Annotated in this window: 37 protein-coding genes; 4 read left to right on the top strand and 33 right to left on the bottom strand. The window is 65.0% G+C overall.

Translation table 11 applies throughout. The annotated features are described in order from the left end of the window. Positions 1-111 precede the first annotated feature (111 nt). From ACCD07_RS28630 to ACCD07_RS28570, 13 genes are all read right to left on the bottom strand, one after another. A complete protein-coding gene (locus ACCD07_RS28630; RefSeq protein ID WP_413449314.1) occupies positions 112-2,619 on the bottom strand; it encodes a TonB-dependent receptor in 2,508 nt (835 codons plus the stop codon). A 101-nt stretch (positions 2,620-2,720) separates the two neighbouring features. After that, positions 2,721-2,909: a hypothetical protein gene (locus ACCD07_RS28625; protein ID WP_353403141.1), complete on the bottom strand. Its 189-nt coding sequence runs from the start codon at positions 2,907-2,909 to the stop codon at positions 2,721-2,723. A 24-nt stretch (positions 2,910-2,933) separates the two neighbouring features. Next, the gene (locus tag ACCD07_RS28620; protein WP_413449313.1) at positions 2,934-5,048 is read right to left on the bottom strand and encodes a 3-hydroxyacyl-CoA dehydrogenase NAD-binding domain-containing protein; all 2,115 of its coding nucleotides are present in this window, start codon (positions 5,046-5,048) and stop codon (positions 2,934-2,936) included. Positions 5,049-5,099: 51 nt separating this feature from the next. Further along, complete coding sequence (locus tag ACCD07_RS28615) at positions 5,100-5,948, bottom strand: 3-hydroxybutyryl-CoA dehydrogenase (RefSeq protein WP_353403139.1); 849 nt, start codon at positions 5,946-5,948, stop codon at positions 5,100-5,102. 29 nt (positions 5,949-5,977) lie between these two features. Continuing rightward, entirely contained in the window at positions 5,978-6,754 is a 777-nt protein-coding gene (locus ACCD07_RS28610) for an enoyl-CoA hydratase (RefSeq protein WP_413449312.1), read from the bottom strand. A 31-nt stretch (positions 6,755-6,785) separates the two neighbouring features. Further along, entirely contained in the window at positions 6,786-7,595 is an 810-nt protein-coding gene (locus tag ACCD07_RS28605) for an SDR family NAD(P)-dependent oxidoreductase (RefSeq protein ID WP_413449311.1), read from the bottom strand. 160 nt (positions 7,596-7,755) lie between these two features. Further along, positions 7,756-8,697: an electron transfer flavoprotein subunit alpha/FixB family protein gene (locus ACCD07_RS28600; protein WP_413449310.1), complete on the bottom strand. Its 942-nt coding sequence runs from the start codon at positions 8,695-8,697 to the stop codon at positions 7,756-7,758. A 10-nt stretch (positions 8,698-8,707) separates the two neighbouring features. Then, complete coding sequence (locus tag ACCD07_RS28595) at positions 8,708-9,457, bottom strand: electron transfer flavoprotein subunit beta/FixA family protein (protein ID WP_413449309.1); 750 nt, start codon at positions 9,455-9,457, stop codon at positions 8,708-8,710. Beyond that, complete coding sequence (mmsB, locus tag ACCD07_RS28590; protein WP_413449308.1) at positions 9,454-10,359, bottom strand: 3-hydroxyisobutyrate dehydrogenase; 906 nt, start codon at positions 10,357-10,359, stop codon at positions 9,454-9,456. Before mmsB ends, ACCD07_RS28595 begins: the two co-directional genes overlap by 4 nt. 24 nt (positions 10,360-10,383) lie before the next feature. After that, positions 10,384-11,517, bottom strand: coding sequence for an enoyl-CoA hydratase/isomerase family protein (locus ACCD07_RS28585; protein ID WP_413449315.1), 1,134 nt, complete (start codon positions 11,515-11,517; stop codon positions 10,384-10,386). Next, the gene (locus tag ACCD07_RS28580; protein ID WP_413449307.1) at positions 11,517-12,299 is read right to left on the bottom strand and encodes an enoyl-CoA hydratase; all 783 of its coding nucleotides are present in this window, start codon (positions 12,297-12,299) and stop codon (positions 11,517-11,519) included. The genes ACCD07_RS28585 and ACCD07_RS28580 overlap by 1 nt, the downstream gene beginning before the upstream one ends. Further along, positions 12,296-13,456, bottom strand: coding sequence for an acyl-CoA dehydrogenase family protein (locus ACCD07_RS28575; RefSeq protein WP_413449306.1), 1,161 nt, complete (start codon positions 13,454-13,456; stop codon positions 12,296-12,298). Before ACCD07_RS28575 ends, ACCD07_RS28580 begins: the two co-directional genes overlap by 4 nt. 16 nt (positions 13,457-13,472) lie before the next feature. Then, positions 13,473-15,008, bottom strand: a complete 1,536-nt coding sequence (locus ACCD07_RS28570; RefSeq protein ID WP_413449305.1) for a CoA-acylating methylmalonate-semialdehyde dehydrogenase — start codon at positions 15,006-15,008, stop codon at positions 13,473-13,475. A gap of 215 nt (positions 15,009-15,223) precedes the next feature. Between ACCD07_RS28570 and ACCD07_RS28565 the strand changes: the two genes are divergently transcribed. Further along, a complete protein-coding gene (locus tag ACCD07_RS28565; protein ID WP_413449304.1) occupies positions 15,224-16,234 on the top strand; it encodes an AraC family transcriptional regulator in 1,011 nt (336 codons plus the stop codon). Positions 16,235-16,250: 16 nt separating this feature from the next. Here the strand turns inward: ACCD07_RS28565 and ACCD07_RS28560 are convergent, their stop codons facing one another. From ACCD07_RS28560 to ACCD07_RS28500, 13 genes are all read right to left on the bottom strand, one after another. Further along, entirely contained in the window at positions 16,251-17,207 is a 957-nt protein-coding gene (locus ACCD07_RS28560) for an AEC family transporter (protein ID WP_413449303.1), read from the bottom strand. A gap of 126 nt (positions 17,208-17,333) precedes the next feature. After that, positions 17,334-18,371, bottom strand: a complete 1,038-nt coding sequence (locus ACCD07_RS28555) for a phosphotransferase enzyme family protein (RefSeq protein ID WP_413449302.1) — start codon at positions 18,369-18,371, stop codon at positions 17,334-17,336. Further along, entirely contained in the window at positions 18,368-19,624 is a 1,257-nt protein-coding gene (locus tag ACCD07_RS28550) for an aspartate aminotransferase family protein (protein WP_413449301.1), read from the bottom strand. Before ACCD07_RS28550 ends, ACCD07_RS28555 begins: the two co-directional genes overlap by 4 nt. Positions 19,625-19,662: 38 nt before the next feature. After that, positions 19,663-21,117 carry an NADP-dependent succinate-semialdehyde dehydrogenase gene (gene gabD / locus ACCD07_RS28545; RefSeq protein WP_413449300.1) on the bottom strand — a complete coding sequence of 485 codons (1,455 nt, stop codon included), beginning with the start codon at positions 21,115-21,117 and terminating at the stop codon, positions 19,663-19,665. 30 nt (positions 21,118-21,147) lie between these two features. After that, positions 21,148-22,587, bottom strand: coding sequence for an NAD-dependent succinate-semialdehyde dehydrogenase (locus tag ACCD07_RS28540; RefSeq protein WP_413449299.1), 1,440 nt, complete (start codon positions 22,585-22,587; stop codon positions 21,148-21,150). Further along, positions 22,584-22,919, bottom strand: coding sequence for an NIPSNAP family protein (locus tag ACCD07_RS28535; RefSeq protein ID WP_353403124.1), 336 nt, complete (start codon positions 22,917-22,919; stop codon positions 22,584-22,586). Before ACCD07_RS28535 ends, ACCD07_RS28540 begins: the two co-directional genes overlap by 4 nt. Beyond that, on the bottom strand, positions 22,874-24,538 hold the full coding sequence (locus tag ACCD07_RS28530; protein WP_413449298.1) for a bifunctional 3-(3-hydroxy-phenyl)propionate/3-hydroxycinnamic acid hydroxylase: 1,665 nt from the start codon (positions 24,536-24,538) through the stop codon (positions 22,874-22,876). Before ACCD07_RS28530 ends, ACCD07_RS28535 begins: the two co-directional genes overlap by 46 nt. Then, a complete protein-coding gene (locus ACCD07_RS28525) occupies positions 24,535-25,383 on the bottom strand; it encodes an alpha/beta fold hydrolase (protein WP_413449297.1) in 849 nt (282 codons plus the stop codon). Before ACCD07_RS28525 ends, ACCD07_RS28530 begins: the two co-directional genes overlap by 4 nt. Before the next feature lie 22 nt (positions 25,384-25,405). Continuing rightward, on the bottom strand, positions 25,406-26,011 hold the full coding sequence (locus ACCD07_RS28520) for an amino acid synthesis family protein (protein ID WP_413449296.1): 606 nt from the start codon (positions 26,009-26,011) through the stop codon (positions 25,406-25,408). A 30-nt stretch (positions 26,012-26,041) separates the two neighbouring features. Then, positions 26,042-26,533, bottom strand: a complete 492-nt coding sequence (locus ACCD07_RS28515) for a VOC family protein (RefSeq protein ID WP_353403120.1) — start codon at positions 26,531-26,533, stop codon at positions 26,042-26,044. Positions 26,534-26,546: 13 nt separating this feature from the next. After that, a complete protein-coding gene (locus ACCD07_RS28510) occupies positions 26,547-27,581 on the bottom strand; it encodes a WD40/YVTN/BNR-like repeat-containing protein (protein WP_413449295.1) in 1,035 nt (344 codons plus the stop codon). Positions 27,582-27,595: 14 nt separating this feature from the next. Further along, on the bottom strand, positions 27,596-28,399 hold the full coding sequence (locus tag ACCD07_RS28505; protein ID WP_353403118.1) for an SDR family NAD(P)-dependent oxidoreductase: 804 nt from the start codon (positions 28,397-28,399) through the stop codon (positions 27,596-27,598). Between the two features lie 28 nt (positions 28,400-28,427). After that, the gene (locus ACCD07_RS28500; protein ID WP_413449294.1) at positions 28,428-30,008 is read right to left on the bottom strand and encodes an acetolactate synthase large subunit; all 1,581 of its coding nucleotides are present in this window, start codon (positions 30,006-30,008) and stop codon (positions 28,428-28,430) included. 387 nt (positions 30,009-30,395) lie between these two features. Here ACCD07_RS28500 and ACCD07_RS28495 point away from each other — a divergent pair, with 387 nt between their 5' ends. Further along, on the top strand, positions 30,396-31,361 hold the full coding sequence (locus ACCD07_RS28495) for a helix-turn-helix domain-containing protein (protein WP_353403116.1): 966 nt from the start codon (positions 30,396-30,398) through the stop codon (positions 31,359-31,361). Between the two features lie 60 nt (positions 31,362-31,421). Here the strand turns inward: ACCD07_RS28495 and ACCD07_RS28490 are convergent, their stop codons facing one another. From ACCD07_RS28490 to ACCD07_RS28465, 6 genes are all read right to left on the bottom strand, one after another. Beyond that, complete coding sequence (locus ACCD07_RS28490; protein ID WP_413449293.1) at positions 31,422-32,744, bottom strand: aspartate aminotransferase family protein; 1,323 nt, start codon at positions 32,742-32,744, stop codon at positions 31,422-31,424. A 151-nt stretch (positions 32,745-32,895) separates the two neighbouring features. Then, a complete protein-coding gene (locus tag ACCD07_RS28485) occupies positions 32,896-33,642 on the bottom strand; it encodes a LuxR C-terminal-related transcriptional regulator (RefSeq protein WP_413449292.1) in 747 nt (248 codons plus the stop codon). Positions 33,643-33,705: 63 nt separating this feature from the next. Beyond that, positions 33,706-34,026, bottom strand: coding sequence for a 2Fe-2S iron-sulfur cluster-binding protein (locus ACCD07_RS28480; RefSeq protein WP_413449291.1), 321 nt, complete (start codon positions 34,024-34,026; stop codon positions 33,706-33,708). Next, positions 34,023-35,240, bottom strand: coding sequence for an NAD(P)/FAD-dependent oxidoreductase (locus ACCD07_RS28475; protein WP_413449290.1), 1,218 nt, complete (start codon positions 35,238-35,240; stop codon positions 34,023-34,025). The genes ACCD07_RS28480 and ACCD07_RS28475 overlap by 4 nt, the downstream gene beginning before the upstream one ends. A gap of 5 nt (positions 35,241-35,245) precedes the next feature. Continuing rightward, on the bottom strand, positions 35,246-37,234 hold the full coding sequence (locus ACCD07_RS28470; RefSeq protein WP_413449289.1) for a cytochrome P450: 1,989 nt from the start codon (positions 37,232-37,234) through the stop codon (positions 35,246-35,248). A gap of 3 nt (positions 37,235-37,237) precedes the next feature. Next, positions 37,238-38,542, bottom strand: coding sequence for a hypothetical protein (locus ACCD07_RS28465; protein WP_413449288.1), 1,305 nt, complete (start codon positions 38,540-38,542; stop codon positions 37,238-37,240). Between the two features lie 275 nt (positions 38,543-38,817). On the opposite strand from ACCD07_RS28465, the gene ACCD07_RS28460 reads away from it, so the two are divergent. Beyond that, entirely contained in the window at positions 38,818-40,551 is a 1,734-nt protein-coding gene (locus ACCD07_RS28460) for an amidohydrolase (protein ID WP_413449287.1), read from the top strand. Positions 40,552-40,582: 31 nt separating this feature from the next. Then, the gene (locus tag ACCD07_RS28455) at positions 40,583-41,518 is read left to right on the top strand and encodes a transporter (protein ID WP_413449286.1); all 936 of its coding nucleotides are present in this window, start codon (positions 40,583-40,585) and stop codon (positions 41,516-41,518) included. A 19-nt stretch (positions 41,519-41,537) separates the two neighbouring features. Here ACCD07_RS28455 and ACCD07_RS28450 read toward each other — a convergent pair. Next, positions 41,538-42,090 (bottom strand): helix-turn-helix transcriptional regulator (locus ACCD07_RS28450; protein WP_413449285.1); only part of this gene is annotated, 553 nt, incomplete at its 5' end.

Raw genomic sequence — 42,090 nt, 5'->3', positions numbered from 1 at the left:
GGGGGGCCCCCCCCGTGTCGGGGTTCCCCCCCCCCGCCCGGCCCGGGGGGTGGGGGGGGGGGGGGGGGGGGCGGGGGGGGGGGGGGGCCCCCCCGCTGGTCACCGCAAGGCCTAGAACTTGCCTTCGACCTGCAGCACCACCATGCGCGGTTCGCCGGCCACGGCGAACGCCTCACCTCTTCCACCCGGCTTATCCACGGCGAGCGTCGCGTAGATCCGGTTGTTCAGGTTGCGTCCGATTAAGGCGATCGACCATTTGCCGTCCGCCGTCGTCAGGCGCGCGCCGGCGTTGACGGTTGTGTAGGCGGCCTGGAACGACGTCGGATTCAGGTTCAAGCCCGCGTAATAGGACGCCGAATAGCGCAGGTCGGCGTTGAGGTTGAGCTTCATGCCGGACATGACGCGCGTTTCGTACGCGGCGCCGGCCGTGAGCAGCCAGTCCGGCGAGCGGTAGACCGCCTTGCCCGACAGGTTCTGGGTCGCCGCCTTGGTGACCGGGTCGGCCACGCAACCGAGAGCGGCGGTTTGCCCCGTGTAGCACTGCGCCTTGGCGAAGTCGACGAAGTGGGCGTCGTTGTAGTTGGCCGAACCGCGCAGCGTCAGCTCCTGGGTCGCCTTGAAGGCCGCCTCGAGCTCGACGCCCTGGGCGACCGTCGTGGCCGCATTTTGCGTCACGAACGTCTGGTGCGTGGCGTCGATGGCGATCAGCGAGGTCAGCGGAAGGCCGGTGTACTCGTAGTGGTAGCCGGTGATCGAGCCGGTCAGCGCATGGTTCAGCACGGCCGCCTTGGCGCCCAGCTCGTAGCCTTTGACCTTCTCGGCGCTGTACGACAGCGTATCGCGCGTGGTGACCGCCGACAACGTCCCGGGATTGGAAAAACCGCCCGCGAGGAAGCCGGTCTTGTACGCCCCGTAAAGCATGACGTCCTTGCTCGCATGCCAGCTCAGCGTCGCTTCCGGCGAGAAGTTCGATTCGCTCTTGCCGCCGGCAACGACCTTACCCTGCGGCAGGAATCCGACCGCCGCCGGGTTCAGGTAATAGTTGACGGAATTGATGGTTTTCGATTCCTTCGTGTAGCGTCCGCCGGCGGCCAGTTCCCAGGCGCTGTTAAAGCGCGCCGTCACTTGCGCGAAGACCGAGTACGCATGGCTGGCGTTGTCCTGCTCGTTGTCGTAGGTATGGTAGCGGCCGGTGGCCGGATCCATCGGCAGCGGGCCGTTGGCGCCGCCGACGAACAGCTTGCGCTTGTTGTTCTCGTAGTGGCCGCCGGCGGCGAAGTTGAATATGCTGTTGAAGGTCGACACCGCGCGCAATTCCTGGTACAGGCTGCGGTTCTTTTCGTTGCTGTAGGTCCAGTAGTAGGAATAGGCGATGCCATCGGCGTTGCCCTGGCTGATATAGTCGTAGTCGTAGTAGCCGGTCACCGAGGTCAGCTTGATGTCGTCGACCGTGTAGTCCATGGTCAAGGTCGGCATCACCGTGTCGTCCTTGGTGTACGGCTTGCCGCCATCGTTGGCCTTGACCTGCGGCCAGGCGTTGATGATGGTCGGGGACAGCCAGCCCTGGGACGACTTATTGTCGAGCTTGCAGTCGCCGGTCGGGTCGACGATGCCGCCGACCGTGGTCGGCCGCGTCACGCCGGCGGGGCAGCCCATCACCTCGCTGAAGCTCTGCAAGCTCTGGCCGCGGTACTGGCTGTACAGCAGTTTGAAGGTGGCTTCGAAGCCGTCCTGGTTGGCATAGGCCAGCGTCAGGCGCGCTGCGCGCTTGCCTTCCGCGCCCAGGCGCGACTGCGCCGGCGGCACGAAGGTGCTGCCGCTGGCGGCGTTGCGTATCAGGTCGGGCACGCCCTTGTTCTGATTCTCGATGTAGCCCTTGCTGTCGCTGGCGAGCACGCCGATCCGGAAACCGAGGTCGTCGGTGATGGGGCCGGCGATCGCCGCCTCGAGCGAAGGCGTGTCGCCCGTGTGCTCGTAGCCGACGCGGGCGAAGCCGCTCAGCTTGCGGGTCGGCCCGGCCGACTTGATCGACACCACGCCGCCCGGCGAGTTCTTGCCATAGAACAGCGTCTGCGGGCCCTTGAGCACGTCGATCTCGGCGATGTCGAACATCGCGTCGTTGAGGATGCGGCCGCGGCTGATGGCCATGCCGTCGAAGTCCAGCAGGACCGACTGCTCGAGTCCGGCGTCCAGGCTCGACGAGCTGACGCCGCGCATCGAGATCGACGCGCCGCCGCCGGTGAAGCCGCGGTCGAACGAAATCTGCGGCGCCACCATCTTGATGTTGGCGACGGCGGTCAAGTCGTATTGGCGGATTTCCGCCGCGCCGACGGCGATCGCCGAGACGGGCACGTCGATCATCCGCTCCGACCTGCGGCGCGCGCCGATGATGACCGTTTGCCCTTGCGCCGGGGCCGCGTCCTGGGGAGCGGCCGCGTCCTGGGGAGCGGGCGCGACCGGCGCGGCCGGCTCCGGCGTCACGGCCGGTTCCGCCGCCTGTGCTTGTTGCGCGGAAGCATTTGCCATCGGGAACGCGACCGCGATTCCCAGGTTGGCGAACAACACGCTTTTCGCGCTCAGCTGCCAAGTCCATACCTTCAATTTTTTCTTGTACATCATGTCTCCTGATTTTTTATAGTTTCTTGCGAAGTGAGCAAGATCGGCCGGTCAATTGGTCAATATCAAATATATCGACCGTCCGGTCGGTAGTCAACCTTTTTTCACTTGTGGCGAACATGGTACAAAGCGATGGCTGCTGCGGACGCGGCGGCGCCGTCCGCGCCCGGCGTCAGGCACCAGCCCAGCCGGGCGCGGATCTCGGCCGGCGCCGGTGGCAGCGAGCGCTCGAGACGGCGTTGCGCCAGGTACTGGCGGACCTGCTCCTTGGTCGGGCGGGTTATCTCAGGCATGAATGGCTCCAGCTGCGCGCGGGCCTAGGCGGCCCCGGATGCCCAGGCCGACAACTTGCGTCCCTCGCCCGCCAGCTCCAGCAGCAGCGGCGCCGGCGTCCAGTAGCCGAACGCATTGCCGCGTTCGGCGCCGTAATGCGCGAGCCGGGCCGCGATATGGGCCAGGCCGATCTGGTCGGCCATGAACATCGGGCCGCCGCGATAGTCGGGAAAACCATAGCCGGCGGTCCAGACGATGTCGATATCACCGGCCCGGTAGGCGATGCCGTCGCGCAGGATCTTGCAGCCCTCGTTTATCAAAGGGAACAGCAGCCGTTCCAGCACTTCCTCGTCGCTGATCCGGTCGCGCCGCGCGATCCCGAGCCGCGCGGCAAGCGTCTCGCACAGCGCTGTCACCGCGGCGGACGGCAGCGCCTGGCGCCCTTCGTAGTCGTAGAAGCCGGCGCCGCTCTTTTGCCCGAGGCGCCCGGCCCCGGCCAGCGCGCGCGCGACCGCCCGGTAGCCCGGGTCCGGCGGCAGCGCGCCATCGCGTTCGAGCTCGGCGACGACCTTGGCGGCGACATCGACGCCGGCCATGTCGAGCATGCGGCAGGGTCCCATGGCCATGCCCAGCAAGGCCACGCTTTCCATGACGCCGTCGATCTGCGCCGGCGTCGCGCCTTCGAGCAGCAGGAATTCCGTCTCGCGCAAATAGTCGATCAGCATGCGGTTGCCGATGAAGCCGTAGCACACGCCGGACACCACCGCGACCTTGCCGATCCGTGCGGCCAGGCCCATCACCGTGGACAGCACGTCGGGCGCGGTGGCCGCGCCGCGCACCACCTCGAGCAGGCGCATGATATTGGCCGGGCTAAAGAAATGCATGCCGATCACATCCGCCGGGCGCCCCGACGCCGCCGCCAGCCGGTCCACGTCCAAGGTGGAGGTATTGGTGGCGATGATCGCGCCGGCCTTGCAGACCGCGCCGAGACGCGCGCAGACGCGCTCCTTCAGCGCCATATCCTCGAACACCGCTTCGATCACCAGGTCGCAGTCGGCCAGCGCCTCATCGTCGAGCACGGGATTAAGCAGCGCCATGCGCGAGTCCAGCTGCTGCGCCGTCAGCTTGCCCCGCTTGACGCCGGCCTCGTAGTGTTGCCGGACCAGTCCCACGCCGCGTTCGAGACCGCTCGCGGACGCGTCGACCAGCACCGTCGCCAGTCCCGCGTCGAGGAAATTGATCGCGATCCCGCTGCCCATCGTGCCGGCGCCGATGATGCCGACGCGCTCGACCGGACGCGGCGGCAGCCGCGCCAGGCCCGGGATCTTTCCGACCTGGCGTCCGGCAAAGAACAGATGCCGCAGCGCGCGCGACTGGGGACTATGGACCGCGTCGAGGAACAGCGCCGCCTCGCACGCGGCGCCGTCGGCGAACGGCAGCGTGACCGAGGCCTCGACCGCTTGCACGATGGCGCGCTGGACCGGCTGGGCGTGCTGGCGCGCCGCGTTCGCGTGGGCCACGGCGAAAAAGTCCGGCGCCAGCGCCGACGTATCGACCCGCAGGTCGCACACGCGGCGCGGCGCGGCCGAACGGGCCAGCAGCGCGTTCGCGTACGCCAGTCCGGCGACTAGCGCCTCGCCCTCGACGATGGCGTCGATGATGCCGGCCTCCAGCGCAGCGTTCGCATCGACCATGCGCCCGCCGGCGATCATCGCCAGCGCCATGGCGGCGCCGGCCAGGCGCGGCAGGCGCTGCGTGCCCGCCGAGCCGGGCAGCAAGCCGAGGGTCACCTCGGGCGTGCCGATCCGCGTGCCGGCCAGGGCGATGCGGTAGTGGCAGGCCAGCGCGACCTCCAGCCCGCCGCCGAGCGCCGTGCCATGGAGCATGGCGAGCACCACCCGCTCGGATTGCTCAATACCGTTGAGCATGTCGTTGAAGGGTTGCGCCGTGTAGCCGGGCGCATCGAACACGGTGATGTCGGCGCCGGAAATGAAGGTGCGGCCGTCGCAGTGGATCAGCAGCGCCGCGAACGACCGGTCGGCGGCGAACTCCGCCAGGGCTTGCCGCATCTCCGCCACCACCGCGTCGGAAAGCGCGTTCACCGGCGGGTTTGCGATGCGCAGGACGGCGATGCTGCCGTGGCGTTCAAGGGTTGCCAACTGGGTCATGATGAGCTTTCGAGAAAGGGCAAGCCGCCGCTGGCCGCCGGTCTAATATTGATAGAAGCCGCGGCCGCTCTTGCGGCCGTAGCGCCCGGCGTCGACCATTTCGCGCAGCAAGGGCGCCGGCCGGTACTTTGAATCGTTGAAATCGCGGTAAAACACTTCCATCACCGACAGCAGCGTGTCGAGTCCGATCAGGTCGGCCAGCGCCAGCGGCCCGAGCGGATGGTTGGCGCCCAGCTTCATGCCCGCATCGATTTCCTCGGCGCTGGCCAGCCCCTCCTGCAGCACGAAGACCGCCTCGTTAATCATGGGCACCAGTATGCGGTTCACCACGAAGCCCGGCGCGTTGCGCGCGCCGATCGCGGTCTTGCCGATGCGCGCTGCCAGGGCGCGCGTGGCCTCGAAAGTGGCGTCGCTGGTCTGTATGCCGCGTATCACTTCCACCAGCGCCATCACCGGCACGGGGTTGAAAAAATGCATGCCGACCAGCCGCTCCGGACTGGCCAGGCAGGCCGCCAGCTTGGTGATCGACACCGACGAGGTATTCGTGGCGATGATGCTGCCGGGCTTGGCGACGGCGTCCAGGGCCTGGATGATTTTTTGCTTGGTCTCCAGCCGCTCGGTCGCGGCCTCGATCAGGAAATCCGCCTGGCCAAGGTCGCCGAACTCGGTGCCGCCACGGATGCGCGCGCGTATCCGCGCCGCCGTTTCAGCGGTGATCTTTTCCTTCGTTACCATGCGCGTCAGGCTTTCCGAAATGGTGGACAGGCCGCGCTGTATCGCCGCCTCGTCGATGTCGTTCAAGACGACCTCGAGTCCCGCCGCCGCGCACACCTGCGCGATACCGCTGCCCATCAGGCCGGAGCCGACGATGCCGATTGTGTCGATGTTCATGCGATTCCCTCAAAGATAGAAAGTGTTTGCTAGTCGTGCGTGAAATCGGGCTTGCGCTTCTGCACGAACGCCGCCATGCCCTCTTTCTGGTCGCGCGTGGCGAACATGGCGTGAAAGCTGCGCCGCTCGAACAACACCCCTTCGGCCAGCGTGCTCTCGTAAGCACGGTTGAGCGCCTCCTTGGCCGCGAGCAGGCTGGGCAGCGACATCGCGGCGATGGTCGTGGCGGTCGCCAGCGCCGCCTCCTCGAGCTGCGCCTCCGGCACCACGCGCGACACCAGCCCCGCGCGCTCGGCCTCGGCCGCATCCATCATGCGCGCCGACAAGACCATGTCCATCGCCTTGGCCTTGGACACCGCGCGCGGCAAGCGCTGGGTGCCGCCCGCGCCCGGAATGATGCCGAGCTTGATTTCCGGCTGGCCGAAACAGGCGCTGTCGGCGGCGATGATGATGTCGCACATCATCGCCAGCTCGCAGCCGGCGCCCAGCGCGAAGCCGGCCACGGCGGCGACGACCGGCTTGCGCACGGACAGGATGGTTTCCCAGTTGCGGCTGATGAAATTGGTCGACACCACCTCGGCATAGCACTTGTCCTGCATCGCGTGCACGTCCGCCCCGGCGGCAAAGGCCTTGGGGTTGCCCTTGATCAGGATGCAGCCTATGCCGGCGTCGGCGTCCATGCGCAGCAGCGCCGCCCCGAGTGCGTCCATCAGCGCGTCGTTGAGCGCGTTGAGCTGGGCCGGGCGGTTCAGCTGTATGACGCCTACCCGTCCCGCCTGGCTGCACAGTATCAGTTCGTCTTGCATGCTTTCTCCTGGTTGAGCACTGCGTGCGCGGTCACACCACGAAGCCGGGGTTTTGCAGCATCAGTCCGCCGTCGACCAGCAAGTCCTGGCCGGTGACGAAGCCGGCGGCGTCGCTGGCGAAGAACAGCACGGCGTTGGCGATGTCGGCCACCTGCGCCGCGCGCTGCAGCGGCACGCGCCGGGCGCGGCGGGCAAAGCCTTCCGGATCGCGTGCGCGCAGGGCGGCTCCCATGGCCGTGTCGACACCGGTGGGACTGACGGAGTTGACGCGGATATTGCGCGCGCCCCACTCGACAGCCATCACCCGCGTCAGCGCGAGCACGGCGGACTTGCTGACGGAATATGCCGCCGTCTCGGGCGCGCTGGCATGGGCCGCCACCGAGGCGATGTTGATGATGCTGCCGCCGTGCCCGCCCATGCGCCGCGCGGCTTCCTGGCAACCGAACAGGACGCCCTTGAGGTTCACGTCCAGCACGCGCTGGAACTGCGCTTCGGTCAGGTCGATGGTTGGCGTCTTGCTGATCATGCCGGCATTGTTGACGACGATATCGACCCGTCCCAGCTGGCTCATCACGTGGTCGAACAGGGATGCCACGGCCGCCTGGCTGGCCACGTCCGTAACCATTGCCAGGGCCTGGTGCCGGTCGTCCGAGGCCAGCCCGGCCGCCGCCGCGCGCACCAGCTCGCCATCGATATCGGCCAGCATGACGCTGGCGCCTTGAGCGAACAGCGCTTCCGCGATGCCCAGCCCGATGCCCTGCCCCGCGCCCGTCACCACCGCCACCTTGCCGTTCAGCGGCCGCTCGACGGCCGTCCTTGCCACTTCATTCTGCTGCATCATCGTCTCCTGTATGCATCCATGTCCGCCGCAATAATTCGACCGACCAGCCGGTTGATTAATTGAAGCTTAGTAGAGATTGAAATCATTGTCAACACTTTGGGAGGTGAAACGCGCCGCTGCCCGGGCTATGCCGGCGTTGGCGCCAGGGGTCTTCCGCTGCTCAGCCCAGTTCGGCGACCAGCTGAGGCACGATGTCGAACAGATCGCCGACGATGCTGTAGTCGGCCACTGAGAAGATGGGTGCTTCCGGATCCTTGTTGATGGCCACGATGACTTTCGAATCCTTCATGCCGGCCAGGTGCTGGATCGCGCCGGAAATACCGACGGCGATGTACAGCGTCGGCGCGACGATCTTGCCGGTCTGGCCCACCTGCCAGTCGTTCGGCACGTAGCCGGCGTCGACGGCGGCGCGCGAGGCGCCCATGGCGGCGTTCAGCTTGTCCGCCAGCGGTTCCAGGATCTTGAACGCTTCGCCCGAGCCCATGCCGCGGCCGCCGGAAACGATGACCTTGGCGGCCGTCAGCTCGGGACGGTCCGACGTGGCCAGCTCGCGGCCGACGAAGGCGGACTTGCCCGAATCGGCGACGGCGCCGACGGTTTCGGTCGCAGCCGAGCCGCCGGTGGCGGCAGCGGCGTCGAAGCCGGTCGAACGCACGGTGATGACCTTGATCTTGTCCGACGATTGCACATAGGCGATCGCGTTGCCGGCGTAGATGGGACGCTCGAAGGTGTCCGGCGAGTCGACCTTGGTGATTTCGGAAATCTGCGCCACATCCAGCCTGGCGGCCACGCGCGGCAGGATGTTCTTGCCGTAGGCGGTGGCCGGGGCCAGGATGTGGCTGTAGCCGGCGGCCAGCGCCAGCACCTGCTCGGCGATGTTCTCGGCCAGACCGTCGGCAAAGTGCGCGGCGTCCGCCACGATGACCTTGGATACGCCGGCGATATGCGCGGCTGCTTCGGCTGCGGCGCCGGCGTTCGAGCCGGCGACCAGTACGTGCACCTCCCCGCCGCACGCGATGGCGGCGGTGACGGTGTGGAGGGTGCTGCCTTTCAGGCTGGCGTTGTCGTGTTCGGCTATGACGAGTGCGACCGTGGCGACCATGATTTTTCCTTTAGATGACTTTGGCTTCGGCGCGCAGTTTCGCCACCAGGGTGGCGACGTCCGGCACCTTGACGCCGGCCTTGCGTTTGGCCGGCTCGATGACTTTCAGCGTAGTCAGGCGCGGGCTCACGTCGACGCCCAGCTCTTCCGGCGTTGTCACGTCCAGCGGCTTTTTCTTCGCCTTCATGATGTTCGGCAAGGTCACGTAGCGCGGCTCGTTCAGGCGCAAATCGGTGGTGACGATGGCCGGCAAGGTCAACGCCAGCGTTTCCAGGCCGCCGTCCACCTCGCGGATGACGATGACCTTGCCGTCTTCCGGCACCACTGTCGAGGCGAACGTCGCCTGTGGCCAGCCCAGCAGCGCGGCCAGCATCTGGCCGGTCTGGTTGCAATCGTCATCGATCGCCTGCTTGCCAAGAATGATGAGTTGCGGCCGCTCCTTGTCGGCCAGCGCCTTGAGCAGCTTGGCCACGGCGAGCGGTTCGAGCGCCGCCTCCGTCTCGACCAGGATGGCGCGGTCGGCGCCGATCGCCAACGCGCCGCGCAGCGTTTCCTGGCACGGCGCCGCGCCGCACGAGACGGCGACCACCTCGCTGGCCTTGCCGGCTTCCTTCAAGCGTACCGCCTCTTCCAGCGCGATTTCGTCGAACGGATTCATCGACATCTTGACGCTGGCGAGCTCGACGCCGCTACCGTCGGACTTCACGCGGATCTTGACGTTGAAGTCGATCACGCGCTTTACGGCCACCATGATTTTCATTGTGCCTCCCCGGCGCCCACGGCGCGGAAGCGTTCGATAATGCTGGAGAAGTCGAGCTGGCCGGAGCCAGACTGGCTGTGTTCGGCGTACAGCGCGCGCGCCACGTCGCCGAGCGGGATCGGGCTGGCGCTGCCGGCCGCCGCCTCGGCCGCCAGTCCCAGATCCTTGAGCATCAAGTCCACGCCGAAGCCGCCGCGATAGCCGCGCGAGGCCGGCACATTGTCCATCACCCCCGGCACCGGGTTGTACAACTCCAGCGTCCAGTTGCGCCCTGAACTCTTGCTCATAATGTCGGACAACACCTTTGGATCGAGGCCATTGGCCATGCCCAACGCCAGCGCTTCCGATGTGCCGGCCATCAGTATGCCGAGCAGCATGTTGTTGCAGATCTTCGCCAGCTGTCCCGCGCCGTGCTCGCCCGCGTGGAAGACGTTCTTGCCCATCGCCAGCAGCACCGGCATGGCGCTGTCCAGTACCTGGGACGGACCGCCGACCATGAAGGTCAGCGTGCCCGCGATCGCGCCGCCGGTGCCGCCCGATACCGGCGCGTCCAGCATGCCGATATCGGCCGCGGCAGCCGCCAGCGCGACCTTCCTGGCGGAAGCGGCGGCGATGGTGCTGCATTCCAAGATCAGCGCGCCCGGCCGCATGCCCTGGATGATGCCATCCTCGCCAAGGTAGAGCTGTTCCACATGCCGGCTGGCAGGCAACATCGACACCACGATGGCCGCATCGGCCACCGCGTCCCTGGCCGACGACGCGACGCCGGCGCCGGCTTCGGCCAACACCGTCAAGGCGGAGGACGACAAATCGAACACGCTCAGCACGTGGCCGGCCTTGAGCAGGTTCAGGGCCATCGGCCCCCCCATGTTTCCCAGGCCAATAAACGCAATGTGGCTCATGTTTTCTCCTGAATTTTATTAAATTTATTGAACTTGATCGGCCCGGGCGATGCCCAGGTCCGACAGCGGATGTTGTGGCGGCGTCCAGGGACTGGCCAGCAAATCCCCCTCGCCCGGCGCGCGCTGCCATTGCGGCGACTGGTCCTTGTCAATCAGCAGCGCCCGGATGCCTTCGGCAAAGTCGTGTCCGGCCGCGCACTGCAGCGCCACCCCATATTCCATGCGGAAGACCTCGGCGAGCGCAAGCTGCGGCGCCTTGCGCAGCAACTGCCATGCCAGCGCCAGCGACGTTGGCGCGGCCCGGCCTGCCGCCGCTGCCGCCTTGTCCAGCCAGGCATCCTGACTGTCCACGTCCGCCAGCGCGTCCAGCACATCCTGCAATTGCTCACGCGCGCACAGGCGATCGATCACATCGAGCCGTTCCCGCAATGGCCCTGGCGCATGGGGCGCTTCGGCGGCGCGCAGCACGGCGCCGAGCAGCGCATCGTTGTCCTGGCGGCGGCTGGTCCAGGGTTGCGCCAGCAGGGCCTCAACCACCGTCTCCTTGTCCGCGTGCGCCAGCACCCGGTCGGCCAGCTTGACAAATTTGGCGTCGGCAGCGTTGATGGAGGCCCCCGTCAGGGCCAGGAAGACGCCGAGCCGTCCCGGCATGCGGCTCAGGAACCAGGACCCGCCCACGTCGGGAAACAAGCCTATGCCCACCTCAGGCATCGCCATGCGCGTGCGCTCCGTGACCACGCGGTGGCTGGCGCCCGCCATCAAACCCATGCCGCCGCCCATGACGATGCCATGGCCCCAGCACAATACCGGCTTCGGATAGGTGTGGATCAGGTAGTCGAGTCTGTACTCGCGGGCAAAGAAATCGGCCGCGTAGGTGTTGGCGAGCAGCTCTTCCCGCCCCCCGCCCGCGTGGTGCTCGAGCATCGAGCGGTACAGGTTCTGCAGGTCCCCGCCGGCGCAGAAGGCCTTCTCGCCGGCGCCCTGCAGCATCACCATGACCACGCGCGGGTCGTCGGCCCACAGGCGCAAGCTGGCCGACAGCATGTCGATCATTTCCAGCGTCAGCGCGTTGAGCGTCGGCTCGGCGTTCAAGGTCAGCACGCCGATCAGGCTGCCGTTGGCCGTCGGCAGGGTCTCGCACAGTACCGGCGCGTCCATCAGCGGTTCTTCCATACGGCGGCGCGCTTGCCGAGGAAGGCGTTGACGCCCTCCTTCTGGTCCTCGGTATCGAACAGGTCGACGAACAGCTCGCGTTCCAGCGGCAGCACGTGCGCGGGGGCCTGGTGGCGCGCGCCTTGTATCAGCCGCTTGCAGGAAGCGATGCTTGACGGACTCTGCTTCTCAATCTTGCGCGCCAGTTCCAGCGCCGCGTCCCTGGCCTGGCCCTTGGCCACCACCTGTTCGACCAGGCCGATGCGCAATGCCGTTTCCGCGTCGACGCGCTCGCCGCACAGTATCATGCGCTTGGCCCATCCCTCCCCCACCAGCCAGGCCAGGTTCTGGGTGCCGCCGGCGCAAGGCAGCAAGCCCACCGCGGCCTCGGGCAGCGCCATCTGGGCCTGCGACTCGGCGATCCGCAGGTCGCAGGCCAGCGCGCATTCCAGCCCGCCGCCCATCGCGTAGCCATTGATCGCGGCGATCGATACCCCACGGAAGCGCGACAAGGCTTCGAAGGCCTCGCCAAAGCGGCGCGCCATGTCGCGCGCCACGGCCTTGTCGCCGTCGCTGAACAGCTTCAGGTCCGCGCCGGCGGAAAAGAATTTGTCGCCCTGCCCGACCAGGACCAGGCTGTAAATGTCGGAATTGGCGTTCAGGTCGGTCACCAGCGCGGTCAACGCCGCGAGGCTGTCGCCGGTCCAGGTGTTGGCCGGCGGATAGGCCAGCGTGACGACGGCGCAATGGCCGACGATGTCCAGCTCAAGATTGGTATAGTGTGTCATCGGATCTCCTCTGCGCCCGATTGCTCGAGCAAATGGCGCGCCACGATCACGCGCATGATTTCGTTGGTGCCTTCCAGTATCTGGTGCACCCGCGTGTCGCGCAGGTAGCGCTCGAGCGGGTACTCGCGGATGTAGCCGTTACCGCCGTGGATCTGCAAGGCCTGGTTGCACACCTTGAAGCCGACATCGGTGGCCAGCCGTTTGGCCATGGCGCAGTAGACGGAGGCGTTCGGCGCGGCGGCGTCGAGTTTCGATGCCGCCAGGCGGATCATCTGGCGCGCGCCCACCAGTTCGGTCTGCATGTCGGCCAGCTCGAACTGCAGGTGCTGAAAGCCGGACAGGGCGGACCCGAACTGGCGCCGCTCTCCCATGTAGCGGCGCGCCGCGTCCAGCGCCGCCTGCGCCGCGCCGACCGAGCAGGTGGCGATGTTGATGCGCCCGCCGTCGAGCCCGCGCATGGCGATGCGAAAGCCCTCGCCCTCCTTGCCCAGCAAGTGGTCGCGCGGGATCCGCACCTGGTCGAAGCTGACCACCCGCGTCGGCTGGCTGTTCCAGCCCATCTTGACCTCCTTGCGCCCGAAGCCGATGCCCGGCGTATCGGCCGGCACGGCAAAGGCGCTGATACCGCGCGGGCCGGCCTCGCCGGTGCGCGCCATGACGATCAGCAGGTCGGTGGCGCCGGCGCCGGAAATGAACGCCTTGCTGCCGGTGAGGCAATAGTGGTCGCCGTCCAGCACGGCGCTGGTGGTCAGCGCCCCCGCGTCCGAGCCGGCGCCCGCCTCGGTCAGGCAGTAGGAACCCAGCCTCTCCCCGCGCGCCAGCAGGTGCGACCAGCGGTCCCTGACGGCGGGCGTGGCCCAGTTGGCAAGCATCCAGCCGACCATATTGTGGATCGTGATGTAGGCCGTGGTCGACGGACAGGCGGCCGCCAGTTCTTCAAACACGATCGCCGCGTCGAGCCGCGACATGCCCATGCCGCCGCCGTCTTCCGGCGTGTACATGCCGCAGAAACCGAGGCGGCCCGCACTGCGGATCATCTCGACGGGGAAAAAGCACTCGCTGTCCCAATCGGCCGCGTGCGGCGCCATCTCGCCGGCGGCAAACGCGCGCGCGCTGTGCTGAAAGGCGAGCTGGTCTTCAGAAAGTTCAAAGTCCATGATGGGTCCGCTATGCTTATTTCAGCGAGATCGTGGTGTTGACCGCGCCGGCGACGCTGTCGTCGTCGAACCAGCGCGCGGTGATGGTCTTGGTCTGGGTATAGAACAGGATGACCTGCTTGCCATACGGACCGAGGTCGCCCAGCTTGGACGCGCCCGAGCCCGTGAACGAGAACAAGGGGACTGGAACGGGAATCGGCACGTTGATGCCGATCTGGCCCGCCGCCACCTCTTCCTGGAACTTGCGCGCCGCCGCACCCGACTGGGTGAAGATCGCGGTGCCGTTGCCGTTCGGATTGGCGTTGACGAAGGCGATGGCTTCGTCCAGGCTGGCCGCGCTGACCAGGCACAGGACCGGGCCGAAAATTTCCTGGTCGTAGATGCGCATGCCCGGCTTGACGCCGGAAAAAATGGTCGGTCCCACAAAATTGCCGCCCTCGTAGCCGGACACCACCGGCCGGCGGCCGTCGAGTTCCAGTTTGGCGCCGCCCTCGATGCCGCTGGCGATCAGGCTTTCAACCCGCTCCTTGGCCGCGCACGAGATCAGCGGGCCGACATCGGTACCGGCCTCGGCGCCGCCATTGATCGCCAGGGCCCGCGCCTTCTCGACCAGCTCGGGAATCCAGCTGTTCGCCTCGCCCACCAGCACCGTCACCGGAAGCGCCATGCAGCGCTGGCCGGCCGCGCCGAAGGCCGCGCCGAGCAGATTGTTCAGCGTCTGCGACTTGTTCGCGTCGGGCAACACGATGGCATGGTTCTTCGCCCCCATCATGCACTGGACCCGCTTGCCGGCCTGCGTGGCCCGGTGATACACATGGGTGCCCACCTTGGTGGAACCGACGAAGGACACGGCCTTGATGTCCGGGTGGTCGCAGATCGCATTGACGGCATCCTCGCCGCCATGGATGACATTGAGCACGCCGGGCGGCACGCCGGCTTCGAGCGCGAGCGCGGCCAGCCGCATGGTCACCATCGGGTCCTGCTCGGACGGCTTGAGCACGAAGGTATTGCCGCATGCGATAGCCATGGGGAACATCCACAGCGGTATCATCGCCGGGAAATTGAACGGCGTGATGCCCGCGCAGACGCCTATCGGCTGCATCAACGTATAGGTGTCGACGCCCGACGCCACGTTGTTGGCGATCTCGCCCATTTGCAGGCTGCCGATATTGGCGGCGTGTTCGACCACTTCCAGGCCGCGGAAAATATCGCCTTCGGCGTCGGCCAGGGTCTTGCCCTGTTCGGCGGTGAGCAAGGCGGCCAGTTCCTTCATGTTCTCGCGGATCAGCTGCTGATACTTGAGGAAGATGCGGGCCCGCGCCCCGATCGGGGTCTTGCGCCACGAGACGAAGGCCGCCTTGGCGGACGCCACCGCGGCATCGATTTCCGCGGACGTGGCGTGGGGCACCCGCGCGAGGACCTGCTGCGTCGCCGGATTGATCACATCCTGCCACTGGTCCGATTCGGAATCGACGAATCGACCGTTGATAAGAAGCTTGACCGTCGAAATATCCGGGCGGCTGGCGGTGGATGCGCGGGGAACTGAGCTCATGTTATTCCTTCAGATCGGTTGATTGGATCAGCACAGAATAATCGCGCCGGACCGGGCAGGCGATGCCCGTATCCTTCAATAATCGTGAGAAATCAAGCCACATCGCAAGCCACATGGGCATCCGGCCCCGGCGCCGCCGCTATGGCCGCGCGCGCCAGAATAATTGACGGGAATTGCCATCCTCCCCCGTCGTTGGGAATGGTAAGCTTGCGCTCATGGAAAAAGGTAGCGTATCGATTTACTTCGTGCAGTCGGCACTGGAGCGTTTGCGCGCACTCGGCATGGACACGACGCCATTGCTGGTCGGCGCGGGCATATCGCCGGCACTGCTGGACTCGCCACACGGAAGAGTGACGCCGCAAGGCTTCAGCGCATTGTGGCTGGGCGTGGCGGCCGCGCTCGACGACGAGCTATTCGGGCAGGATGCGCGGCGCATGAAAGTAGGCAGCTTTGCCATGCTGACCTATACGCTGATCAGCTGCGACACCCTGCACAGCGCCCTGCGGCGCATGGTCCGCTGCTTCAATCTGATGCTGGACGATTTTGAGTGCGCGCTGGAAGTCGACGCGCGCGTGGCGCGGCTGGTCATCCGGCAGACGGGCACCGCACACGCGCCGCGCATATTTGGCTTCGAGACGCTGTTGATGATGCAGCACGGGCTAGCCTGCTGGCTGGTAGGCCGCCGTATCCCCGTGCTGGCCGCCTCGTTCAGTTATCCGGAACCGTCGCGCAGCGCGGAATACCGGCAGATGTATTCGGAAAACCTGCTTTTCGATCAGAACGTCACGGCGCTTTCCTTCGACAAGGATTACCTGGCCCTGCCCATGATCCAGGACAGGCGCAGCGCGAAGACGTTTTTGCGCGGCGCGCCGGCCAACATCGTACTCAAGTACAAGAACAGCGGGGGCATGGCGGCGCAGATCCGGCGGCGCCTGCGCACCGCCTCGCGTACCGAATGGCCGGAATTCGACGCGCTCGCCGTCGCCCTGCACATGGCCCCGTCGACGCTGAGGCGGCGCCTGGATGACGAAGGACAGACATTCCAGCTGATCAAGGACCAGCTGAGGCGCGACATGGCCATCGACTTCCTCTGCCATTCGACCAGGAGCGTGGCCGAGATCGCATCGGAACTGGGCTTCGCCGAGGCTAGCGGCTTTCACCGCGCATTCAAGAAGTGGACCGGGGTTAACCCGGGCGAATACCGGCAGCGCGCCCTGCCGAGATAGTGGCCAACGCAATTGACTATTCCGCAGCGCGCACTATCCACATCCAGGCGCTGAGCGTGAAGAACGAGGTCACCATACAAATCAGCAAAGCGGTGGTGCTGCGGTCGGCCTCGCCGTAAGCCTGGGCCACGATGGGGTAGATGCTCATCATGGGCATGGCCGCCATCAGCAGCGCGGCGGCGCGCAGGTCCGGCGCCATCGGGGCCACGCCCAGCAGCGGCAGCAGCGACGCGATCAGCAGCACCGCCAGCGGATGGCCGATCAGTTTTGCCGCCACCAGCGGAATCACGCGCTGCCAGCCGCTGCCCAGGGGCAAACCAAACAGCGTGCCGCCGATGGCAAACAGCGACACGCCGCCGCTGGCCTGCGCGAACAGATTCACGCCGCGCACCACCGGCTGCGGCAGCCGGACTTCGGCCAGGCTGATCAACAGGCCGCCGCAAACCGCCAGCACCAGGGGATTGCGGATCAAACGCTGCGCGGACTGCCGCAGCGCCTGGTGCCACGGCCGGCCGCCGCCGGCGCGCGCGTTTTCCGCCAGCGCCAGCACCAGCGGCAGCATGACGAGATTTTCGACTATCACATTCAGGCCCAGCGCCACGCCGGCCACCGGCGCCACCATCAGCAGCAGGATCGGAAAGCCGATAAAGCTGCTGTTGGAGCAGGACACGCCCATCGCCAGGAAGGTGCTGCGCATGGGGCTCAAGCCGGCGAGCCGATGGCCGGCCGCATAGGCCAGCAGCAGCATCAGCAGCGAGCCGAAAAGGTAGGACAGCAGGTAGGCGGGATGGAGAATCTCGCCGATGCGGCGCTGCGCCAGCGCATTGAAGATCAGCGCCGGCAGCGCCAGGTTAAGAACGAACTTGCCGAACACCTGCATGTCCGCGCGGGCAAACAGACCCGCGCGGGTAGCCAGATAGCCGGCCAGGATCGCCAGATAGATCGGCCCGACGATGGCAAGAACGTCAAGCATCAGGCGCGCTCGACGATGACGCAAGAGGTGAGCAGTTTTTTCATATTGTCCTTTGGGCGCAACAGATTCTACTCGAAGCGGCCGCGTCGACGCAAACCCTCACCTCCTCTTCTCTGCTTCGAGATCTCAGCCCTCGCTCTCCCCCACGAATTGTTGTGCCAGGCGACAGGCCAATCCGATCAGGTGGGACGCAAGTTGAGGCGCGGTCTGCGATTCCGATCGCGTGTGCATCCATCCAAGATAGGTAAAACTACGCAACAGCATGAACAGCGGCAGATAGGCCAGCGTTGCATCCGTCAGCGCGCGGTGTTGCCGGTAGCCGGCGATCAGCGCGGTGCGTGCGGTATCGAAATGACGATCGTCCTGGATAAAATACAGCGCGGATGCCAGTTCGAACAAATGCCAGCCAAAGCCACAGTCATCGAAGTCGATCAAGCGGACATGTTCGCCATCGGCAAGCAAGTTCTCTGGAACCAGGTCGGCATGGATCAGGCCATAGGTCCCTGCGCTGGCGGGCGATTTTTCAAACTTGCGCAACTCATGGGCGGATTTGGCGCGGGCGCGCACCATCAGGTCGCGCTGCGCCGGGCTCAGCAACTGCAATTGCCAGAAGCATCCCCAGAAAGGAGCGTCGCCGAGCAAGCCTTCGGCATCCCAGGAGTGCCGCTCGAATCCTTTGGGGCGCCCCCACGCCGAGGCGTGGTTGTGCAGGCGGGCCGCGAGCTCTCCAACAGTGAAATAGGTGCTCTTGATCGTGTCCGCGTCGGCGTCAAGACCCTGCTCGGATGATCCCAGCCGCGTGCCGTTTACCCATTCGAATAAATCGATCTGAAAATCCAGCGGCAGGGTTGGATGGGCGAGCTTGATGAACGAGGCCTTGCCTGAGGTGGGAATCAGGCGCGGGACGTCGATGCCGGCTTGCTGCAGCGACGTCATCCAAGCCAACTCCGATTGCAGACCGGCATCGCTATGGTAACCGGCGCGGTGTATGCGCAGGGCATACCGGCGGCCGCTGTCGTCGCGAACCTGGTACACCGCATTCTCGCGGTACTTGATCAACGTCAGCGCAGCGTCACCGAGGCCCCAGAACGGCAGCGCCTCCAGCGCCAATTCATGGAGAGCGCAGAGATGTTCGTCCACCTGCATATCGTTCCAGGTTCTCATCCGCGCTCTCCCCCGACCATGCCAAGGCAGGCATCGAGCGTCCGCAGCATCAGGTCGGCGTTCTCGCGCGAGAAACACAGCGGCGGCCGCAGCTTCAACACGTTGTCGTGGGGGCCTATCCTGCTGATCAATACCCCGCGCTCCTTCATCAGATTGACCAGCCGGCGCGACTGCCAGGTCGCCGGAATCTTCGTGTCGCGCGATGTCACCAGTTCGACGCCGAAGAACAAGCCCCGGCCCCGAACGTCGCCGATGAGGGGGTGTTTTTCCTGGAGTTCGCGCAAGCCGCGCATGACATAAGCACCGACGTCGGCGGCGTTGTCGACCAGGCCTTCGCATTCGATGACATCCAGGACGGCCATGCCTGCCGCGCAAGCGACCTGATTTCCCCCGAAGGTATTGAAATACATGACCCGTTCGCGAAATCCATTGATCAGGTCGGCCCGTCCGACCACGCCGGCAAGCGGATGGCCGTTACCCATCGGTTTGCCCAGGGTGACCAGGTCGGGAACGATGCCCACCGCCTCGTGTCCCCACATGCTGCCGGTGCGGCCGAAGCCGGACTGCACTTCGTCGAAAATGAGCAGGCCGCCGGCCTCGCGCACGATTTTTGCGACCTTCTCCAGGTAAGTGTCGGGCACGCAGGGCAAGCCCTCGTTCGCAAAAATGGGGCAAATAAGCATGCCGGCGAAACCGATCCCATTCATCTCGAACGCGTCGATCGCAGCGCTGACTTCCGCTGCATAGGCATCCGCCAGCGCCTCGCCATCCAGCTCGTAGTGCGGCCGGTAGGCATCGGGGAAACGCACGGCGCGCACATACGGACTGGTCGACTCCCCTCCGTGAAACAGCGTCGCCATTTCATCCAGCGCCGCAGTGTTGCCATGGTAAGTCAGGTTCGAGCAAATGATGCCGTTGCGGCCCGTGTGGCTGCGCGCCATCCTCAACGCGACTTCGTTGGCCTCGCTGCCTGTGCAGGTGAACATCACCATCGACAACGAGGCATCGAACTTCGACAGCAGCCGCTCCGCATAGGCGACACTGCCCTCGTGCAGATAGCGCGAGTGAACATTCAGCGCGGCGGCCTGCCGCGCAATCGCATCGACCACATGCGGATGGCAATGCCCCACCGTCGGAACGTTGTTATAGACGTCCAGGTAGCGCCTGCCGTCGTTGTCATAGAGCCAGACGCCCTCGCCGCGGACCAATTGCAGCGGGTGTTCGTAGAACAATGGGGCTGCGGCGCCGAACACGCGATTCCGCCGTTGAAGCAATCCATCGGCGCCCACAGTCAAAGTCCTCCCATGCACAAGTATTTTGTGACCAGGTAATCATCCATGCCATATTTTGAGCCCTCCCTGCCCAGGCCGGACTGCTTGACGCCGCCGAATGGCGCGATCTCATTGGAAATCAGGCCGGTGTTAATGCCGACCATTCCGCTCTCGAGGCCTTCCGCGACCCGCCAGATACGGCCGATATCGCGCGAATAGAAATAGCTCGCCAGACCAAACTCGGTATCATTGGCCAGCGCCAGCACTTCATCGTCGGTCTTGAAACGGAACAAGGGCGCCAGCGGCCCGAAGGTCTCTTCGCGCGCGACCAGCATCTCCGCGCTGACATCGGCGATCACCGTCGGCTCGAAGAAACCATGGCCGAGCGGATGGCGATGACCGCCGGCCAGCACCCGGCCGCCTTTGGCGACGGCATCGGCGATATGCTGCTCCACTTTCTGCACGGCGGCATCGTCGATCAGCGGTCCCTGGGTAGTGCCTTGGGCGACACCGTTGCCGACTTTGATTTTTTTAACGGCGGCCACCAATTTCTCCGCGAACGCCTCATACACGCCGTCTTGCACGTACAGCCGGTTTGCGCACACGCAGGTCTGGCCCGCGTTACGGTACTTGGAAATCATTGCGCCCTCGACAGCGGCGTCCAGGTCGGCGTCGTCGAACACGATGAACGGCGCGTTGCCGCCCAATTCCAGCGAGAGCTTCTTGATGGTCGGAGCACACTGTTTCATCAGCTCGCGCCCCACTTCGGTGGAGCCGGTGAACGTCAATTTTCGCACGGTGGGATTGGCCGTCATCTCGCCACCGATCGCGCGCGACGATCCGGTCAACACGCTGAATATGCCCGCCGGAACGCCCGCGCGCTCGGCCAGCACGGCCAGCGCCAGCGCCGAGTACGGCGTGGCCGTCGCGGGCTTTAACACCATCGGACAGCCCGCCGCCAAGGCCGGGCCGGCCTTGCGGGTAATCATCGCCGCCGGAAAATTCCACGGCGTGATCGCCGCGCACACGCCGATCGGTTGTTTGATCACCACGATGCGGCGATCGGGCCACGGCGATTGCAGGGTGTCGCCATTGACGCGCTTGGCCTCCTCGGCAAACCATTCGAGAAACGAGGCGGCGTAAGCGATTTCGCCCTTGGATTCGGTCAGGGGCTTGCCTTGCTCGAGCGTCATGATCATGGCCAGGTCGTCCGCGTTTTCCAGCATCAGATCATTCCACTTGCGCAGAATGGCGCTGCGTTCCTTCGCCGGTTTGGCGCGCCAGGCGGACCAGGCGCCTTCGGCGGCCGCAATGGCGCGCCCGGTTTCGGCCGCCCCCATGTTCGGCACCGTCCCAAGGATTTCCCGATTGGCCGGATTGGCGACCGCAATGGTTTCACCATTGTCCGCATCGCACCACTGTCCGTTTACAAAAGCTTGCTGCCGAAACAGCGAAGGGTCGTTCAAGCGCATCATCGCGTCACTCCAAATAGAAATTCATAGGTGTCAGTTCATCTGCGTCACAAGTTTTGTCACCAGATAACCGTCAAACGACTCGCTGCCGCCTTCGCTGCCGTAGCCGCTGTCCTTGATGCCGCCGAACGGCAGTTCCGACGGCCCCGCGCCGAAATGATTGATGTTGACCATGCCCGCTTGCAAGCCGGTGGCAAGCAGGTGGGCACTGCGCGAAGACTCCGTGAAAGCGTAGGAAGACAGGCCGAACGGCAGGCTGTTGGCTTGCGCGATCGCCTGCTCCAGCTCGTCAAAACGCACGATGCCCGCGATCGGCCCGAACGGCTCGTCGGTCATCAGGCGGCTGCCGGCATCCGGTTCGAGCACCACCGTGGGTGCGAAGTAGTTGCCGCGTTCGCCGATACGCCCTCCCCCGCAGGCGATTTCCGCGCCGCGCGCGCGCGCATCGTCGACGAAGGCCTGCATCTCCGTCACGCGCCGTTCGTGCGCCAGCGGGCCCATGGTGGTGGCAGGGTCGATGCCGGGACCGACCCGGATCTCGCCGGTGCGCTCAAGAAAGCGCGCAACGAAGCGCTCGTAGACCGAGCGGTGAACGAAGAAACGTGTCGGCGAGACGCAGACTTGTCCCGCGTTGCGAAACTTGTACGGTGCCAGCAGATCGGCCGCCCGGTCCACGTCGGCGTCCTGGCAGACGATCACCGGCGCATGGCCGCCGAGCTCCATGGTCATGCGCTTCATGTTCAGGCCGGCCAGCGCGGCCAGCTGTTTACCTACCGGCACCGAGCCGGTGAATGAAATCTTGCGAACGATGGGCGACTCGATCAGATAGCGCGACACTTCATGCGGTACGCCCCAGATGATGTTCAGGCAACCGGCCGGCAGCCCCGCATCGTGGAACAATTGCGCCAGCGCCATGACCGCACTGGGCGACTCTTCCGGCCCCTTCAGAATGATGGTGCAGCCGCTCGCCAGGGCGGCGGCCACCTTTTTCATCGCCTGATTGAAGGGGAAATTCCATGGCGAAAACGCGGCGCACACGCCGATCGGCTCGCGCAGCACCATCTGCCGGACGTTCGGTGTGCGTGCAGGCACCACCCGTCCGTAGATGCGGCGGCCCTCTTCCGCGTGCCATTCCGCCACCTCGGCGCTGGCGGCCACCTCGCCGACCGCTTGCGCCAGCGGTTTTCCCTGGTCGAGCGTGATCTGGCGTCCGATCTGATCGGCCCTTTCGCGGGTCAGCGCGGCGACGCGCCGCAAGATCTCGGAACGCCGCAACGGCGACTCCAGACGCCAGCCGGCGAACGCGCGCTCCGCGGACGCGAGCGCGCAGTCGAGATCGGCCTGCGTGGCGTGTGGCAGGGTACCGAGGACTTCGCCGCTGGCCGGGTCGAACACCGGCTGCGTGCGCCGGCCGTCGTCGCCGATGAAGGCGCCGTCGATGTAAAAGCTCAACTTGTCGTAACGTTCGCTCATGCCATCCTCCCGGCGGTGCCAAGCTGCGTCGGCGTGAGCGCATGCCTGAGCAGCTGGTTTTCCTGCTTGAGCAAAAGATGGCGCACTTTCCCGCGGAACTCCTTGAAGCCGGCGTCGGCCAGCAGGCCGGCCCGGCGGCGCGAGCGCTCGTCCAGCGTATCGAACGGCCACAGATAGACCAGTTGATTGAGATCGCCGAACTCGCGGGTGAAACAGCCGATCGCCGGTCCGAGGTGGCCTTCCTGGATCGCGCGGCCGCACTCTTCGTACAGCCTCAGATATTCGGCTACGCCGCCAGGGACGAGGGAATAGACGCGTTGTTCGATGTACATGATGTCTCCTTGATTGGGGCCGCGAAGCGACGGAATTCCTGCGTAACGGACGCCATGCCGTCCTGACTCGTGTGCGCCGCGATATACCGGTCCGGACGCAACACGACAATCGCACCCGGGTTCGCCTCGAACCAGTTGGCGAGATAGTTGTCGACGTCCTCGACACATGCGCTGCCGTGGCTGGAGTCCACCCGGCTTTCGCGCGATTGCCCGCTGCGCGAACGCGTCACGTGGATGAAGCTGGCGCCCAGCGTGTGCCAGAACTCCCCGTCGGCCGGGCTCAGCGCTGCTTGAGGATCGACCTGCCAGCCGACGATGGCAAACCAGGGGCCAAGCGCGTCATCGAGCTTGCGCCGGCGGCCGGCGGCATCTTCCACGTCGGGTTGTATGAACATGCGTCCGACCATCGGGTACCCGTCCGAAGGCACCACCACGCCTTTCCGATAGATGGGCATGGGCTTGAAGCGCATCTGCAGCACATAGTTCCTTATGCCGGGAAAGAAATGCATCGAGCTGAAGAACAAATCGCGGACCCACGCCTTGAGGCGGTTGGTCGGCATCAGCAGGGCGCCGAAGGTGTCGGCCAGATCGACCATGGCTTTTGCGTGGTCGTGGCGCTCGCTGTCGTAGGTCTGCAGCACGTCCGGATGCAGCGTGCCGCGCACGATGCCGGCCAGCTTCCAGGCCAGGTTGCCGGCGTCGCGCAAGCCGGCGTTCATGCCCTGCCCGATCCAGGGCTGGCTCAAATGCGCGGCATCGCCGATCAGCGCGACGCGGCCGATCACGAGCCGCTCCGCGACGCGCGAATGGTGGAGGTAAGTGCGCGCATTGACGATCTCGACGGCGTCCGGATCGCGCACGTACGGTGCGATCAGGCGACGCAGCGTGTCCGGCTGAATCATCACGTCGGGATTCTCGTCGGGAAAGAGCATGAACTCCCAGCGCCGGAAATTGTAGGGCAGGTAAATGCACACGTTCGGACGTCTTGGGTCGCAATTGAGCGCCGTGTACGGCGCATCGACCGGCGCGTTCCTGACGTCCATGACCACCCATTTCCGCGGCAGGGTCTTGCCGACCAGGGCGACACCAAGCTTCTCCCGCATGGTGCTGCGTCCGCCGTCCGCCGCGACGCAATAATCGGCCTGCATCGTGTACTCGACGCCGTCCTCGCGGCGGATCTTCAACCTTACCCCGCCAGAGTCCTGGTCCACTTCAACCACCTCTTCGCCCAGCCGCAGCTGCACCTGCGGGTAGCGCTCCAGGCCGTGTCGCAGCGTACGTTCCGCCATTTGCTGCATGAAGATGTTGCGGCGCCACCAGCCGAACTCGCGGGTCGATGGCCGGATATCGGCAAAACAGGTGCCCTTGGCATCGAACATGCGCATCGGCACATTCTGAATGACGTCCGCGACGATCGCGTCGGCCAGTCCGGCCGCCTGGAAAATACGCAACGCTTCGTCATCCATGCCGACCGCGCGCGGGTAGGGAAGAATTTCCTTGCTGCGTTCGATGACTACGGTATCGATGCCGTAGACGCCCAGCAGATTCGCCAGGGTCACGCCATTCGGCCCCGCACCGACGATGACAACCGCGTGGCGCGATGGTTCAGGATGGTTCATGTTCTCAGTCCATCAAGGAAGGGATGCAGGGACGACATGAATGCCGGCAGATTGTCATCGTGCACATAGTGACTCGCCCCCGGAATATCGACGCAGCTGATCAGAGGATTGCGATCCGTCATCGCCCGGGCGGTTTGCGCGGACAGGAAATCGGAATTTTCCCCGCGCAGCACCAGCGTCGGCGCGCGCACCGCTTCCACGTGCGGCCACAGGTCAACGAGCTGCTCCGCCGTCGCGTTCAGCCGCGCCGATGCGATGCCTTGCGCATCGTGCTTCCAGACGATGGCGCCGTCGGCCGACTCATGAAGCGAGAACCTGACGCGCGAGAGCAAAGCCTGTTCGGATATATTCGGCCGCTGACGGCGCCAGAAGGCCGTGGCGGCGTCCCAGCTGGCAAAGCTCGAGGGCGTCGCCAGCAACTCCCGTTTGATCCGGGCGGCGCCGTCCGATCCCAGGGATGCGCCCGGCCCCATGTCCTCGATCACCATGCCCATCACGTTATCGGGATGGCGCGCCGCGTAGATGAATGCATTCGCGCCGCCCATCGAATGGCCAATCAGCACGAAGCGTCCCAGACCCAGTTGGCGTACCAGCGCCTCGATATCCCCCACATAGGCTTGCGCGAAATAATTGTGCCCGGGATCCCAGTCGCTCTCCCCTCTTCCGCGCTGGTCCAGCGCGATAACGCGCCATCGATCGGCCAGCGGCAGCGCCACCGGCTCCCACGTGTGGGCGTAGCTGCGCAAGCCGTGCAGCATGATGATGACAGGGGCGTCAGGCCGGCCCCATTCCACGTAGCGCAGGCGCAGATTGTCATGGTGCACCCATCCTTCGGTTGTAGTCATGATGGTGTCCATTGTTTTCCCTCTAGACCAGGCCGTCTTCGCCTTTGGCTTCGCTCTTCTGGATGCCGCCCAGCCGCGCATGCAGGCGGCCGCGGGTGGCGAACGCCCAGGCGACGATGACTTCATCGCGATTCGGCGCGTCGGCAAATTGCACGGTCACCGTGTCGTAGTGCGAGCGCACGTACAGCGCATCCTTGTAGGCCAGCGGAATATCCAGGGTGGTTCCCGGCACGCCACGCTTGCCGCTCGATGGCACCCATGCCTTGCCACCGCCAATTGCCTCGCGAATCGGATTGGCGGCCGGGTTGGTCAGCAGCGCGTTGCCGTGCTCGTATTCCCCATCGATGCCCACCAGGATCGCTTTGCCGTAACTCTCGACCGGTGTATCGCCAACGATTTCCTTGATGCGCCGGCCGAACTCCTTGCCCAACTCGGGCGAGGCCTCGATCCACGCGGACAGATCCTGCACGTATTGGCCGGCGTACGGGTTGGCAATGGCCGCCGCGATGACGATCTTGCGCAGAGGCTCACCATCGGCCAGTTGGCCGGATTCGTTGGCGAGCGTGTCGTCGATCTGGGTGTACCATTTGCGGATGTGAAAACTGTGGAAATTCGAAGTTCTGGTCATGGCATTGCCTTCATTAATAAGCGTTGAATATCAGTCGTACAGCGGTTCGAATGCGATCGGATCGCTGGCGGCGTTATAGTCCTTCAACAGGCGCCGCCCTTCCTCGTCATCCACGGCGGTCTCGCAGAAGAACTCCAGCCGGTTTCCGTCCGGGTCCGTAAAGTAGACGCCGATGCCGATCTTGTGATCGGTGATCTTGACAATCGGCACCTTGCGCAGCAGCAGCATCCCGTACAGGCGGCGCAGCTCGGTCAGATCGCCGTCGATCTCCAGCCCGTAGTGCTGCAGGCCGATCGTGCCCATCTCGGCGTCGTTGCTCGCCTTCAGGAGGGCGATGTCGTGGTGCTTCTGTCCGAACGACATGAAGACCCAGTTCGGGCTGCGGGCGGCTTCCTTCATCCCCAGCACTTCGGCGTACCAGCGGGACGAGGCGTCCGGGTCGCGCACGAACAAGGCAAGATGGGTGCGCTTGATGCGCGGCACCGGCAGCGGCGGCGGTTGTGCAATGTGAGATATGTTCATGTCTGTATCTCCGTCAATGGGTGGATTGGGCATGCGCGACCAGCGGCGCCGTGAACGGCGTCCAGGTGACGGCGGTAATTTCGCTGAACTCACGCCATTCCTTCTGCCAGCTCACGCCACCGTCGTTCGATCGGAACAGCCTGCCGTACTTGGTGCCGGCAAACAGCAACGTGGGATCGGCGGCATGCGTCCCGAGTGCCCAGAACGTCGAATTGGGCGTCTCCGCCAGTTCGGATTGCACCCATGTTTGCGCGCCATCGTCGGAACGGTACAAACGGCTCACATGTCCCGGCGTACCGTCGCCCATGGCGAGTACCAGGGAGTTGTCCGCCCCGGCCGGCGACATCACGGTGCGCGTGTAGTACAGACCGTCGAACTGCTGGCTTGAGAGCTTGCCGGACCAGGTCTGGCCGTCGTCGGTGCTGCGATAGATCGCGTTGACGGTCAGGACCAGGGTGGTCTTCTTGTCAGTCAATGTCCTGGGCAGGATGGTGATCGCGTGAATGTCCGAATTGCGTATCGTGCCGCCAGGGCTATCGACGCGCGTCCAGCTCTGGCCGCCATCGGCGCTGCGCCACGCCCCGCCCTCTTCGACACCAAACCAGACCTGGCGGCTGTCGTCCGGGTCGACGCAGATGGTCAGCATGCGCGGGCGATTCACACCGGAGCAAAACTCGGGAATCTCGGGCGGCAGGCGCAGCCAGGTTTCGCCGGCATCGACCGACTTGAAGATGGCCGAACGCGAAGGCGCGCCCGTGCCGGCATAGACCACGGCAGGATCATTGGGATCGACAGCGATCGACCAGACGGTCATGCCATTGATCGGACTGTCCACGCGGCGCCAGTGCGCGCCGCCGTCGTCGCTGATGCAAAAACCGCAATCGGCGCCGGCGTAGATCCGCTCGGGACGGCTGGGATCAACCGCGAGGGCGCGCACGACGCCGTCAAATTCAATGGGTTCGGTCAGGCCGAGACGGTGCCAGGTGGCGCCGGCATCGTTGCTGCGCAAGATACCCTGGCCAGCTGTGGCGACAAGTATGGTCGACATATTGAATACCTTCCTTATAAGAAAATGCCGCGGGTGAGTCCGCCGTCGGCACCGATCGACTCGCCCGTGATGCAGGCTGCGCGCGGTGAAGCCAGGAAGGCGACAATCGAGCCCATCTCTTCGACTTGCAGCACGCGGCGGATCGGCGTGGCCTTGGCGTAGTTGGCTTCCACTTGCGCCGCGGTCAGCCCTTGTTTGGCCGCCTCTTTTTCATACAGCTCGTGGATGTGGGGCGTTTCAACCACGCCTGGATGAATGATGTTGACCGTGATGCCGTCCGGGCCAAGCTGATCCGACAAGGTCTTGGTCATGTGGACGATGGCGATGTTGCGCATACCGGAAAGCTGTTTGCTGCCGCGTCCGGTGAGGCCGCCGATGTTGACGATGCGGCCCCATTGTTTGCGCTGCATGTAAGGGGCGGCCGCCTTGCAGCAGCGGAAATAGCCGACCACCTTGATGTTGATGTCCTGCAGCAGCCCTTCAGGATCGGCCTCGGAGAGTTCCGAGCGCACCAGGCCGCCCGGGTGGGCCGCGCCGTTGACCAGAATGTCGAGGCTGCCAAAGGCTGCGACGGTCTTGGCCATCGCGGCCTCGATCGACGCCATGTCCGTGGTATCGACCACCACCGGCAGGACGCGGCCGCCCTGGTCGCCGAGCGCGGCCCGGATTTCCGCCGCGGCCTCTTCCAATTGCGGCATGCGGCGCGCGGCGATCGCCACATCGACGCCTTCGCGCGCCAGTTCCAGCGCGACCGCCTTGCCGATGCCCATGCTGCCGCCCGTGATAAAGGCGACTTTTCCGTTCAGTTCGAGGTTCATAGTTGTGCTTTCAATCGTGACTAAATAATTAGGGCAGGCACATCTCGATGAGATAGGGGCTGCCGTCGTTGATGTCCGCTGCAATGGCCAGCGCGTCGCGCAGTTGAGCGACGGTTGCAACGCGTTGGGCGGCGACGCCGTAACCCTTGGCCAGCGCCAGCCAGTCGAACGCCGGATCGTCCAGCACGGTCAGGCGTTGCGCCTGGGGGCCGATTTCCGCCAGGTCCATGCGGTCGAGTTCGGTCTGCAAAATGCCATAGCGCTTGTTCGACGTGATCAGCATGACCACCGGCAAACGCTCGCGCGCCATGGTCCACAAGGACTGGATCGTGTATTGCGCGCTGCCGTCCGACTGCAGGGCATACACGCGGCGATCCGGGCAGGCGATCGCCGCGCCCAGCGCGACCGGCAAGCCCTGGCCGATGGCGCCGCCGGTATTGGTGAGCAAGGTGTGTCGTTTGGCGGCGGCCGAGGCGGTGACAAAGGGATAGCCGCAGGTCCCGCCCTCGATTGAAACGATGGCGTTGTCGGGCAGCGCATTCGACAGCGTGCGGCCGACGGCCGCCGGCGTCAGCGGGCCATCTTCAAGCGCGTAGCGGCTGGAGGCGACACCGGCAATGGTGCGCGGCGCGTCGAGCAAGTCGGCCAGCGCCTCGAGCGCCAGGTGCCCCGCCTCGCCGGGCGCCGCCAGCGTGATGAGAGCGTCCCGGGGAGCGAGCTCGCTGGGCAGTCCTTCGTAGCCGAAGTACGCCACTGGCGCGATCGCGCCGGCCAGGATGACGGTGGCGCCATCGAGCGCGGCAATGGCCACTTCCGGGAAATACGGCAGGCGGTCGATATCGGGCAGACCGCCGCCCCGCTCGCTGCGGGCCGGGAAGGTCTCGCTGAAGAGACGGGCTCCGGTCGCCGCCGCGATGCGGCCGGCGGCGATCTGGCCCCGGGCGCTCAACGCGTCCGCGCCGCCGAGCAGGAGCACTGCCTTGCCGCCGCCACGGAGCGTGCGATGGGCCTGCGCCACCAGATCGGCAGAGAACGTGGGCTCGGGACGGGAAACCGGGGCGCGCGTCGTCTGCGCGGGCGCCGCGATTTGCTGGAAATCGACCGGCACAACCAGCGTCGACACCAGGCCAGGACTGGCGTGCGCCGCGCCGATGGCGTCGGCCGTATCTTGCCGCAGGTCGGCGGCCGACGCCACGCTGCGGTACCAGCCTGAAACGGGCCGCGCCAGCGATTCGATATCCGAAGTCAGCGGCGCATCGTACTGCAGATGCCAACTCGCATGATCGCCGATGATATTGACGATCGGCGTGCGCGCCCGACGGGCGTTGTGCAGATTGGCCAGGCCGTTGGCCAGGCCCGGGCCGAGGTGCAGCAGCGTGGCCGCCGGCTTGCCAGCCATGCGGCCGTAGCCGTCGGCGGCGCCGGTGCACACGCCCTCAAACAGTCCGAGCACGGCCCGGACGCCGACGCCTTCATCGTCGAATGCGGCAACGAACGGCATTTCCGTTGTTCCCGGGTTGGCGAAACATACATCGACGCCCGCCATGCTGCAGGCACGAAGTACGACTGACGCGCCGCTCGGCGCTGGATTGGGTGTTGGAGTATTCATGTTTTAAAGAGTAATCCCACAATACGGGACTGTCAATCGATATTTCCGACCATTTTTGTTTTGAAATTCCATGAGCCAGCGCAAGGAACGTGCGCCAGCTGGGATGAAATTGTTGTATTTGCGCTTAAAACGCCATTTCATTTCAATAATCCCGCCACCAAGCGTGGCTTTCTCTCGAAAAGCATGTGACATCGAGTCCCGCAATGTGGTACTTTAAAATCATTCATGCAATGGACGATATTTGCTCTACATCAAGTCGAATGGGCGTACGATGAACTAAGCATCCCGTTGATTGCAGGCATGAAATTCGCTTGGATAGGCGGACGGCCGCAACGTCGATTGCCCGCTGCAGGACACCCACTTTGTGAACAGACCGGTGAGGACGCTATGAACGCAACAATGGATCGCTTTCGGGACGTGCATCTCCACGCCGCCTCCGTAAACGAGTGGAATCAGACCTACAACCAGATAACACCGGGGTGCCTGCAGAGTTCACTGGTGCAGATTTCTACCGGCCACCTCCATGTTTTTCGCGAATACATGAATCAGCGTGTGGTCCAGCACGGCCAGGCGCCGCGCGGAAAATTGTGTTTCGCCGTCCCCACCGCCATGCCCGGAACCGCCCGCATGCAGGGGCGCAAGGCGTCCGACAACAGTGTCTTCGTGCTCCAAAGTGGTGAAGAATTCATGTTCCACATGCCGATGGACACGGACATGCTGGCCATCACGCTTGAATATGAGGTATTCGAGAACTTATTGTCCGCGTCGATGTCGCCCAGCAGCCTGGATGCGCTGCTGAAGCAGCCCGTGATCGAGGTCCCCGAGGATAGGCTCAACGAGGTCCGAACCAAGCTGCTCGCACTGTTCTCGCACGCGGCGGCCAATCCGCACCTGATCGGGACACCCGCGGCGGAAAAGATGCTTGAGCACTCGATCATCAGCGCCCTGCTGGACCTGATCAATGACCCGGAGTGCGACAAGAACCAACGCCTGAGCAGTTCCACGCAAAGCTTTATCGTTGACAAGTGCCACCACATTGCGATGTCGAGCGGCGACATGCCGGTCACTATTCTCGATCTCTGCGAACGCCTGCATACCAGCCCGCGGACGATCCAGAACAGCTTCAACGCGGTGACCCAGACCTCGCCGCTCGACTACCTGCGCTCCATCAGACTGAACGCGGTGCGCAGGCTGCTGGTGTCAACCAGCGCGATCGAGCTAGGCATCGGACAGGCCGCCGCGAACTGGGGCTTCTTCCACCTGAGCCACTTCGCGACCTGCTACAAGGGTTTGTTTGGCGAGCTGCCGTCGCAAACGCCGCGCGCGCGCGCCGCCATCCAGTCCTCTTTGTAAGGCTGCAAACCGCCGCTCAACCATGCGGCGCAGCAGCGGGCATGGTCGAACGGCGGGCACTCAGAGCGCAGCCAGGCCTTCGCCGAAGACGTCCAGCGCCTTGAACAGCAGGGAGCGCGGTATCGTGAGCGACGGCATGACACGCATCACATTGGTGTAACGGCCGCACGGCACCATCAGCACGCCGTGGCTCAGGACGTAGCCCATCAGCTTACCCAGTTTCTCGCCGCTCAGCGGCTCCTTGGTGACCTTGTCTTCCACCAGCTCGATACCGATCATCAGGCCGCGGCCGCGCACTTCGCCCACGTACGGGCTGTTGAAGGCGCGGATATGCTGTTGTACTTCCAGGCCCAGCGTATGGGCGCGGTTGAGCAGATCCAGCTCGGGATCTTGCAGCAGGCTGATGTTGGTCAGGGCCACCGCCGCCGCCACCGAGTTGGCCGCGAACGTGTTGGGCACCGAGCCGTCGGGGATCTTGGCCGCCAGATCCGAGCGCATCGCCAGGCCGGCCATCGGGACGTCGCCGCCCATGCCCTTGCCGAAGGTCAGCATGTCAGGCTTCACGCCCGAATGTTCCACCGCCCACATCTTGCCGGTACGGCCGGCGCCCGACTGCACTTCGTCCACGATCAGCAGCGCGCCGCTGCGGTCGCAGGCCTTGCGCAGCAGGCGCAGGAATTCCGGCGACGGCGGCACGTAACCGCCTTCGCCCTGCACCGGCTCGACGATCACGGCGGCCACGTCATCGGCCGCCGTGTACGGAGTGTTCAGCAGATAGTCGATATACTCGCCGGCGATCGTCTCGGCGCTCTTGTGGGTGGTGTCGAACGGGAAGCGGTAGGCGTAGGGATAGGGAGCATGGATCACGCCGCCCATGAACGGACCGTAGCCCTTGCGGTAGGCGGTGCCGGTGGTCAGCGCGTTCGAGGCGTTCCACACGCCGTGGTAGGCGCCGTGGAAGGCGATGATCTGGTGCCGGCCGGTGACGCGCTTGGCGAACTTGACGGCCGCTTCCAGCGCATCGCTGCCGCTTTGCGTGAAGAAGGTGATGCAGTCGCCACGCAGGCCATCGGGCATGATTTCGGAGATCTTGGCGGCCAGTTCGGTGCGCTTGGAGCTGTTCACCTCCATCGCGTGCATCAGCACTTCCGACTGCGCGCGCATGGCCGCCACCACCTTCGGGTGGCAACGGCCAACGCTGCTCACGCCCACGCCGGCCGACAGGTCGATGAAGGTATTGCCGTCCGGGTCCTTGATCGTCACGCCGAAGGCGCGGTCCATGACCACCGGCATGCGACCGCCGCCACGTGCCATCGATTCCGTGCGGGCGGACAATGCGAGCGCCGCTGCCGCCTTGGGGCCGGGGAATTCGGCGGATATCATTTTCGGAGCATCTGGGAAATTCAGAGCTTCCAGTTCAATTTCAGTCATAAACGTACCTCGTCTGGGAATATATTCGGCGAATTGCTCGGTGCGCAGCGAACCCTGATCGGCAAGCATGATCAAAGTTTGTTTTGCACATGCCAATAGTGATTCAGATCCCGTCTGGCGCGTTAGCCCGAATCGGCAATGTGGGCGTGATCGCGAGGTCGACGCGTCCCAATTTTGCGATCAGCTCCGCATTCGAGCGCACGCCCATCTTGGTGTAGATGTTCTGGATATGGGTGCGCAGCGTGGGCAGGGAAATGGCAAGGTGCTTGCAAAGGACCTTGTTGCTGACCCCGGTGGCGGCGATCTCGACCACATCGATCTCCCTGGGGGTCAGGCGATACTCGGCCGACAGGCTGGCGCGATTGTGCACGCGGCTGGGCACGTAGATCGCGCCCAGGGCATATTCGATAAACGGCTGCACCTGGCGCAGGAGCGCGATTTCAGCGGCCGTGAATGGCTGATCCGCACGCTTTCTCACCAGCGTCAGTACCGCGACTATCCGGTCTTTTTGCCTGAGAAAGATATCGCAATTATGGAAATAGCCGTTCGGCTGGTAAAACCCCTTGAAAATCCCGGTTTCGCGCCACGCGGCGTCTTCCATGATCGTCGAGTTGGAAATGACGACGGTCCCGGTCTCCTCGAACCGGGACGGATGCATGGGATCGAGCGCCCAGAATGTTCTCGCATAGTCGTCGACCATTTGATCGAGCTGGCCGTCCGACGCGGTGTCCTGCTTGAGCTGCGCCCACGGGACGTAGATATAGAATCGGGTGCCGTCGGCCGGCAGCAGCCCGCTCACGAGAGCGAGCAACTCCCGTTTGAACTCGTCCGAAACATGCGAAATATCCATGAAGCCGCGTCCCTATCCTGGTTCAACCGGGCACAGTATGCACCGCCGTCGGCCGGCTCGTCCCTAATACTGGCTTTCCGGCAAGCGGACGGTCATGCCATCCATGTCGTTGGTCAACGTAATCTGGCAGGACAATCGACAGTTGGGCTTCTCGCCCGCAGCCGATTCCAGCATGGCATGTTCCATGTCGCTGGCGCGATTCAGGGTTGCCGCCCATTGCTCATCGACATAGCACATACAGGTCGCGCACGAACAAAAGCCGCCGCATTCCGCGACCACCCCGGCAATGCCATTGTCGACGGCCGCTTGCATCAGCGTGCTTCCAACCGCCGCCTCCACCACGCGCACCTGGTCGAGATGGTCAACGAAATTTACTTTAATCATGGCTTGGGAGACTCCAGGTTGAGAAGGTGACTGGGATTGAAAACTTGTTCTGATGCGATCATTTTTTTGCCCTGCATGAATTCCTTGGGTTGATTCACGCAATCGAGCGCGATGAGTTTGCCGGCCGCAAAATAGTAGACCGAGAAACTCCGGCCGGTCCTGTGATCGCCGCGCACCACCACTTGATCATGCCCCTGCGATAGTCCCGCCATCTGCAGCTTCACATCGTACTGGTCCGACCAGAACCAAGGCTGTGCCTGGTACGCCACCGGTTTTCCACACAACGTGGCGGCGGCGCATGCGGCCTGCCCCATCGCGTTGGGCACCGATTGCAAATGAATCATGCGTCCATATTTCACGCTGAAAAACTCGGTGCAGTCGCCGGCGGCCACAATGCGCGGGTCGCTGGTTTGGGCGAACTCATCGACCACGATGCCGTGGTTGGTCGTCAATCCGGCGGCCGCGGCCAGGTCGGTATGCGGGGTCACGCCGATGCCGACGATGACCAGGTCGGCGCGCAAGGTCTCCCCGCCCTCGCACACCACCGCTTCCACGTCGCGCTGGCCGAGCAGCGCATTGACGGTTCGGTTGCACAGAATCGTGACGCCCTCTTCGGCGTGTAGGCGTTCGTAGAAACCGGCGACGTCTGCGGTGGTGACGCGTTGCAGCAAGCGCGGCATCGCTTCGAGGACCGTCACCTGCATGCCCAGCTTGCTCAATACCGCCGCCGTTTCCAGGCCTATGTAGCCGCCGCCGATGATGACGGCGTTCCGCTTCGCGCCGGACGCGATGTGGGCCTTGATGCGTTCGAGGTCGGCGATGGTATGCAGATGGAACACGCCTTCGAGATCACTGCCAGGGACGCGAAGCCGGCGCACCTGCGCGCCCAGCGTCAGCGCCAGGTCGGTGTAGCGCAGCACCTCCCCGTTGGCCATATGGACTTGCCGTGATTGGCGCTCGATGCGTTCGGCGCGCACTCCCAGCTTCAATTGAATGTCGGCCGTTTCATATGCCTGCGCGCTTTTGATCAGCAGTTGATCGAAGCCCAGTTCGCCCGCCAGGTATCCCTTCGACAGCGGCGGCCGCTGATAGGGCGGGACGCTCTCCTGCGACACCATGGTGATCGCGCCCCGCCACCCTTGCTGCCGCAAGCTCGTGGCCAACTGGGCGCCGGCATGCCCGCCGCCAAGAATGATGCAGTGTTGTTTGTCCATGTCGGTCACCGGGCGGGGAGGAATCTGGCCGGCAGGCGTTTGATGCCGTGGATGTGATTGCTGCGCAGGCGGTCGACCGGGCCGGCGAGCTCGATAGCGGCGACGCGCTTTGCCATTTCCTCGAGCAAAATGCGCACCTGTAACTTGGCCACATGCGTCCCCAGGCAAAAGTGGGGGCCGCCTTTTCCAAAGGCCATGTGCTGGTTGGGCGTACGGTCGATGCGGAAGCGATGGGGCTGGTCGAAATGCGCGTCGTCGCGATTGCCGGACGCGAAATACATCGCCACCTTGTCGCCGGCGGCGATGTGGGCGCCGTACAGTTCGATATCGCGCACGGCGACCCGGCGCACGAAGTGGACCGAGCTGGCCCAGCGGAAGATCTCGTCGGCCGCCACGCGCGAGTCGATCCCGCCGTTTCTGAAATGTGCCCACTGGTCCGGAAAGTCCGCCAGGGCCTTGATGCCGTGAGAGATCGAGTGGCGCGTGGTTTCGTTCCCCGCCACCAGCAGCATCAGGAAGTAGTTGCAGAACTCATCATCCGTCAACTGTCGTCCGTCGTACGTGCCGTTGGCCAGCCGCGTCACGATGTCCGGCGCCGCATGCGCGCGCCGCGCCTCTGCCAGTTCGCGCCCGAGTTCAAACGCGGCCAGCGAAGCGGGATGGCCGAACGGCAGCAGGCGCCGTTTTTCGGGAGGGTAGGCGGCGGCGGCGGGATCGACGAAGTCAGGATCGTCGGAGCCGATCAGCAAGTCGCTCCAGCGTATCATGTCGTCGCGGCGCTCCTCCGGCACGCCCAACAGCCGGCACAGGGTGAATATGGGTAATTGTTTGGCCAATTCGCCCACCACATCGACCTCGGGCGAGTTCACGACTTCATCGACAAGCTGCTCCGCCGTCGCGCGCACGGAGGCTTCCAGGGCGGCGACCGCCTTGGGCATGAAGCCGGGCGCGGCGATCATCCGCATCTGCGGGTGTTGCGGAGGATCCATTTCCAACAGCGTTCGGCGTGCATCGTTCTGCTCGGCGTCAAAATCGTCGAGACTGATCACGCCATTGCGCGATGAAAACACTTCGACATTGCCGGACACGGCGACGATGTCGTCATAGCGCGTCACGGCCCAGAAGCCCTTGTGTCCGTCGGTCCGCTCGTTCCAGGCGACCGGCGCCTCCCGGCGCAAGCGCGAGAATTCTTCGGTGGGAACGGCTTGGTGCCAGATACCTGCATCGGAAAGGTCGATCCGCGTGAGCGGACGGGTAGAAACTGTTGCGGGCACGGCGGCACCTCGTAGTGAGCGGTGTTTAAGGAAGGCGATAATCCAGCTTGCAGCCAAAGGACCGTCGATCTCGCCCTGGAGACTGCGCACCGCCTGGTCGGTCAGTGCATCGCCTTGCTGGGCGCGCTGGGTCTCGTAGATGTCACGCGCCAACTTGGTCGTCATCTCGGGATGCGCCTGTATCGTCAAGACGTTGTCGCCTATGGTGCTGATGCCGATCGGACAAAATGCGTTACCGGCCAGCACCCGGCTTCCCGGCGCCGGAGCGGTCACCTGATCCTGATGCAGCGCGATGAGTCTGAACCCATCTGCCGCACGTGGCGCCCACGCCGGCGTATCCGTCAGCGCATACGTCTGGACGCCTATCCCCCAGCCATTGGCCGCTTTCTCGACAACGCCGCCAAGGGCGTCATGCAGCAGCTGGTGGCCGAAACAGATACCCACGACGGGGCGGTGCCGGACCGCCTGTACCAGGAAGCGCGCCAGCTGGTTCTGCCATGCGGGGCGCTCGGCAACGCCGCTGGGGCTGCCCGTGATCAACCACGCATCGCATTCGTCCGCCTGCGCGGGCAGCAGCCCCTGGTGCGCCTTGTAGACCCGAAAGGTGAGCGCCGGATCCGCGCGACGCAGGAAGGGAGGAAACGGATCCGCCATTTCGCCGTGCTCGTCGAGCCAGCCGCTTTGCGTCTGGCCGCATTCGATGATGCCGATCAAGGTCATGGCCTACCCCAATTCAAAGAAACGGCGGCGCTCGTCGATCAGCGACTTGCCGGCGAATTGCTTCAGCTGGGCTTCGCGCGTGGCGCTGTAGGTTTCCACGAAGCGGGCACCCAGCCACTCCTTGACACTGCTTGAATCGCGCAGCGCGGCGATGGCCGCCTGCATGTTCTTGTGCAACGGCGGGCCGTGGCGCGCATCCGGCAGGTAGCCGTTGCCCGTGGTTGGCGCCGTCGGCTCGAGCTCGGCCTCCATGCCGGCCAAGCCCGCCGCGATCGTCGCCGCCGCGGTCAGGTAGGGGTTGGAGTCGCCACATGGCAGGCGGTTTTCGACCCGGATCGAATTCGGACTCTGGCCGACCATCCGCAGGCAGGTCGTGCGGTTTTCGACGCCCCAGGTAAACGCCGGCGGCGCGAACGTGCCTTCGGCAAAACGCCGCCAGCTGTTGACCGTCGGGGCGAAGATCAGCATGAATTCCGGCAAATAGGTCTGCAGGCCGGCGATGAAATGGCGGAAGCGTTTTGACATCTGGTGGTCGGCGCCCTCCTCCCAGAAGCGGGCTTTGCCCTCCTTGTCCAGCAAGGAGATATGGATGTGGGCGGACTGGCTGTCGGCTTGCTCCGACCAACGGGGCATGAAGCTGATCGTCTGGCCGCGGCGCATGGCGAACGCGCGCAGGAAGTTCTTCAGCAGCACGGCCTGATCCGCGGCGGCCATCGCCGTGTTGGCCGCGATGCATGCCTCCATGAACCCGCCGCCGATTTCCTCATGCATCTTGGCCAGCTGGATATTGAGCGGCTCGCAGAAATCGGCGACGCCGTTGTAGAAGTCCGACTGCGCCGTCTGGTAGATCACCAGGTCGTGGCTGGCGTGCGCGGTGGCGGTGCGCAGATTGTCGTAACCCTTTTCCTTCAACGTCTCCGCGGTTTCATTGAACAGGGTGAATTCGAGTTCAAAGCCCAGCTTGGGAAAACAATTCATGGCCGCTGCGCGCGCCAGCACGCGCCGCAGCACGCTGCGCGGGCAATAGGCCTCGGCGTCGCCGGTGAATTCCGACAGGAACAAGCCCTGGTCGGTGTCGGCCTCCCACGGAATGTCGCGGCGGCTGCTCGCATCCACCCGCAGAAAACTGTCGTGGAAGTCGCCCGTGCCATCGGTGACGCCGGGCATGGTCAGGAAGACGTCGGTTGGATCCAGCGCCAACTGTGCCGGCGACATGCCCATACCGTTGGCCAGGATGCCGGGCAGCTCGCCGGCGGCCACTTTTTGTCCACGGAGTAAGCCGTTGGTGTCCACGACCGCAACGGTCACAAAGCGTTCTGCACTGGTTTTTGTCATGACTTTATAAAAATCTCTTGGGTTGGCTTGCGCGAAGTTGGATGGTTGCGAAGTGGTTTTTCGGTTCCAACGTTATCGACTGTATCGATGCCCATGACCCAAGTAAATCATCTGATCAGATGAGGCCAGCCGTTCGTCCAACGCTCACCCCCTATATGGGAGGTGACGCGGGTCCTCCCCCTCCCTAGACTGATTTTGGGCACAGGAAATACAAACGATATAAACAATATAAATAGGGGAATCCAGATATGCATGAAAGAAAGTACGCGGCGCAACGGCTGGCAGCCGGAATCGTCCTGGCGGCATTGCCGTGGCTGACATGGGCCGCCACGCCGGCCGATCTCATCGTACGCAGCGGCGCCATCTACACCATGCAAGAAAAAACGCCATGGGTCGAGTCCTTCGCGGTGCGCGACGGCCGCTTTGTCGCCAGCGGCAGCAACGCCGAAATCGCGCGCCTGGCCGGTCCGCAAACCCGCATCGTCGACGTGCGGGGCGCGATGGTCATGCCGGGCATTAACGACGCCCACATCCATCCGCTCGACGGCGGTTACGAAGATCTATTTTCCTGCAACTTCCCGCCGTCCGCCACGCTCGCGCAGGTGTTCGCGCGCGTGGCCGACTGCGCCGCCAAGGCCGAACCGGGCGACTGGGTCGTCGGGGCAGCCTGGAGCGCCAGCCTGCAGGCGGAAATCTCGTCGCCTGCCGCGCTGGCGGCGCTGGACCGGGCCAGCGCCGGCCATCCGGTGATCTTGCGCGACGACACCTTCCACAACCGCTGGGCCAACAGCGAAGCGCTGAAACGGGCCGGCATCTCCGCCGGCAGCGCCGATCCCGCCGGCGGCGTCATCGACAAGGACGCGGCCAGCGGCCTGCCTACCGGCCTGCTCAAGGAATTCCCCGCCTTCCTGGCGCTGGAACGGCAAATCCCGCCGCGCACCAGGGACCGCCAACTGGCCGCCGCCCGCGCCGCGCTGGCCACCTTGAACGGCGTCGGCATCACCGGCGTGCAGGACGCGTACACCACGGAGGGCATGCTCGGCGTCTGGAGCCAGATCGACCGCCATGAAGGCCTGAGCGTGCACATGGTGTCCACGCTGTCGTCCATGCCCGCCGCCGATCCCGCCGAGCGCACCGGCCTGGCGCTGGTGGCGGTGCGCGAGAACTATCGCGGCACCAACCTGCGGCCGGACTTCGTCAAGCTGTTCCTGGACGGCGTGCCGCCGGCCCGCACCTCCGACTTCCTGCAACCCTACCTGCCCGACGCCGAACACGGTGCGCATTTCCACGGCAAGAGCAACTACACGCTTGCGCAACTGGTGCAGCTGCTGACGCAACTGGACAAGCGCGGCATTGCGGTAAAAATGCACGCCACCGGCGACGGCTCTGTGCGCCTCGCGCTCGACGCCATCGAGGCGGTCCGCAAGCACAACGGCATGCCGGGGCAACGCCACCAGGTCGCCCACGTCAACTCCATCGCCGAGAGCGACATCGCGCGCTTCGCCCGGTTGAACGTGACCGCCGAAATTTCGCCGATGATCTGGTTCCCCTCCGGCCTGGGCATGGCCAGCGCCATGGCCATCGGCAAGGAGCGCGCCGATCATATGTATCCGGTCAAGAGCCTGTCGCGCTCCGGCGCGCTGGTGGCCGGCGGCTCGGACTGGCCGGTCGGCCAGGCCACGCCCAATCCCTGGGTGGGCATCGAAGGCCTGGTCACGCGCAAGAACCCGACGGACGGGATCCCGGGCGCGATGTGGCCCGAGCAGGCGGTCGACCTGGCCACGGCGCTGCGCATCTTCAGCATCAACAGCGCCGAGGCGATGGGGCTGGGCCGCCAGACCGGATCGATAGAAGCGGGCAAGTCAGCCGACTTCATCGTGCTCGACAGGAATCTGTTCAAGGTTCCCATCGAGCAGGTTCACAACGTGGAGGTCAAGCAGACCTTCTTCCACGGCCGCCAGGTTTTCCCTTCGCATGACTAAGTGCACCCTCCCCCATACAACAGGTACTCATATGATCCAGCACAAATATTTCCCAACACAACACAAGCACGCCATCCTTTGCGCGACCCTGCTGGGCCTGGCCTGGTCCGCTGCCGCGGTCGAGGGCGGCGCGCCCATCACCCCTTTCGGCGTGTCCGACTTCAGCGCCGCCATGTTGCCGCCGCCGTCGGCCGGGGCGACGGTGGGCCTGCGCGCCACGTCCTACCACGCCTCGCAATTGCGCGATGACGCGGGCAACCGCTCGCCCACCGCCATCGACCTGACCGTCAACACCCTCAGCGTAGCCGTGATCAAGACGACCAACACCACCATCCTGGGCGCAAAATACGGTTACATCGCGGTGCTGCCGGTGATGAACATGGACCTCGGCCTGGGCATTCCGACGCCGGCAGGACCACTCAACCTGTCGGGCAAGAAGACCACGCTCGGCGACATCTGCGTCATGCCGGTGATCCTGCAATGGGCCTCGGGCGGGCTGTTCCAGACCGCCACCCTGCAGGTGCAGGCGCCGACCGGCTCCTACGAGAAGAACCGCCTGGTCAACACCGGCTCCAATCACTGGACCTATTCGCCCACCTACGCCGTCAGCTACATCGGCGCAACAGGCTTCGAGGTCTCGTCGACCGCCCAGATCAATATCAACACCAGGAACCACGCCACCAACTACCGCTCGGGCAATGAGTGGCAGCATGAGTTCGCGCTCGGCCAGCATGTCGGCGCCTACACCATCGGGCTGGGCGGATATCGCTACCAGCAGCTCAGCGACGACGATGCCGGCGGCGTCCTCGCCAACCGCGCCCGCGTCACGGCGCTGGGGCCGACGCTCAACTTCTTCGCGCCTGGATCCGGCTTGCCGACCGTCTGGCTTCATGCGTACAAGGAGTTTGGCGCCAGAAACCGTTCTCAGGGCACCCAGATCGCATTGCGGGCCGCCCTCGCGTTCTAGCGCGGCACGACAGCGCCGCTCAGAACAGGGTGGCGCTGTCGAGCAGTTGGGCGGCCACGGACGACAACACCAGGCGCACCAGTTCCGCCTGGCGCGTGGCGCCGGTCTTGCCCAGTACCTGCTTGAGCTGTCCGCGCACGGTACCGAGCGAGACGCCGCGCCGGACCGCGTATTGTTCCAGGGAGTAGCCGGCCACCAGGCCGGCCACCAGGCACGCCTCGGCCGGCGTCAGCCCGAACAGGGTGGCGATGGCGGCCGCCGAAATCGGCGCACCGGCGCCGGCGCCCGTCACGGCCAGCAGCACCGACGTGGCGCCGCCGGGTGCGCGCGGCTCCAGACACAGCCCTTGCAGCGCAAGATGCAGGCAATCCGCTCCCTGGCCCAAGCTCAGGTAGCGGATGCCGCCGGTGCCGCCATCGGCAAGCTCGCTGAGGTCCCGGCGCAGGCGCGCGTCGGCGGCCGGGGGGGGGGGCCCCCCCCCCCCCCCCCCCCCCGGGCCCCCCCCGGGGCCCCCCCCCCCCGGGGGGGGGGGGGGGGGGGGGGGGGGGGCACCCCCCCCCCCCCCCCCCCCC

Source organism: Duganella sp. Dugasp56 (assembly GCF_047304105.1).
GTDB lineage: Bacteria > Pseudomonadota > Gammaproteobacteria > Burkholderiales > Burkholderiaceae_D > Rugamonas > Rugamonas hordei.
Note: the sequence above shows the minus strand (reverse complement) of the source record. Positions and strands in the feature narration are given on the sequence as shown.

Bases quoted from the DNA above. Each gene is read 5' to 3' on its own strand.
- ACCD07_RS28630 (WP_413449314.1), bottom strand. From the start codon at position 2,619: ATGATGTACAAGAAAAAATTGAAGGTATGGACTTGGCAGCTGAGCGCG.
- ACCD07_RS28625 (WP_353403141.1), bottom strand. From the start codon at position 2,909: ATGCCTGAGATAACCCGCCCGACCAAGGAGCAGGTCCGCCAGTACCTG.
- ACCD07_RS28615 (WP_353403139.1), bottom strand. From the start codon at position 5,948: ATGAACATCGACACAATCGGCATCGTCGGCTCCGGCCTGATGGGCAGC.
- ACCD07_RS28610 (WP_413449312.1), bottom strand. From the start codon at position 6,754: ATGCAAGACGAACTGATACTGTGCAGCCAGGCGGGACGGGTAGGCGTC.
- ACCD07_RS28605 (WP_413449311.1), bottom strand. From the start codon at position 7,595: ATGATGCAGCAGAATGAAGTGGCAAGGACGGCCGTCGAGCGGCCGCTG.
- ACCD07_RS28600 (WP_413449310.1), bottom strand. From the start codon at position 8,697: ATGGTCGCCACGGTCGCACTCGTCATAGCCGAACACGACAACGCCAGC.
- ACCD07_RS28595 (WP_413449309.1), bottom strand. From the start codon at position 9,457: ATGAAAATCATGGTGGCCGTAAAGCGCGTGATCGACTTCAACGTCAAG.
- mmsB (WP_413449308.1), bottom strand. From the start codon at position 10,359: ATGAGCCACATTGCGTTTATTGGCCTGGGAAACATGGGGGGGCCGATG.
- ACCD07_RS28585 (WP_413449315.1), bottom strand. From the start codon at position 11,517: ATGGACGCGCCGGTACTGTGCGAGACCCTGCCGACGGCCAACGGCAGC.
- ACCD07_RS28580 (WP_413449307.1), bottom strand. From the start codon at position 12,299: ATGACACACTATACCAATCTTGAGCTGGACATCGTCGGCCATTGCGCC.
- ACCD07_RS28575 (WP_413449306.1), bottom strand. From the start codon at position 13,456: ATGGACTTTGAACTTTCTGAAGACCAGCTCGCCTTTCAGCACAGCGCG.
- ACCD07_RS28570 (WP_413449305.1), bottom strand. From the start codon at position 15,008: ATGAGCTCAGTTCCCCGCGCATCCACCGCCAGCCGCCCGGATATTTCG.
- ACCD07_RS28565 (WP_413449304.1), top strand. From the start codon at position 15,224: ATGGAAAAAGGTAGCGTATCGATTTACTTCGTGCAGTCGGCACTGGAG.
- ACCD07_RS28560 (WP_413449303.1), bottom strand. From the start codon at position 17,207: ATGCTTGACGTTCTTGCCATCGTCGGGCCGATCTATCTGGCGATCCTG.
- ACCD07_RS28555 (WP_413449302.1), bottom strand. From the start codon at position 18,371: ATGAGAACCTGGAACGATATGCAGGTGGACGAACATCTCTGCGCTCTC.
- gabD (WP_413449300.1), bottom strand. From the start codon at position 21,117: ATGATGCGCTTGAACGACCCTTCGCTGTTTCGGCAGCAAGCTTTTGTA.
- ACCD07_RS28540 (WP_413449299.1), bottom strand. From the start codon at position 22,587: ATGAGCGAACGTTACGACAAGTTGAGCTTTTACATCGACGGCGCCTTC.
- ACCD07_RS28535 (WP_353403124.1), bottom strand. From the start codon at position 22,919: ATGTACATCGAACAACGCGTCTATTCCCTCGTCCCTGGCGGCGTAGCC.
- ACCD07_RS28530 (WP_413449298.1), bottom strand. From the start codon at position 24,538: ATGAACCATCCTGAACCATCGCGCCACGCGGTTGTCATCGTCGGTGCG.
- ACCD07_RS28525 (WP_413449297.1), bottom strand. From the start codon at position 25,383: ATGACTACAACCGAAGGATGGGTGCACCATGACAATCTGCGCCTGCGC.
- ACCD07_RS28520 (WP_413449296.1), bottom strand. From the start codon at position 26,011: ATGACCAGAACTTCGAATTTCCACAGTTTTCACATCCGCAAATGGTAC.
- ACCD07_RS28515 (WP_353403120.1), bottom strand. From the start codon at position 26,533: ATGAACATATCTCACATTGCACAACCGCCGCCGCTGCCGGTGCCGCGC.
- ACCD07_RS28510 (WP_413449295.1), bottom strand. From the start codon at position 27,581: ATGTCGACCATACTTGTCGCCACAGCTGGCCAGGGTATCTTGCGCAGC.
- ACCD07_RS28505 (WP_353403118.1), bottom strand. From the start codon at position 28,399: ATGAACCTCGAACTGAACGGAAAAGTCGCCTTTATCACGGGCGGCAGC.
- ACCD07_RS28500 (WP_413449294.1), bottom strand. From the start codon at position 30,008: ATGAATACTCCAACACCCAATCCAGCGCCGAGCGGCGCGTCAGTCGTA.
- ACCD07_RS28495 (WP_353403116.1), top strand. From the start codon at position 30,396: ATGAACGCAACAATGGATCGCTTTCGGGACGTGCATCTCCACGCCGCC.
- ACCD07_RS28490 (WP_413449293.1), bottom strand. From the start codon at position 32,744: ATGATATCCGCCGAATTCCCCGGCCCCAAGGCGGCAGCGGCGCTCGCA.
- ACCD07_RS28485 (WP_413449292.1), bottom strand. From the start codon at position 33,642: ATGGATATTTCGCATGTTTCGGACGAGTTCAAACGGGAGTTGCTCGCT.
- ACCD07_RS28480 (WP_413449291.1), bottom strand. From the start codon at position 34,026: ATGATTAAAGTAAATTTCGTTGACCATCTCGACCAGGTGCGCGTGGTG.
- ACCD07_RS28475 (WP_413449290.1), bottom strand. From the start codon at position 35,240: ATGGACAAACAACACTGCATCATTCTTGGCGGCGGGCATGCCGGCGCC.
- ACCD07_RS28470 (WP_413449289.1), bottom strand. From the start codon at position 37,234: ATGACCTTGATCGGCATCATCGAATGCGGCCAGACGCAAAGCGGCTGG.
- ACCD07_RS28460 (WP_413449287.1), top strand. From the start codon at position 38,818: ATGCATGAAAGAAAGTACGCGGCGCAACGGCTGGCAGCCGGAATCGTC.
- ACCD07_RS28455 (WP_413449286.1), top strand. From the start codon at position 40,583: ATGATCCAGCACAAATATTTCCCAACACAACACAAGCACGCCATCCTT.